This is a genomic window from Brachybacterium sp. AOP42-C2-15 (genome assembly GCF_052377065.1).
Classification (GTDB): domain Bacteria; phylum Actinomycetota; class Actinomycetes; order Actinomycetales; family Dermabacteraceae; genus Brachybacterium.
In genome coordinates this window covers 1-57,671 of the sequence record NZ_JBQSWK010000013.1, presented here as the reverse complement: position 1 = coordinate 57,671, position 57,671 = coordinate 1, and the positions used below count along the sequence as shown (strand labels likewise).

Genomic DNA, 57,671 nt, shown 5'->3' with positions numbered 1-57,671 from the left:
AGCCGGCGCAGGGGCTCAGGGATGTCGAAGTGGGTACCGGCGAGGTCCTCGATCGCGCGGTCGCTGAGGTCCTGCATCCAGCTGCGCAGCTCCTCGGTGCCGTGGAGGATCCGGCTCGGGTCGGCGTTCAGAGCGGCTTTGGCCGCGGCCACTGAGCGACCTCCGCCGGTGCCGGCACGGGCGTTGATGCGCTCGGCGACCTCCTCCTGTTCGGCGACCACGGAGCGCAGCTCCTCGATGCCCCAGGCGTAGGTCTCGTCGATGTCGATGTCGGTCCCCAGGAAGGTACGGGAGGCCAGGGCGTAGGCGTCTCGCCCGACGGCGTCGCGCTCGGGGGCGCGCGGGGCGAGCGCCTCCAGCTGGTCCGCGAGGTCGAGATAGCCGCGGGCGGCGGTGCCCGCCGCCTCCGCGACCCGTGCGCGCTGGGTGTCGTCGCCCACGGCATCCCGGGCGAAGCCGGCGAAGAAGCCGTCCTCGGCGGCGTAGCCGCGCGCCTGCTCCGCTCCGAGCAGGAGCTGGCGGCGGGAGGAGACGACGCCGTGGCTCGCGGCCTCCTGCAGCGACTGGACCCAGGTGCTCAGCGTGTGCGGCATCGCCTGCATGCGCTGGGCGATGTCATGCCAGTCGGCGGCAGTCTCGGTGGGCATCTGATCGAGCACATCGCGGGACTGCAGCGGGGAGGCGAGGTTGTTGACGGCCGAGATGTCCAGCCGCTGCTCGGCGCGCTCGATCTCGAGGCCCAGCCGCTCGTTGAGTGCGGCGCGGGTGACGGTGTCCACCGCGTCCTGGTCGGGGATCTCCGCGACTCGCGATAACAGGGTCCGCGCGGCCTCCGTGCGCTCATCGACAGCGGCCGGGGAGTAGTCGGTGACCTCGGTGTCGTACCCGGAGATGCCGAGCGAGGTGGCGAGGAAAGGGTCCAGACGGGCGCTCAGCTCGACGTACTCGTCGGCCAGTCGGTCCAGGGCGGAGGCAGTGCGCACGGGGGCGGCGGAAGCAGGCTCAGGCATGCGCCGCAGTCTAGTGCGGAGCGCGACCGGTTCAGCCGGTTCAGCGATCCGAGAACTGCCAGGCTGCGGGGGAGGGCAGACCCCTCAGACCGTGGGCACGGGGATGGCCGTGCACGGGGTCGGCCCACGCGCCGGCGCCCGCGCCCTGGCCTTCGGCGAGGGTGCGCTCCTCAGCCTCCAGGCGGCTGGTGACGCTCATTGCGGAGATCACCACCGCGATCGCGGCGAGCTCGTCGTCGCGTAGGTATCCCTGCACGAGTCGGACATCCGAGGGACGCACCGGGCTGGTGCCGGTGGGGCCTCCCTGCTGGTTGCCGGCAGGGTCCGTCGTGGTCTGCGGGGCTGTCACAGCGGGATGTTCCCGTGCTTCTTGGTGGGCAGGGTGTCCCGCTTGGTGCGCAGCGCGCGCAGCGCCCGGGCCACCTCCAGCCGGGTGTCGGCGGGACGGATCACGCCGTCGATCCAGCCGCGCTCGGCGGCGGTGTACGGGTTGGCGAACTGCTCGTCGTACTCGGCCTCGAAGCGCTTACGCTCGGACTCGACGTCCCCGCCCTGCTCGGCCACCTGGCGCAGATCGCCCCGGTGGAGGATGTTCACCGCGCCCTGGGAGCCCATCACAGCGATCTGTGCGGTGGGCCAGGCGAGGTTGATGTCCGCGCCGAGCTCCTTCGAACCCATCACGATGTACGCGCCGCCGTAGGCCTTGCGGGTGATCACGGTGATCAGCGGGACCGTCGCCTCGGCATAGGCGTACAGCAGCTTCGCGCCGCGGCGGATGATCCCGCCGTACTCCTGATCGGTGCCGGGGAGGAACCCGGGCACGTCCACGAAGGTCAGCACCGGGATGTTGTTCGCATCGCACAGCCGCACGAAGCGCGCCGCCTTCTCGGAGGCGTCGATGTCCAGGGTGCCTGCCAGGTGCGAGGGCTGGTTGGCGATGATGCCCACGCTGTGTCCCTCGACGCGGCCGAAGCCCACCAGGATGTTGCGAGCGAACAGCGGCTGGACCTCGAGGAACTCCTCGTCGTCGAGCACTGCCCGCAGCACCGTGAGCATGTCGTACGGCTGGTTCGGCGAATCCGGCACCAGGGCGTCCAGGGCGGTGTCCGCCGGGGTGTGGTCCTGCTCGAAGCGCACCGGGAAGGAGGGAGCGGGGCTCAGTGTGTTGGCCGGGAGGTAGCTGAGCAGGTCCTTGACGTACTCGATGGCCTCGGCCTCGTCGGGCGCCATGTAGTGGGCGACTCCCGAGCGGGAGGAGTGGGTGCGCGCGCCGCCGAGCTCCTCGAAGCCGACGTCCTCCCCGGTGACCGTGCGGATCACGTCGGGGCCGGTGATGAACATGTGGGAGGTCTTCTCGACCATCACGATGATGTCCGTCAGCGCCGGGGAGTACACGGCGCCGCCGGCGGCCGGGCCCATGATCAGCGAGATCTGAGGGATCACTCCGGAGGCGCGGGTGTTGCGCTTGAAGATCCCGGCGAACATCGCGAGCGAGGCCACACCCTCCTGGATGCGGGCGCCGCCGCCGTCGAGGATGCCGATGATCGGCACGCCGGTGCTCAGCGCGAGGTCCTGGATCTTCTGGATCTTGCGACCATGGGCCTCGCCGAGGGAGCCACCGAAGACGGTGAAGTCCTGTGAGTACACGCACACCTGGCGGCCATCGATCGTGCCGTAGCCCGTGACGATGCCGTCCCCGGCAGGTCGCTTGGCATCGATCCCGAAGCTGCGGGCCTGATGGCGCACGAAGCGGTCAGTCTCCACGAAGGAGCCGTCATCCAGCAGGTCTGAGATCCGTTCCCGGGCGGTCTTCTTGCCCCGGGCATGCTGCTTCTGGACCGCGAGCTCATCGGCGGCGGAGACCGCAGCGGCGTCACGCTCGCGCAGGTCCTCGAGTCGCTGGGCGGTGGTGAGCGGCCGCGGAGCGTCGGTCACGGAGCCTCCTGCTGCGGCCTGCAAGGCCGCGTAGTGATCCGGCGGATGGACATCGGGATACTACGCTACGGAGGTCCGACGGCGGTCGCTCACGCCTGCAGACGGCACCTGCGTGCGCGGCGGCTCGGAGATCAGCGAGGTGCACACCAGGGGGCAGGATGAGCGGCACGACGAGGAGCGGTATGACGAGCACAGCCGGCGCAGCGGGGCCCGGCAGCTCCGGGTCGCGAGACCCGGCGGCAGCGCAGACCCCGGCAGCCGCGCAGCCCCCCGCAGCCGCGCAGCCCCCTGCAGGCGCGGAGCCCGCCGCAGCTACGCAAACGCCCGCTGCGCAAACGCCCGCAGTCGCGCAGCCGCCCGCAGCCGCGCGGCCGCCCGCAGAGGCGCAGCCCGCCATCCTGCGGGAGGGCACGGTCACCTCGACCCAGGACGAGGCGGCGCGCCGCCTGACCGAGGGGCTGGCGCCGCCCTTCGCGCTCACCGCCCGCCGGCAGACGGCCGGCCGGGGGCGTCTCGGCCGAGCCTTCGCGAGCCCCGAGGGGTCCAGCCTGTCCCTCACCTACGCCCACCGCAGCGACCTGGCACCCGCCGCCCGCGGGTGGTTCCCACTGGCAGCCGGGCTGGCCGCGGTCTCCGCCCTCAGCGAGGTGCTCGGCCTGCGGGCGACTGAGGAGATCGGCCTCAAGTGGCCCAATGACCTGCACACGGCGGATGGTCGGAAGCTCGGGGGGATCCTGGTCGAAGGGCGCGGGGCGCAATCGGTGCTGGTCGGCATCGGTCTGAACCTGCGCGGGCCGGTGCGTCAGCAGGACGGCACCGTCGTGCCCGGCGCGGCCTGGCTGCGGGGAGCGGGCGGTCTGCGCCCGACGAGGGTGTCAGGCAGCACTGTCCTGCCGGAAGACCTGCCGGAAGACCTGCCGGAAGACCTGCCGGATGGCCTGCATGATGAGGAGCTGCGGGAGCGGCTCGAGAGATCGCTGGTGACGGCGCTCGCTCAGGAGCTCGCTCGCCTCGAGTCCACAGGGGGAGACGGCGTCCGCTCAGGGACCCACGACCGCTACACTATGACGTGCCTCACATTGGGGCGTCATGTGCGCATCGATCCGTTGGGGGATCTTGACACAGGGGGAGATCGATCGAGCTCCTGGCACGGCCTCGCCACGAAGGTGGACGGCTCCGGCAGGCTGGTCGTCGATCGCAAAGGCGTCGGGCAGGTGGCCGTGGATGTCGGTGATGTGAGGCATCTGAGGCCCGGGCAGTCCCCGTGACCACAGTCAGAACTTGAAGGACATCGAGCAGGAGGAGCACGTCACGTGACCGGAGGGATGGAAGACCTGAAGCGCATCGCGGGACAGGAGCGGAGCGCCGCTCCCCGTGAGCCTTCGTCGGTGCCGCAAGGAGCCATCCCGGTGGAGAACGAGCCCGTGGAGAACCAGCCTGTGGAGAACCAGCCTGTGGAGAGCGCCCCCGTGGAGAACATGCCTGTCGAGAACATGCCGGTCGAGAAGATCCCTCTGGAGGACATCCCCGTGGAGAGCGTCCCGGTGGAGACTGCGGAGCTGCCGGACCTCTCGGAGTCCGGCTCGGGACAGGCCTCGCTGGATGATCGGGAGATCCTCGACCTCAACAAGCGCTTCGCCGCTGTGCGCCGCAGCGTCGGCGCCCTCGAGAAGGTGCTGCTGCAGGGCCCGCGCAAGTACTCGCGCCGGGATCTCGCCGATCAGCAGGACATCCCCGAACGCCTCACCTCCGTGTACTGGCGCTCGCTGGGCTTCACCCCGGTGGACGAGGACACCGTCGTCTTCACCGAGGAGGACGCCTACGCGATCGGTGATCTCGCCGCGATCGTCGAGGAGGGGGTGATCACGGAGAGAGCCTTCGCGAGCATCTCCCGCGGACTGGGCTTCCACATGGGCCGACTGGCGATGTGGATCACCGAGGCCCTCGTGGACGAGGCGAAGTATGCCGACGGCCTCGACGACGCCCAGGCCCGTCAGCAGATGCTCGACTCGATCCCGGAGCTGCTGGAAGTCTTCGAATCTCAGGTGATGTTCACCTTCCGGCGGCAGCTCGCCGCCTATGCGGCCCGTGCCGGCAGCGAGGTCCTGCACCGCGACACCGATGAGCTGTTCCCGCTCCACCGAGCCATCGGCTTCGCGGACCTGGTCCAGTTCACCCGCCTCGCCCAGGATCTGCCCGGTGCCGAGCTGGCCGACATGGTCGGCCGCTTCGAGTCGGTGAGCCGGGACCTCATCTCTGTAGGCGGTGGCAGGGTGGTCAAGACGGTGGGCGACGAGATCATGTTCCTCGCCGACACGCCCGAGGACGGCGCCCAGATCGCAGTCAGCCTCGCCGAGACCATCACCGCCTCGCCCGACCTTCCGCCGGTGCGGGTGGGACTGGCCTGGGGATCGATGTTCTCCCGATATGGGGACGTGTTCGGCCCCACCGTCAACCTCGCCGCACGCATGGAGTCCGTGGCGCGGCCGGGATCCGTGCTGGTCGATGCGGACACCGCCGCGGCGGTGAGCCAGGCACTGCCCGGCGGGTTCGCGCTCTCCGACGGTGAAGAGGTCGAGCTCCACGGGATCGGCAACGTGCACGTCCAGGAGATGCGACGCGACCGCTCGACGCCCTTGGACATGGGCCTGTGAGCCGCCGCCCCTGGTCGGCGCGGGAACCCGGGCCCGCCGTGCTCGCGACAGCGCTGTGAGGGGAGCTGGGATGATGGCCAGGCGCCCGGCCCGCACCCCGGGTCGGGCGGCCCCTGCCGGCATCGTCGTAGGATGGAACGCGTGACACGACTGCTACTCGTCGAGGACGACTCGGCCATCGCCGAACCACTCTCCCGCGCACTGGACCGGGAGGGCTACACCGTGACCCGCGCATCACGGGGGATGGACGCGCTCGCGATCGCGGCGGGACCCGAGCCGATCGACCTGGTCATCCTCGATCTCGGGCTGCCGGACCTCGACGGTCTCGAGGTCGCCCGTCGACTGCGGAAGGGCGGGCTCGAGTCTCCGATCCTGATCCTCACCGCCCGCGCCGACGAGGTCGACGCGGTGGTGGGCCTCGACGCCGGCGCCGACGACTACGTCACCAAACCCTTCCGCCTCGGCGAGCTCCAGGCCCGTATCCGGGCCCTCATGCGGCGCTCCCAGGCGATGGAGGACTCCGGTGACAGCTTCGATGTCAACGGGGTGATGCTCGATGTCTCCGCCCGCCGCGCCTACGCCGACGGCGAGGAGCTGAGCCTCTCCGCCAAGGAGTACGACCTGCTGACCGTGCTGGTGCGGGAGTCCGGCAGCGTCGTCACCCGCGACGATCTGATGCGCGAGGTGTGGGGCGCCGAATGGTGGGGCTCCACCAAGACTCTGGACATGCACGTCTCCTGGCTGCGTCGCAAGCTCGGCGACGACGCCACCGATCCCCGCCGGATCACCACGGTGAGGGGAGTGGGCTTCCGCTTCGAGACCGGCGCGGAGAGCTGACCGGTGCGGCAGCGAGTGCTGCAGGCCACCATCATCACCGTGCTCCTGGCCGTGCTCATGCTCGGCATCCCGCTGGGTTACTCGTGGCTGACGCTGGCACGGCAGAGCCTCACCAACCAGGCTAACCAGATCGTCGACCTCGTGCGCATCGACACCGAGGCACGGCTCCAGGAGGGCCTCGAGATCGACGATGCGCTGCTCCAGCGCCATGTCGACGCGCAGACGGACCTCAACATCGCGATCACGGTGACCCACGACGGCACCACCTACACCGCCGGTGACCCCCCGGAGGGCAAGTCGGAGAGGGTCACCACCAACGGCGCCTCCGGACAGTCGGTCGCCGTGTACATCCCGGAGTCCGACGTGCGCGCGCACACCGCCAGCGCCTGGGTGCTGATCACCGTCGCCGGACTCGCAGCGCTCTCCATCGGCGTCTCCGTGGCGCTGTGGCAGGCGCAACGGATCTCGATGCCGCTGGCCCGGCTGAGCCAGCGCGCCGAAGAGATGGGCTCCGGTCGCTCCCGCGGCCCCTGGCACGCCTCCGGGATCGCCGAGATCGACGACGTCGCCGAGGAGCTCGCCCGCTCCGGCGCGATGCTCAACGAACGCCTCGAGGCGGAGAGCCGGCTGGCCTCCGACGCCTCCCATCAGCTGCGCACCCCGCTGACCGCGCTGTCGATGCGCCTGGACGAGATCCTCGCGACCAGCTCCGAGGAGTGGGTGCGCGAGGAGGCCCGCATCTCCCTCGAGCAGATCGACCGCCTCACCGAGGTGGTGCACGACCTCATCAACGCCCCGCGCTCCTCCCAACGCCGCACCCCCGGCGTGGTCGAGCTGCGCAACGTGCTCACCCAGCAGAGCGAGGAGTGGTCCCCGGCGTACCGGCGTGCCCACCGGGAGCTGCGGGTGCAGGTCCCGCGCAGCGCCGCAGTCTGGGGATCGACCGGTCCGCTCACCCAGGTGATCGCCACCCTGGTGGAGAACGCACTCGCCCACGGCGCCGGGCGCACCACCGTGAAGGTGCGCCGCAACGATCACTCGACCGTGGTCGAGGTCTCCGACGAGGGCGGTGGCATCGATCCCGAGCTCGGCGCCCGGATCTTCGAGCGCGCCGTCTCCGGGCGGAGCTCGAGCGGCACCGGCGTGGGGCTCGCGCTCGCACGCACCCTGGTCGAGGACGACGGCGGGCGCCTCGAGCTGCTCACCGAGAGCCCCACCACCTTCGGCGTGTTCCTGATCTCCGCACCCGGTGACGATGGCGGCGAGGACGACGTCGAGGAGAAGCGCAGCGGCCGGGGCGCGAGAGCCCCTCGCGAGCATCGCGGCGGACGGCTCGCGAAGGCCGCCCGCGGGGTCCGCGCCGACATGACGCCCAGCGCCGCACAGCGGCAGCGCTCCGGTGGGGACGACCTCGATTCCCTCCCCCAGGGGTCCGTGGTCCGGCGCCGCCCGCGCTCACGCAGCTGACCTCGTACACTGGCCGCCGTGCCGATCACCCCGCCCCGCCCAGAGCAGACCACTGCTCCCACTACGGCAGCCGCCCCCGATGCCGCGGCCACCCCCGAGAGCCCGACGGGTGCCCGCAGCGTCGGCCTCATCGGCGCCGGGCAGCTGGCCCGGATGATGATCGGCCCCGCGATCGAGCTGGGCCTCACCACGCCGGTGCTGGCCACTGACCCTGCGGAGAGCGCTGCGGCCGTCGCCGCCGAGGTCCGGATCGGTCGGCATGACGACGAGCAGGCGGTCAGTGACCTGGCCGCCGAGGTCGACGTGATCACCTTCGACCACGAGCACGTGCCCACACAGATCCTCGAACGCATCGAGGGTGCCGGGCTCGCCGCGGTCCGGCCCGGCCCCGCGGCTCTCGTCCACGCCCAGGACAAGCTGGTGATGCGCGAGCGTCTCACCGCGCTGGGCCACCCCTGCCCGCGCTGGTGGCGGATCAGCTCCGTGGCGGACCTGGAGAACGCGCTCGCCGAGAGCGATGGCCGGATCGTGATCAAGACCCCCCGCGGCGGCTACGACGCCCATGGCGTGCGGATCATCGAGAGCGCCGACCAGGCCCAGGACTGGCTCGCCGAGCACGGCGAGCTGCTCGCCGAGGTGCTGGTGCCCTTCACCCGCGAGCTCTCCGCCCAGGTCGCACGGCGCCCCGGAGGAGAGGCCGTGGCCTACCCCGTGGTCCAGTCGGTGCAGAAGGACGGTGTCTGCTACGAGGTGGTCGCGCCCGCGCCCGGCCTCGACGCGGCCGGCCAGCAGCGGATCCAGGCCCTCGCGCTCGCCATCGCGGAAGATCTCCAGGTCACCGGCATGCTCGCTGTCGAGCTGTTCGAGACGTCCGACGGGCAGGTGCTGGTCAACGAACTCGCCATGCGTCCCCACAACACCGGCCACTGGTCCATGGACGGTGCCATCACCGGCCAGTTCGAGCAGCACCTGCGAGCGGTCGCCGATCTGCCCCTCGGCGCCACCACCCCGGTCGCACCGGTCTCGGTGATGGTGAACCTGCTCGCCGGTGCTGCCGAGGACCTCGCCCCCGGCGCACACGCCGCGCTCGCCGCCGATCCGGAGCTGAAGATCCACCTCTACGGCAAGTCCGTGCGACCCGGTCGCAAGATCGGGCACGTCACCCTCACCGGCACGGACGCGGACGAGCTGCTCGAGCGCGCCCACCGGGCCGAACGACTGATCATCGACGGGCCCGCGCCCGTCACCGCAGCGCCTGCCACAGGCGCGCCCGCCACCGCAGTGCCCGCCACCGGCGCGCCCCTCACTGTCGAGACCTCAGGAGAGACCCGATGACCGAGAACACCCTCCGCCCGCTGGTCGGCATCGTGATGGGCTCCGACTCCGACTACCCGGTGATGAAAGCCGCGGAGGAGGCGCTCGCCGAGTTCGAGATCGGAGCCACCGTCGAGGTGATCTCCGCCCACCGGATGCCCGAGGACATGGTCACCTGGGGCCGCAGCGCCGCCGAGCGCGGGCTGCGGGTGGTGATCGCCGGAGCAGGCGGCGCCGCCCACCTGCCCGGCATGCTCGCCTCCCTCACCCCCCTGCCCGTGATCGGGGTGCCAGTGCCGCTGAAGCATCTCGACGGCATGGACTCCCTGCTGTCGATCGTGCAGATGCCCGCCGGGGTGCCGGTCGCGACCGTCTCCATCGGCGGAGCGCGCAACGCCGGACTGCTCGCGGCCCGGATCCTCGCCGCCGGCGCTGATCAGGAAGCGGAGCGCCTCCGGGAGCGGATGATCGCCTTCCAGGCGGAGCTGCGAGAGGTCGCGCTCGCCAAGGGGGAGAAGCTGCGCGCCTCGCGGTGACTCAGCCCGCCAGGTGAGAACGCGGTGAGGATCGTGTGCACGTTCTCCCATCACGCTGCATCGCAGGGCGTTCCTCCCGATCATCGGCCAGTGCTCGCGGTATCGTCGGCTCCATGAGCGATACCCCTGCCTACCGGGTCGCCCCGGGGGCCGACATCTCGGACGACGCGACCATCGGCGACGGCAGCTCCGTCTGGCATCTTGCCCAGGTGCGCGAGGGCGCCCGGCTCGGGACGGACTGCGTGATCGGCCGCGGTGCCTACATCGGCTCCGGGGTGCAGATGGGCAACGGCTGCAAGGTCCAGAACTATGCGCTGGTGTACGAGCCCGCGAAGCTCGCCGACGGCGTCTTCGTCGGCCCCGCCGCAGTGTTCACCAACGACCACTTCCCGCGAGCGGTCAACCCGGATCTCACCCCGAAGTCCGCCTCCGACTGGGAGCCCGTCGGCGTGACCTGCGAGACCGGCGCCTCGATCGGAGCCCGCGCCGTCTGCGTGGCTCCGGTGACCATCGGTGCCTGGGCGATGGTCGCCGCGGGCGCCACCGTGGTCAAGGACGTCCCCCCGCACGCGCTGGTGGCGGGCGTTCCGGCCCGGCGCCTCGGCTGGGTGGGCCGCTCCGGCGAGAAGCTGATCCCTTCCTCCGACGGGACCGATGCCTGGATATGCCCCACCACGGGCGAGTGGTACATCCACGATGACTCCACCGGCGGGCTGCTGCTCGCCTCCTCACCCTTGGCCGACGCGCCGCGCCCGGCCACCCTCACCGACCCCGATGGACAGGATGGACTCCCCGCATGAACAGCGAACTCACGATGATCCCGCCGGCGAAGCCGATCATCGGCCAGGAGGAGCGGGACGCAGTGGATCGCGTGCTGGCCTCGGGCATGGTGGCGCAGGGACCGGAGGTCGCGGCGTTCGAGCAGGAGTTCTCCGCCGCGCTGGCGGGTGGCCGTGAGGTGGTGGCGGTGAACTCGGGCACCTCGGGTCAGCATCTGGGGATGCTGGCGCTGGGCCTGAAGCCCGGTGATGAGGTGATCGTGCCGTCGTTCACCTTCGCGGCGACGGCGAACACGGTGGCTGTGTCGGGCGGTGTCCCGGTGTTCGTGGATGTGGATCCGGAGACGTTCACGGTGGATCCCGCGGCGATCGAGGCGGCGGTCACGGAGCGGACGGTCGGGATCCAGCCGGTGCACCTGTATGGGCATCCCGCGCCGATGGACCAGATCCTGGCGATCGCGGCGAAGCATGGTCTGTGGGTGTTCGAGGATGCGGCGCAGGCCCATGGCGCGACCTGGCAGGGTGCCCAGGTGGGCACCTTCGGGCAGGGTGGGATGTACTCGCTGTATCCCACGAAGAACATGACCTCGGGGGAGGGTGGGATGGTCTCCTGCGCCACGCCGGAGATCGCGCGTCAGGTGAGGCTGCTGCGCAACCAGGGGATGGAGAAGCAGTACGCGAACGAGGTCGCCGGGTTCAACAACCGGATGACGGATATCCATGCGGCCATCGGGCGGGTCCAGCTGGGCAAGCTCCCGGCGTGGACGGCGACGCGGCAGGAGAACGCACGGTTCTTCGATGCGAATCTGACCGGTGTGGTGACGCCGGTGGTGCGTGAGGGTGCGACGCATGTGTATCACCAGTACACGATCCGGATCGAGGGCGCGACGGCGGCGGAGCGGGATGCCTTCGCGGCTGCTCTGCGGGAGGAGCACAAGGTGGGCTGCGGGGTGTACTACCCGACCCCGGTGCATCGCCTGGAGACGTTCAAGACTGAGGTCGATCTGCCGGTGACGGAGATGTTGGCGGAGGAGGTGCTGTCGTTGCCGGTGCATCCGAGCATCTCGGAGCTGGATCGGGAGCGGATCGTGGCGGCTGTGAACACTGTGGCGAAGGCGGGGGCATGAGCATGCTGGGCAGGAAGAAGACGCTGCGAGCCGGGCTGATCGGGCTGGGGATGATGGGGCGCCATCACGCGCGGAACCTTCGCGCGCTGGAGGGCGTGGAGCTGGTTGCAGCGGCGGATGCCCACGGCGATCCCCATGGTGCGGCTCCTGGGCTGGAGGTGCTCCCGGATGTGGAGGCGCTGATCGCGGCGGGGATCGACTATGCGGTGGTCGCGGTGCCGACGCAGTTCCATCGTGATGTCGCGATCGCGCTGGCGGAGGCCGGGGTGCACACCCTGGTGGAGAAGCCGCTGGCCTTTGACATCGGGGAGGCGGAGGAGATCACCGCCGCGTTCGAGAAGGCTGGCCTGGTCGGGGCGGTGGGGTATATCGAGCGGTACAACCCTGCGCTGCAGGAGATGCGTCGCCGGATCGCCGAGGGCCAGCTGGGGGAGATCTACCAGATCGTCACTCGTCGGCAGGGCGGATTCCCGGCCCGGATCGCGGATGTCGGGGTCGTGAAGGACCTCGCCACGCATGATCTGGATCTGACGGCGTGGGTCGCGCAGTCGCCCTATGCCTCGGTCGCGGCGACGTCGACCCGTCGCTCCGGCCGGGAGGACGAGGACATGGTCTCCGTCGCGGGCCGGTTGGAGGATGGCACGATCACCAATCATCTGGTGAACTGGCTGACGCCGTTCAAGGAGCGGGTCACGGTGGTCACGGGGGAGAAGGGCGCTCTGGTGGGCGACACCCTGAACGCGGATCTCACCTTCCACGCGAATGCTGATGCGGCGACGAACCTGTGGGAGTCGATGGCGTCGTTCCGGGGTGTCAGCGAGGGTGACTCGATCACCTACGCGCTGCAGCGTCACGAGCCGCTCGCGACCGAGCACCGGGCCTTCCGCGACGCGATCAACGGGGACCCCTCGAACATCGTCACCATGCGCGAGGGCCTGCACACCGTCCGCACCGTCGAAGCCGTGCTCGAGAGCGCGGAGAACGCGAAGGTCGTCGAACTCTGAGTCGACCCGACACATAGCCGCGAGGCCGTCCCGGAACGCATCCGTTCCGGGACGGCCTCGCTGCTCATATGCGTCAGCGCAGAAGGGTGCCGTAGTGCTCTGCCAGCGCTGCGGCTCCTGCATCCACGCTGCGGTCACGGATCACGAAGCTCCGGGCAGCCTCACCGATCTGCGCCCGCATCGCCGGCCCGTCCGGAAGCCACTGGCGCAGCGCCTGGGCGACGTCTGCCGGCTGCGGATCTGCGCTGAGGACCGCTCCGGTGACTCCATCGTCCACCATCTCCGCCTTGCCATCGTCGCCGCTGACGACCGCGGCCATCCCGCAGGACTGCGCCTCGAGGATCACCAGCCCGGCCCCCTCGCTGTGGGACAGCAGGAGGAGCACGTCGGACCGACGCATGTGCTCGCGCACCCCGTCACGATCGGTGCGCCCTGCGAAGCGGATGTGAGCGCTGCCCGCAGCCTGTTCCTCGAGCGTCCGGCGCAGGGGCCCCTCGCCGAGGATGACCAGCTCGTGGGGAACATCTCGTGAGAGCTCCTGGGAGGCACGGATCACGAGGTCGACACGCTTCTGCGGGATCAGGCCGCCGACATAGAGGAGGCGCGCGGGTCGATCCTCCGTGTCGGCCGCCGGGGCAGGGGTGAAGAAGTCGGTATCGATGCCCTGGTAATGGACATGGAGATGCTCGGACGACGCACCGGCGGAGACAGCCAGCCTGCGCTGATGGTCGCTCACAGCGAGCAGCAGCTGCGAATGCTCGAAGGCGCGACGCACCTCGCGCGCGTGGACCCGCTGGAGCCCGCGCGGCCCCACACGACCTGCATGGACGACATCGGTCCCGTGCAAGGTGGTGACCAGGGGGGTGCCCATCGCCCTGGCCGCCCGGATCGCGCCGCTGCTCCAGGTCCCATGGTGCTGATGGATCAGATCAGGCTGCAGTCGCATCAGCACCGCGGTCTGGAGCGGCATCGCCAGCTTGGCGAGTGAGGCGCGGGCGCGGTAGGAGACGGGAAGGTCGAGGGCGGCCGTGGCGGGGATGACCGTCTCTCCCGGTTCGATCGAGGCCGCGAGCGGCACGGCATGGAAGCGATATGGCGCGCGGCGGCGGAGGAGTGCCTCGGCGTGCGCGGTGACGAAGTAGGTAGGGGGGATCGCCAGCAGAGCGGTGGTGAGCGCGACGTGCGCGCTCTCATGCGTCGTGGTCAATCCCGGCCTCGTCTCTTCTTGGTCACATCTGCCCTCGGTGCGCGGCAGGCGTCCTGATCCTACCGAGACCGTCGCCTAGCATGGCGATGTTCAGAACCGACGGCCCTGCCCCGGCCGATCGACGTGGAGGGGGCGACCTGATGGCGAAGAAGGGCTGGCTCGTCGACCGCTTCCAGCGTCTGATGCAGAAGTACCCCACGCTCCGGCACATCGCCACGCTCGCCTCGGGGACCGCGATCGCTCAGATGATCGCGCTGGGCGCCTCGATGATCACGGCACGACTCTTCACCCCGGAGACCTTCGGCCAGTTCGCGATCTACGGATCGATCGTGTCGATCGTTGCGACCATCGCCTCGCTGCGCATGGATCTGACCATCGTGCTGCCTGACAACGACGACTCGGCGCGCCGCATCGCGAAGATCGGGACCGTCTCGAACGTGTTCTTCGCCGCTGGGGCATCTCTTGCGGCGTTCCTGCTCCATGACCTCATCGTGGACATCTACGGGAGCCGGGAGCTCGCGATCTGGATGCCCTTGGTGGGCCTCTCCATCTTCTTCCTGGCTCAGGTGACGGTGCTCCAGTACTGGTTCAACCGCAAGAAGGACTACCGCACGATCTCGCGGAACCGCATCCAGCAGATGGCCGGGTCCAGCGGTGGGCAGGTGACCGCCGGCCTCGCGGGCTTCACCACGCTGCCCGGGCTCATCATCGGCACGGCGATCGGACCCGCGTTCGCGTTCTTCAATCTGCGGCGGAAGTCCCAGGAGCTGCTCGCACCGATCCCGGAGGACACCCCGAGCAGCCTGGATCTCCTGCGGCGCTACAAGAAGATGCCGCTGCTGAATCTGCCCAACGCACTGATCGACGGTATCCGGCTGAACGGGATCCCGCTGATGATCGGCCTGGTGGCACTGGATTCGGTGGGCCAGTTCAGCCGTGCCTGGAGCATCTTGCAGGTGCCGATCGGGCTCATGAACGGCGCGATCTCCCAGGTCTTCTTCCAGAAGATGTCCACGGTGAAGCCCGGCGAGATGTACCCCCTGGTGAAAGCCACGATGATCCGCGCCATCCTGATCTCCATCGTCCCGTTCGGGCTGATCTACCTCGTCTCGCCATGGTTCTTCCTGCTCGTGTTCGGATCGCAATGGGATCTCTCCGGCGAGATCGCGCGAGCACTGACACCATGGCTGGCCATGCAGTTGGTGACCTCCCCGATCTCGACGCTCTTCGTGGTGACGGAGAACCAGATCTGGCTGCTCGGATTCTCGATCGTGTTCGCCGCCGCGCCGCTGAGCCTGCTGTACTTCTCCACTCTGCCGCTCGTCACTACCCTGACAATCGTCGGTGGGGTCATGGCCCTGCTGCTGGTCGGCCTGCTCGGCATGGCGCTGGTGGCGGCGCGCCGTTTCGATGCACGCCCTCACGAAGCGGCGCACGCGTCATGACAGACAAGAACCGTCAGAAGGGCTGCTCTATGCGCATCCTCATGATCACTGCTGCTCGAACGGACTCCGCCGGGCCGCTCTCCTTGGCGTCCGTCATCGAGCGGGCCCGCGCGCTGCAGGCCCAGGGCAACGAGGTCGCTGTCCTCCATCTGCGTGCTGCGCCGCTGCTGCGACGGGCTCGCTCGGCCCCGCAGCTGTCGACGGACGCCGGCATCGAGGTGCTGGGCGTCCAGGTTCCGCTGCTGAGCGGCCCCCTCCGTGGCCAGCTGCCGGGAGTGCTCCGGCGGGTGCTGCCCCGCGCGTTGCGTGCTCAGGGCTTCCTCCGTCCCGACCTGGTTGTGGCCGAGGCACAGCTTCCTGCGGCGAGCGCGGCGCAGGTCCTCTCGGTGCTCTCCGGGATCCCGCACCTCATCGTCGCCGCGGAGGAGCACGACACCGTGCCGAGCGGCCGGCGCGACAGGGAGATCCTCGGCCATGCGCTCCTGGAGGCCGTCGCAGTGGCCGCGACCCCGGATGTCGGGGTTCAGCTGCGGCGCCATTGGGTGCTGCCCCATCTGGAGACCCTCGCCGCAGAGAACCGGGAGGAGTGGGCCGCCGCACTCGATGCGCTCTCGCAGCGGGCACTTGCGACGGCCGTCGGTCCGCGAATGGTCTTCCATGCCCCCTATGTCCTCGCCCCCTCACCGACGACCGCGAGTCGGCAGCGTCCGAACATGATGCTCGAGGCGTTCAAGGCGAACGGCCACCGCGTCCATCTCATGACCGGGGATCCTGTGCAGCGCCGCCGCGACTTCGCGGATCTGCGACGTCGCCGCCGGGCAGGGCAGGAACTCTCCTTCGTGTACTCGGAGAACTCGACCCAGCCGAATCTGCTGTCCACGAGTGCTTTTCACGGGATCTCCCCGGTTCTGGAGGCGCTGCTGCTGGCGTGGTGCTCACGAGCTGGCATCCCCTTCGGCCAGTTCTATCGTGATGTGTACTGGCGCTACCCCGAGAAGCAGGCGAGCGTCGCACCCTTGCGACGCCTGGTGATGCAGGCCGGATACCGCTTCGACCTCCTGGCTCTGCGAGCGTTCGATGCGCACTTCTTCCTGCCGTCGAAGTCGATGGGGCCGGTCATCCCCGCGCCGGAATCGCGGTGCACCGAGCTGCCGCCGGGGGCGCAGATCCGGGATGCCGAGCCGGGGCAGGGTCTGCACCTGCTGTATATCGGCGGGGTCGGGCCGGGCCATGAGATCGACGAGTGCCTGGCCGCACTGCAGCGGGTCGAGAAGGTGAGCCTGACGATGGTGGTCCCGCCCACCGCGTGGGAGGCGCATCGCGAGCGCTATCTCCCGCTGCTCACCGAACGGGTGCACGTCGTGCATGCCAATGCGGGCGAGCTCGCAGAGCTCTACGACGGAGTCTCGGCGTGCCTCCTGCTCGTCGAGCCCAACGAGTATCGGAAATTCGCAGTGCCGATGAAGCTGTACGAGTACCTCGGCTATGGCAAGCCGACCCTCGCCTCTGAGCACACGCTCGCGGGCGAGATCGTGGAGGGCCTCGAGATCGGGTACACCGCTGCCTACGAGAGGGAGTCGATCATCGAGCTGCTGGAGCGTCTCCTTCGCGATCCCGCGGAACTCGAGCGCTGCACCGAGCGGGTGCAGGAAGTGCGGCATGAGCAGAGCTGGGCCGTCAGGGCCGGTACGGTCCAGGAGACGCTGACGGGTGGCCCCGGCGCATGACTCTGCAGCTCGTTCTGGACTGGATGGCGCTGCTACCCGTCGCGGCGCTCCTCGTGCTCGCCCTCTACCTTCCCGGCGTCGGTGCGCTGGTCATCCTCCGCACCCGACTGAGCGTCGCGCTCGCCGGAGGGCCGTTGCTGACGGCGAGCCTGCTGGGCATCGGCGGAGTCATGCTGCACACGCTCGGTCTCCGATACCACGCCCTGTCCTACCTGGTGCTGATGCTCCTGCTCTGGGGCGTGGCGCTGCTCCTGCGGTACCTGCTGAGCAGGAAGGCGCGCTGGCGCCGAAATGCCACCGGGCACTCCGTGAGGCGTCACCTGCTCCAGCTCTCCCGGTCCCACGTCCTCATCCTGGCGGGCGCTCTGGTGCTGGGCATGGCCAGCATGTGGATCCCCACGATGCTGATGATCGACCCCGCCGTGCCGAACCCACGGGTGGACCCCATGTACCACTACAACGTGCTCAATTCGATCGGAGAGACCGGATCGGTCTCGATGTTCGCCGCCGTGGACTACACCTACGGCGTGCAGGTGCGGCACGTGACCTATCCGACGGTCTGGCATGCGATCACCGTCCTGGCCGTGCCTCTGGTGGGCATCGTGCCGGCCGCCAACCTGGTCGCCTACTTGGTGACGCCGATCCTCTTCGTGGTCAGCAGCGCCCTGTTGGCGCGCATCGTGTTCCGGCGACAGCTCCTCGCGACCGCGGTCGGCGCGATCGCCGCCGGCATCCTCCCGGCCTTCCCCGGCGGTCTCGCGTTCACGAAGTCCTTCTGGCCCAATGAGCTGGCGGTGGCCATGCTCCCCGGTCTGCTCGTCGTCCTCATCATGTTCCTGCGCCGCTGCCGCTGGGGCCTGTTCCGGCGCCGGCCCGCCACCTTCCTGCTCGACCTCACGATCATGCTCGCCGCGGCCGGAGGGCTGGGGCGCACACACCCCTCCGTCTTCTTCAGCTTCGTCATGATCGTACTTCCCCTGCTGATCCTCGAAGGGACGAGGGCGCACAGCGTGGTGCGACGCAGCATGTCGCCGCGGGCGCGCACCATCCTGGCGAGCGTTCTGGCCGCGGTCGTGATCGTCGTGGTGCTCCTGCTGCTCGTCCCGGATCAGGTGCGCAGCTTCCTGATGCGGGAGAGCATCGCGCAATGGAACGATGTCACGCTCAAGGGCGTCAGCATGATCGCGAACTGGCCGACCGACGTCTCCAATCCCGCGGGCGTCCTCACTGCGCTGGTCTACATCCCCCTCCTGCTGGTGGGCATCGCCCTTCTCTCGCGGCGCCGCGACCAGCGCTGGATCGTGTGGGCATGGGCCCTCCAGATCGCGATCATCATCGGCTCCTACTTCCCGGTGCCGGTCCTCTCAGCCCTCGCGGGTCTCTGGTACGCCGACACCTTCCGGCTCTATGCGATCCAGGCGGTGATACTGCCCTTGGCCGTCGCGGCGGTGGTGCTCTGGGCTCATGGGCGGGAGCCTGCCGCGCCGTCCGGCCTGAGGAGGGTGCCGATACGGCTGCGACAGGTCTGGGCCTGGGGCGCGATCAGCGCGGCTCTGCTGGGCACCGGATACATCACCACGGGTGGCGCACGGCAGGTCGGTGTGGGGTCCACGTCTCCGCGGCCTGTCGCCTCCGCGGAGGAGGCCGCTCTGCTCGAAAGGATCGGCGATGACCTGCCTGAGGGCTCCGTCGTGGTGGGCGATCCGGCATCCGGGGTCGCCTATCTGCCGGTCGGAGCGGAGGTGGAGTCGGTCTTCACCCAGATGAACGTGCGTGATGTCGATGAGGACGGCATCTTCCTGATGGAGAACTTCGACGAGATCGAGACCGACCCACGGGTATGCGAGGTCCTGGAGTTCTACGGGATCGGGTACTTCTACCAGGACGTGAGCTACGAGTACAACTACAGCGAGCGCGATGAGGTGATGCCCGGCTTCTACACCGTGGACACCTCCGACGGCTTCACGCTCCTCGACGAGGGCGGCGACGCCCGGTTGTGGCGGATCGATGCGTGCGGGCCGGTCGAGGCTCCGGGTGAGGATTGGTGGAACCGCGAGAAGCGGATCCAGCCCTATGTGGAGGAGCTCGGTTCCTAGCCCTGGAGGAACGAGAGGTAATCGGCGCGGATCGCGTCCGGCTGCCGGGAGCTCCGGATCCAGGCGCGGGCCCGCTCCGCCTCGGCGTCGAAGGCGCCCGGAGTGCTCAGGGATCGGATACGGTCCACTGCGGACTCGACGTCCTCGATGATCCAGTCCGCGGGATACACCATCTCGGCGCCGCCCCAGGGAGCGATCTCGGGCCAGTTGCGCACCACCGGCACACAGCCGGATGCGGCGGCCTCGGCGACGGACTCGTGCGTCCCCTCGCTCACCGAGGAGGACAGGATGAAGCCGGTCCGAGCCAGGAGCTCGGGCACATCGGAACGGTATCCGTCCACCATGACCCCCTCGCCGAGCTCCTCGATCTGTGCGGCGATGTCCTGTGCCCAGGAGGCCGTGCTCGCGATGGCGGTCTGCTCCAGAGTGGGGCCGACCAGTCGCAGGACGTATCTCGGATCCTCGGCGCGGAGCCTGCGGAGCATCTCGAGGGAGAGCGCGACGTCCTTGGTCGGGACGGCCCAGCCGATCTGCACCAGCTCGAACCGTCGGCGATCCTCTGCCGGGGCGAAGGCCTCGAGGCTGTGCACATTGTGGAAGGTGGGCCGCTGCGGTGCCTGCCGGATGCGCGGGGAAACGGCCTCCAGCATGGTGCGGAGCGGAGGCGAGACGAAGCCGATCGCGTCATAGGCGCCACCGCGGGCGAGCAGAGGGTACGGGGTGAGGCATTCGAAGCGGTGGATCCGGGCGACGGTCCTGACCTGATGGGCCGAGAGATCCAGGAAGCTGAACCAGGCGAAGGGCTGCACCCCCCATTCGACGAAGACGGTGTCCGCCCACGCGAGTGGCTCCTCGAGTGCGGCGGGCACCGGATGGAGGCGGCCCGAGCGGTTCCAGGTGCTCCGCTGGCGCATCACGAGCCCGTGGGTGGGGCGCTCCGCGAGCGGCAGCTGCGAGACGTCCACGGTGCGGAACTCGATGCCCGCGTGCTCGTGGAGATCCTCCTCGACGCGGCGGATGAAGGTCCAGGAGGAATGGCACAGGATCAGCACGCGCAGCGGCTGGCCATCCCCTCTGCTGCGTGGTGGCGTCCCCCCGGTGGGGGCCGGTGCGGGATCCGCCTCGAGCAGCATCGCCCTGCCGGCGGCGGAGTCGCGGAAGGGCGCGAGGAACTCGTCGGTGCGCAGCGCGAGCGGTGAATGCAGGGGCCCGTAATGCGTGGAACGGTGATAGGCCAGCAGGATGGCCAGGTTCGTCCATGTCACACTCTGCTGGTGACGGCCGCGCGCCAGGGCGTTGTCGGCCAGGGCCAGCAGCTCGGTCAGCAGGGGGAGGAGGTCATCCCACGGGATCTGGTGCCCGCCCTCAAGTTCGGCGAAGGCCTGCGCACTGCGTGTGAAGGTGCGCCCGGCGCGGCCGCCAGCGCGCTCGGCCACTGCACGCCCTGCACCTCCGATCGGGCTCGCAGAACCGAGGACCTGCACGGAGCGGTTCCGGAGGAAATCGGTGATCTGATCGACGCGGGGGAGTGAGGACACGGTCTTCTCCTGGATGGGGTCAGCTCAGCCCTGGAGCAGGCCGCGCATGATGTCTCGGGCCACCTCGGCGTCCTTCTCGAAGCTGAGCTCGCGGGAGGCGGTGTCGGACGCGTTCTTCCAACCCCGGAGGTCCTCCGCGGTGATCGATGCCAGTGATGCCCTGCATTGCTCGACGGAGAAGCCCTCGGCGATGGGCCCGAGCCCGTGCTCACGCACGACCGGCACCATCTCCTCGCTCGGGCCGATGGCGACGCCGAGACGGCCTTGCACGAAGTCGAAGAGCTTGTTGGGCAGCGTCAGGCGGGCATTGGTGTTGAAGGGCTCGATCCAGAAGACGCCGAGGTCGTACTGGTTCAGGACCTCCGGGAGCTCGGTCGGTGCCACCGGATCGTGGAAGCGGATGCGCGCGTCGCCGGCAGCCCGTGCGTGCAACGCACGCATATACGCACCACCGTCATTGGCGGGCACGAGGTAGAGGTCGAGGCTGAAGCGGGCTGGCAGCGCCTTGACCACGTCCAGCATGAGCTCGAGGTTCCGCCCGGGGACGGCGGATCCCGAGTGCACCAGGCGCACCTGGTCCTCGAGCACCGGCGAGGGGGCGAGCTCCTGCCACCGGGAGGCGTTCCGCATCACGCGGGCGGCGACCCCGTATCGCTCCCGGTAGAGCTCGGCGATGCTCCCGCCCACTGCCGTCACCGCAGCATTGCGCGGCAGATAGGTGCGGCACAGGTAGTCCATCAGGGGAGCGACGAGCAGTCGCCAGGACAGCACATGGGTGCGCTCCTCGGGGGCCCACTCGTGCATGTCCGCCCAGATCGGCGCACCATGGGCGACGGCGTCGGCGAGAGCCAGGATCCGCGCCTCGTTGGCGACCACGGCATCGAATCGGCGACCCTCGAGCGCACGCATCGTCCACCGGATGGCGGGGGCGGCGGGCGCTGCCCTGCGCCACTGCCGCGTTGCCAGGAGCGCCACGCCGGGCAGATCCTGGGGGAGGGTCTTCAGATGGTCGGGAACTTCGATGTGCTCGCTCGCACCCTCGGGCGTCGGACCGTAGCCGACCGTCGTGACCCGACCGAACTCAGCGACGACGGAGAGCTGCCGCAGGACGCGTGAATCACGGTGGATGGGGGAGAGGCTGATGAGGAGGATCTCGGGCTCGGACACGCCTTTCATTGTATAGACGCGCCCGGCGTGCACCGACCGTCGGAGCCGCGTTCGAGGGTGCTACGGTGAACCGGCCCAGGAGGGCCCGGATGACCCGGATGACAAGAACGGAAGGTCACCACGTGGTGTCGAAGCACTCCCCCCTGACTCGAGGCACGTTCGTCGTCGCCACCCGGCTGTTCGCCCCTGAACCGACTCCCGCGGCATCCCGCAACGAGGCGCTGGTGCGGGCGATGGAGCGCGCAGGGCACACCGTGCGCGTGATGACCACCACCGCGCCAGGGCTCAAGCAGATCCCTGACCGGGTCTCCGAGGTCTCCCGCTGGCCCGTCAAGCGGGACCGCCAGGGGCATGTCAAGGGGTACGTCTCCTACCTGAGCTTCGATATCCCGCTGTTCTTCCGTCTGCTGGCCCAGCGTGACCTCGCCGGCGTCGTCTCCGAGCCGCCTCCCACCACGGGACTGGCCGTGATGGCCGCAGCCGCGCTGCGACGGGTGCCCTATGCGTACTACGCCGCCGATGTGTGGGCGGATGCGACCGGCACCGTCGAGGGTGTCCCGTGGATCGTGCGGAAGGCGGTCCGCGTCATGGAGAAGCTGGTCTGGCGCCGCGCGAGCGTGCTGCTGGCCACCTCGCAGGGCGTCCACGATCGGATCATCGAGCTGATCGGGCCGCGGGCTTCGGTGGCAGTCGTCGGCAACGGCATCAACATCGACGACTTCACGCCGGAGGGGCCGAGCGCGGAGGAGCCCGGTCCGTACTTCGTGTACACCGGGACCGTGTCCGAGTGGCACGGCGCAGGGATCTTCCTGGACGCGTACGAGCGAGTGCGGGCTGATCATCCTGGCCTGCGGATGCTGTTCTTCTCCGAGGGTGCGCACCGGGACGAGCTCGAGCAGCGGGCCCGGGACCGAGGGCTCGACGGGGTCGAGTTCCGTCGTCGCCTGCCCGCCCAGGAGATCTCCGCCTATATCCGAGGCTCCGTCGCCTCCCTGAGCTCGGTCACCCCGGGCCAGGGCTACGACTTCGCGGTCGCCACCAAGATGTTCGCTGCCACGGCCTGCGGGATCCCGGTGATCCAGTCCGGTGACGGCTACGGCAACCGCCTGGTCGAGGAGAACGGCCTGGGCTGGTCGACCCCCTACGACGCGGAGTCGGTCGCCGCGGCGATGCGGGCCGCGCTCTCGGGCGAGGACCGCCCGGATCCCGCACTGCTGCGTCGCTGGACCGAGCAGGACGCAAGCCTCGACGCGAGCGGGGACCGCGCGGTCACGGCGCTCGCGCCGCTCTTCTGACCGACTGGTCTTCCGAACGACTGGCCTTCCGAACGACTGGTTTTCCGAACGACTGGTCTTCTAGACGACTAGTCGGCCGCGCAGTCGATCTCGATCATGATCGAGTGGTCGGTGCGGCCGATCACCGTCCCCAGCGCCGGGCTCGCCTGGTCCAGGCGGGTGAACCTGCCGCCCACGTTGTACGGTCGCTGATCTGCGTACACGTAGCCGATGTTCGCGTCTTCGAGCCGCGCACAGGCGGCTGGATCCTCGGGAGCGGCGAGCACATCGTCCATCCGCTGCTCATCCGTCGAACTGGGGCGCATCCCCGCCGCGGGAAAACGCACGGTCTGGCCTGTCATCCCGTAGAGGTGAGCGCCGCCGGAGAAGGGACTGGCCAGCAGCACCTTGTCGGTGTCCATCATGGCCCCGACCTCCTGGAGCATCGCGTACTCCTCGGCGTCGAAGTAGCGGGCTCTCCCGGTCATATCCAGATCCAGGTTCCGCCCGGCGTACTCCAGGCGCGGCCCGATGGTCGAGGCGGCCAGCAGCACGCAGGCGGCCAGGCCCAGGATCCTCAGGAACTGCTGGGCAGGTCGTTCGATCCTGCGCACTTGACGGTCGAGGTGGGCCAGCCCCGGGACCACCAGCAGGCACACCACCAGGGTGAACAGCATCGAGATGCGGTCCTGACCGCTGTACCAGAGCGCCGAGAGGCGCAGCGAGGAGTCGATCGCGGCGTCCATGTACAGCACCAGCGGCACCAGCAGCACCACCGGCAGCACCGCGCTGCCTCGCCGCAGATGTGCCCAGACCCCCAGGTAACCGAGCAGCCACAGCAGCGGCCCGGTCGCCATCGCCCACACCGTCAGCAGTCCGGAAGACATCTCGCCCACCGCGCGGAGGGGGGAGATCACCAGCCCCCCGACGAAGTCGCCGGCGACCCCGGAGGCGGGGAGCACGGCGATCACGAGGACCGGGAGCAGCCCGAGCAGGACCACCACAGCGCTGAAGCGTGCGAGGCGCGGGCGTCGACGGCGCTGCTCGACGGCTCCGGCCAGGGCCGCAGCAGTGATCAGCAGGCACAGCGCGATGAAGACGTTCGGATGCATCAGGCCCAGTCCCACAGCGCCCAGGACGACCGCGACCACGAGCGGGAGCACCGTCTCTCCGTGGTGCCCGGAGAGACGGAAGCGCAGGGCGCGGAACCCGGCGACGGTCACCCCGAGCACGCCCGGCAGGAAGGCGGAGGCGACGAGGTTGGGGATGGCCGCGAGATGGATCCATTCGCTCAGCGGCACCGCGGGGGCGATCGCGGCGGCCGTGCCCGCAGCCAGCGGTCCCCAGCTCAGTCGTGGCCACAGCATACGGGTCAGGAACATGATGCCGTAGACCCAGGGCACCAGGGCGAGCATCAGGGTCGCGGCGTTCAGGACGATGGGCGTCGGGGCGAGCGGCACCAGTGCCGCGATGTCATGGAACGCCGCGGGGTAGACCCCGCCTGAGCCGTCGGTCGTCGAGAGTGAGGCGAACCTCAGGGTCGAGCCGTAGCCGGTCTCCCGGATCCATTGCAGCGCGCTGAGATGGAACAGCGCATCCCATCTCTGCAGCGGCTGCCCCGGTGAGCCGAAGGAGGCCAGGATCGGGACCACGGCGAGAGCCGTCGCAGCGGCCAGGACCAGCAGAGAGACAGGCCCTCGAACCAGCAGCGGACGGGAGGTGCCCGCCGGTGCGGTGTGCAGGTCCGACCCCTGGCCGTGACGGGCTCGTGCAGAGCGCAGCCATCGTTCGATGGCGAGCCGCAGTCCCCAGAGCACGAGGCCGGCGAGCACCGTCATCAGGAGCGCGGACACCAGATTCCACGGCATCCCGATCAATGCGACGACGATCGCGCCGCTGCCGAAGACGCAGGCGGTCACCGCTGGTGCGACGGCTGCGGCGGCGCGCCACGCGATGCCGAGCGCGCGAGCGAGGACGACGCCCGGCAGGTAGGCGAGAACCAGGGCGAAGGCGGCCGCCCAGGAGAACCAGAGCAGATCGATCATGCGCGAAGGGGGAGGACCCCGGTGACCGAGAAGCCACGACGAATGGAGAGCACGGGCTTCCTCCTGGAGTAGGACTCGGGGCGCGGACCTGGAGGCCCCACCACTGGGCAGTGGTGGGACGAAGCCAGCGTATCTGCCGGGCGGAGGATCAGAAGATCCGCCTCAACAGCGGAGTCCGCTGACCGATCAGCGCGATGACGGTCGAGAGCAGCACGGTGAGCGTCCAGGTGAGAGCCATCGGGCCGACATCGTAGACATCGAGCACCGGGAACACCTCGCGCAGCACGACGAGCACCGCGAAGTGCACCAGGAAGATGCCGAAGGTCGCGTTCCCGAGGGTGCGGAGCCTCCGCTCGGTGCGTTCGGAGACCCGCCAGCCAGCGCACAGGCTGGAGACGGACGCCATCAGCACGACGGAGTAGGCGACGACGGGCAGCGACCCGTAGACGGGGGCGAGGACCGCGACCCACGTCGGGGCAGCTCCTCGACTGGCGACGAACAGCCAGGTGATCAGGGCGATGAAGCCAGGGACCGTCACCAGGCCGAGGGCCCCCGCCCAGCGGGGGATCGGTTTTACCAGGACTGCGCGGCCGAGCACGAAGTACCCGGTGTACAGCAGGAAGAACGTGAGGCTGCCGGCGGCGACCGGGACCATCGAGATCGACCCGCGTCCTCCCGCCTGCCCGGCGACCGTCACCAGGACGGTCCAGCTCGCTGCGAACAGCCCCACGATCCAGCTTCGCCGACCCTCATCGTCCGCGAGGAACGACGCCAGCAACGGGGTGATGAGGTACAGGCCTGCGATCGCGAAGAGGAAGTACAGGTGCGTGTACGTCTCGCCCGTGATGATCAGGTCGACCAGCTCCGCGAAGGAGCCGACCGGGCTCCCCGACACCAGCCCGCGGATCACCACCAGGTAGAAGGCCGACCAGACGACCAGCGCCGGGACGACGCGTGTCATCCGGCGGCGCAGGAACTCTGCGGGGCCGTGGCGATGTGCTCGAGGGTCGAGGCTCAGCGCCCCGGACATCATGAAGAAGATCGGCACGGCGCACTTGAACGCCATGTCGAGCGCGACGATCCCGAGGCCCGCCTCACCGGCCCCGACCCCTCCGCCGACGACATGGATCACCACGACGCCGAGGACGGCGAGGATCCGGGTGACGTCGAGAAAAGGCAGGTAGGTGCGCTCTTCTCCGTTCATTCCGAGCGGGGGGTGCGGAGCTCGCGCTCGCGGTACTGCCAGGGCTGCTCAGCCTCGTCCAGCGCGAGCCGGCGCGCCAGGTGCGTGGTGCGCTTCTCCGCGGCCTTGGTGCGGGCCTCCTGCAGAGCGAGGAAGCCCAGCAGCACCAGCACCGTCGCATAGAGGAGCAGGTCAGCGCCGCGGCCCACCCCGACGATATTCGCGACCCGGCTGAGCGCTCCCGGGAACAGCACTGTCACCACGGCGAATGCGGCGAAGGCGAGGATCAGCAGGCGGCGCACCGCGAGCTGCTTGGCGCCACGCTTGATGAACAGCCAGGCGACGATCGCCACGATGCCCAGCACCAGGAGGAGCTGGATGATGAAGGTCCGGCTGCCCACCCCGAGGCCGGGGCCGAGGGCCAGGATCATGTCGGTGGCATCCATCGGCTCAGGCCTGGTCGGTCCGCTGGTGGGTGGAGGCGGAGCCGTCGCCGAGGACGAGGCGGGGGGTGCCCTGCCAGTTCTCGGCGGTGGTGATGTTGCGGCCGTCCACGATCAGCTTGATCCCGGGCACGTCCGCTGCGGTGAGGTCCTTGTACTCGGCGTGGTTGGTCTGGACGATCACCAGATCCGCGGCGTCGCCGAGGTGGTACGGCGCCCAGCCGAAGCCCTCGATCTCGGTGTCGTCGTAGTAGGTGTCGTGGACCGCGACCTCGGCGCCATGCTCACGCAGCGCCTCGACCACGGGGAACACACCGGAGAACGCGGTCTCCTTCACCCCGGTGCGGTACGACGCGCCGAGCACCACGGCCTTCATCCCCGTGAGCGAGCCGAGCAGGTTCGCGGCCCGCTCCACGAGCTTCGCCGGGACCGATGCGTTCAGCGTGCGGGCGGTGCGGACCGTCTCCGCCAGCGGATCGGTCGACAGGTACAGCCGCGGATAGACCGGGATGCAGTGCCCGCCCACGGCGATGCCGGGCTGGTGGATGTGGGAGTAGGGCTGTGAGTTCGACGCCTCGATGACCTTGTAGACATCGATGCCGTTGTCCTGCGCGAACAGCGCGAACTCGTTGGCGAGCCCGATGTTCACATCCCGGTAGGTGGTCTCGGCGAGCTTCGCCAGCTCGCTGGCCTCGGGGGAGCCGAGGTCCCACACGCCGTTGGGCTTGTTCAGGTCGGGGCGCTCATCGAACTGGAGCGCGGACTCGTAGAACTCGCGGGCCCGCTGCGTGCCGGCCTCGCTGATCGCGCCGATCAGCTTGGGGTACTTGCGCAGGTCCTCGAACACGCGCCCGGTCAGGACCCGCTCGGGGGAGAACACGGCGAAGAAGTCCACAGACTCCTTCAGCCCGGAGATCTCCTCGATCATCGGCACGAAGCGGGTGCGCAGCGTGCCGACCGGCAGGGTCGTCTCGTAGGAGACGAGGGTGTCGGGGGTGAGGTGCTCGGCCAGGGACCGCGTCGCGGCATCCATCCACGCGAAGTCGGGCTCCCAGGTGGTGTCGTTCACGAACAGCGGCACCACGATCACGACCGCATCCGCGCCAGGGATCGCCTCGGCGTAGTCGGTGGTGGCCCTCAGCTTCCCGGCCGGAACCAGCTCGGAGAGCTTCTCCTGCAGATGCGCCTCACCCGGGAACGGCTCGGTCGCGGCATTGATCAGCTCGACCTGGCGCGGGTTCACATCGACCCCGACCACCTCGTGGCCGGAATCGGCGAACTGCACCGCGAGCGGCAGCCCGATCTTGCCCAGAGCGACAACAGCTGTCTTCATGTCGATTCCTCCTCGTGGGGCACCTCTCGGATGCCACGTGCGCGTCGATGACCACCAGGGGCAGTCCACCGTGACAGGGTATCCTCAACGGCCGTTCGGGATCCTGCATCCCGTGCCGCCGAATCGTCGGTGTTCTCACGTCCGTCCGGCACCCCAGAAGGAGAGCACTTGAGCACGTCCGATCCCGCACCCGAGGTGCCCGCCACCTCAGAGTCGCCCGGTGCTGACAGCACCTGGTTCGTGGTCCCCCTGTTCAACGAGGGCCAGGTCGTCGCGGACGTCCTGCGTGACCTGCGCACCCGCTACCCGCTCGTGGTGTGCGTGGATGACGGCAGCCATGACGACTCCGGCAGGATCGCCGAAGAGGCCGGTGCGGTGGTCGTCCGCCACCCGTACAACATGGGGCAGGGCGCCGCACTCAAGACGGGCATCGACTACGCGCTGCGTGACCCGAACATGCGGCAGATCGTGACCTTCGACTCGGACGGTCAGCATCAGGTCGACGACGCCGCCGCGATGATCGCCCAGCGCGAGGCCGAGGGTGTGGACATCGTGCTCGGCTCCCGCTTCCTGGACTCCCGCACCAAGCCCGGGCTGCTCAAGCGCGTCGTGCTGCGCGGCGCCATCTGGTACACGAATTTCACCACCGGCGTGAAGCTCACTGATGCGCACAACGGGCTGCGGGTGCTGGGACGCGAGGTCTGCGAGAAGATGGCCATCGAGCAGAACCGGATGGCGCATGCCTCCGAGATCGTCGAGGAGATCGGGCGCCACAAGTTCACCGTGGCCGAGCACCCGGTGCACATCCTCTACACCGACTACTCCCGCTCGAAGGGCCAGTCGGTCCTGAACTCGGTGAACATCGTCATCGACATGCTGTTCCGCTGAGTCTGCCCCAGCGGCACCGACTGCGGTTGCCGCACCAGCGGGGCAGGGGCGCAGGGGCTGCCGTGCCGCCTACTTCGTGGGGGCAGGTTCCGCGGAGCCGTCCGCCACCGAGGCGAAGAAGGCGGCGACGTCGTCCTCATCGGTGAGCAGCGCGACCCCGGAATGCTTCGTCTGGTACTCGGGGTCCTCGATCGGGATGCTGAGCGTCCCTCCCGAGTTCATGGCGCTGCGGGCGGTCAGGGCCATCCGTCCGACATCGATGATTCCGGTGCCTTCGCTCGTGGTCAGCGCCCCCGAACCGGCTCCGGCCAGCCGCAGCTGCTTGATCGGGTTCAGCAGCACCGACGGTGAGGTGACGCGATCCATCAGAGCTCCCACGAACTGCTGCTGACGCTGCTGGCGTCCGATGTCCGCGGTGGGATCGAAGTAACGGGCGCGCACGAAGGCCAGTGCCTGCTCACCGCCGACGTCGTGGCAGCCCTCGGTCATGACCAGGCCGGATCGCCTGTCGTCGACGTCCTGGTCGATGCACAGGTTCACGTGACCCACCGCATCCACCACCTGCGCGACGCCGTCGAAGCCGACCTCGACGTAGTGGTCCACCGTGAGCCCGGTGAACTGCTCGACGGTCTCGACCAGCAGCGGAGCCCCGCCGAAGGCGTAAGCCGCATTGAGCTTGTAGCCGCCCTTGCCGGGGATGTCGACCAGGGTGTCTCGAGGCAACGAGATCAGGTAGCTGTTCCCGCCCGGAGCCTTGTGCAGGAGCATGATCGTGTCGGTGCGGGCACCTTCGGTGCCGTCGGAGTCGACGGTCTCCCCACCGCGGCTGTCGGAGCCCGCGATGAGATAGGTGGTCCCCGGAGTGTTCGCCGCCTCGGACAGCGCATCGACATGCTCGATCCGGCTCTGCGTCCACAGCAGCAGCCCGGCGCCCCAGCCCAGCACCACCACGAGCACCAGGACCAGCAGCGTGGCCCCCAGGCGCACCGGTCGGGGAGCGTGGCGGCTGCGGGAGGTGCGGGGGAGCGGAGTACCGCCGGGCGGCGTGGCGGCCGGTCCGGGTGCCTCCGCGTCGTGTCGTCCATGGTCATGCCGACCGTCGCCGGTGGCATCGCGCCGCGGCCCCTGCGGAGGAACGCCGGCGCGCGCCGCGGGGACGCTGTAGCCGGGACCCGGCTCGCCGGCTTCGGTGCGGGGCAGCGGACGGGTGGGCGTCGGGCTGTCAGCGGCTGGGGAGGCCGGGCGGCGTCCCTGTCTCGGGACCGGGCGGGCGCTGCCACCGGTTCTCGCGCGGTGCCCCCTGGGACGTCGAGGCCCTCCGGGCCGTGGGGAGCGTGGCGGTGGCTGATCGCTCACAGCTGTCTCCTTCCGGCCAGAGCCGTGCATTCGGGGCATCGGGCGCATGCGGGACCCGGCGGGTGGTGGCCCTCGGTGCATGCGGCGTTCGTCAGGGTAGCCGCACCGGTGCATCCCGCGCCGCAGCGGCACGATCGCGCAGGGATGTTCCCAGGAACCTCCCGAGAACCTTCACACCACGGCCATCGAGGAGGTGGGAACGGCCGCCCGGTGCTCCGTACACTGGTGACGCGCCGCCGAGGCGGCACGAACCAGCAGCAGGAGGCGCAGTGACACATTCCGCACCCGCAGGCGACCGGACGCCTCGGCAGAGCACCGCACACCCCGACGCGCTCTCTGCGCGTGTGGTCGCGGTCGTGGTGACCTACAACCGCGAGACGCTGCTGCAGGAGTGCCTTGATGCACTCGCGGACCAGGACCGCCGTCCCGATGCGGTGATCATCATCGACAACGCCTCGACCGATGCGAGCGGCACCGTCGCGGACGAGCATCCCCTGAACGCGGATGTCGTCCATCTGCGCCGCAACGTCGGTGGGGCGGGAGGCTTCGCGGCAGGAATCGCCCGCGCCCTGGTGCGTCATGACGCGGACTGGGTGTGGGTGATGGATGACGACACGGTTCCGCGTCCGAGCGCGCTGCGCGAGCTGCTGCGCTCCCTCGAGGCATCCCCGGTGCGGCTGAGCGTGCTCAGCTCGCGGGCTGTCTGGACCGACGGGCGCGACCACCCCATGAACACCCAGCGCAGCCGGCTGGGGGCGAGCGCGCAGGAGAAGCGCGATGCCGCCCGCGCCGGAGGGCGCCCGATCCGCACCGCGAGCTACGTCTCGGCGCTGCTGAACGGTCAGGACGTGCGCCGTCTCGGTCTGCCCTACGCGGACTACTTCATCTGGTCCGACGATTTCGAGCACACCGGGCGCCTGCTGCGACACGGCCGGGGGCTCCAGGTCCCCGGCTCCGTCGTCGAGCACCGCACCGCTCGGTTCAGCAATGCCCAGACCGGCCCCGGTTCTCGTTTCTACTATGACGTGCGCAATCGGCTCTGGGCCCTGCTGCGCACCAGCTCCTTCACGCCGCTCGAGAAGGTCATCCACGGAGGCGCCACCGCCCTGGGCTGGCTCCGGCTCCTGCTGCGCCACCGCGGCGACCTGCTCGGCGTGGGGCTGCGTGGCCTGCTCTCCGCTCTGCGCCGGGGGCCGCGGCCCTCCACGACGGTCCTCCAGGCCGATGGTGACGCTGCGGCGGACATCCGTGCGATCGAGAGGGCGGCCGGTCGGTGAGCCATCCGGACCACCCTCCCGCCACGGGACACCCTTCCCCGTTCGCGGTGCTGATGCCGCTGTGGGGGCGTGACCTCCCAGATCGCGTCGAGCTCGCCCTCACCTCGGCGACCATCGCCCAGCAGCGTCGCCCCGAGCTGCTGATCCTCACCGTGGACGGGCCGCTGCCGGTAGCGCTCGAAGCACTCGTGCAGCGGGTCGGCGCCGGGGAGTTCGGTCCCGCCCAGGTGCTCCGGCACGATGTGCACCGTGGCGTCGCCGCGGCGCTCCAGGACGGGCTCGAGGCGAGCCCCTATGAGCTGGTCGCGCGCGCTGATGCGGATGACCTCTGCCGGCCGGAGCGGTTCGCGCTGCAGATCCCGTGCATGCAGGAGCAGGGCCTCGACCTGCTGGGCGGTGCGATGCGGGAGTTCAGCGACCGGGTCGACCCCGGCCAGGGCCCGTTGCGCACGAGGCCGCTCGAGCACGAGGAGATCGTCCGCTATCTGCCGCACCACAGCCCCTTCCATCATCCGACGGTGGTGATGCGGCGTTCCGTGGCGCTCGCGGTCGGCGGCTACCGGGACCTTCCTCTGCTCGAGGACTACTGGCTGTGGGAGCGGATGATGCTCGGCGGTGCTCGGATGGGGAACCGTCCCGAGGTGCTGGTCGACTATCGCGTCGACGAGGAGCTGTTCGCTCGGCGCGGGGGCTGGAAGCTGTTCTCGAGCGATCTGCAGCTGCAGCGCCGGATGCTGATGGACAGGGTGATCGGACCGGCACAGTTCGCCCGCAACCTCACCCTGCGGGGGCTCTATCGCTTCGCCCCGGGATGGGCCCGTCGTATCGGATACCGTCGCTTCGTCGAGCAGGGCGTCCAGGCGTCGCCCTCCTCGATGTCGGTCACACCATGAGGGAGGCCACACACCCCGGCGCGCCGGGGTCTGGTCTCCTCCCACCGGTCCAGCTCCGATACTGTGAGCGGGTCTCCGGCGGACCCCTCCGCACGCATCGAGCGGACCTCTCCGCACGCATCGAAAGGACCTCCTGTGTCGACTCCTGATCTCCTGATCGTCGGCTCCGGCCTGTTCGGCCTGACCGTCGCAGAGCGCGCGGTCGCCGAGCACGGCGCTAAGGTGACCATCATCGACCGGCGTCCCCACGTCGGCGGCAACGCCTATTCCGAGGCCGACGAGCAGACCGGCATCGAGGTGCACAAGTACGGTGCCCACCTCTTCCACACCTCGAACCAGCGGGTGTGGGACTACGTGAACCGCTTCACAGAGTTCACCGGCTACCAGCACAAGGTGTATACGACCCACCAGGGCGTGGTGTATCCGATGCCGATCAACCTCGGCACCGTCAACCAGTTCTTCCAGTCCGCATATACGCCGTCCGAGGCGCGTGCGCTGATCGCCGAGCAGGCCGGGGAGTTCGCGGGCAAGGACCCCGAGAACCTCAACGACAAGGGCATCTCTCTGATCGGGCGCCCGCTGTACGAGGCGTTCATCAAGAACTACACCGGCAAGCAGTGGCAGACCGATCCCAAGGACCTGCCCGCCTCGATCATCTCGCGCCTGCCCGTGCGCTACACGTACAACAACCGCTACTTCAACGACACCTACGAGGGCCTGCCGAAGCAGGGCTACACCGCGTGGCTCGAGCGGATGGCGGATCACCCGAACATCGAGGTGAAGCTCGACACCGACTTCTTCGACACTTCGCAGCCGCTGAACAAGGACGCCGTGCGCGGGAACATCCCGGTGGTCTACACCGGTCCCATGGACCGCTACTTCGACTTCGAGCTCGGAGAGCTGGGCTGGCGCACCATCGACCTGGAGACCGAGCACCTCGACGTCGGTGACTTCCAGGGCACCTCGGTGATGAACTACGCCGACGCCGAGACCCCGTACACCCGCATCATCGAACCGCGCCACTTCCACCCCGAGCGCGACTACTACCCCACGGATCGCACCGTGATCCAGCGCGAGTACTCGCGCTTCGCCGAGTCCGGGGACGAGCCGTACTACCCGATCAACTCCGGCAGCGACCGCGAACGGGTGCTGGCATACCGCGAGCTCTCCGAGGCCGAGCCGCGCACCCTGTTCGGTGGCCGACTGGGCACCTACCAGTACCTGGACATGCACATGGCCATCGGCTCGGCCCTGTCCATGGCCGACAACAAGCTGTCCGACCTGCTGCGGGCGTGACCCGAGCGCCCCGCCGCTTGACACGGGGCATCCGCCGAACGCCGACGAGGAGCACCATGAACGCCACCACTGCCACAGCGGCACCCCGTGAGACCGACCAGCCCGGCCAGGGCGCCCCGCAGCGAGTGCTGCAGCGCATGATCCTGCCCTTCGAAGCATCCCCGGACATCGTGCCGCTGTACATCGAAGCGTCTGATGCCCGCTCCGGGGCCACCGGAGGAGCCTTCGGGCTCGGCGGCGGCTCGGACCGGACTGCGAAGGGTGAGGCAGAGGGCCAGGGGTCGCACCGCACCGCGCAGGCGGCGGTGGACATCAGCGAGCTCAGCGAACGGCACTCGGCGCGCATCCCGTCACTGTCGATGCGCTCCTTCGGCACCTACTTCAACGCCTTCCCCGCGAGCTACTGGCGGCGCTGGACCCCGGTGCGGGCGGTCCGGCTGACCATCCGCACCGCCGGCTCCGGCCACCTGGTCGTGATGCGCTCCACCGCCCGCGGCACCCTGCAGCGTCAGGAATCCCGCACCGTCAGCGGCGCCGGCGAGCAGGTCTTCGAGCTGCCGTTGACCGCCTTCGGAGATGGCGGCTGGTATTGGTTCGATGCCTATGCCGGGTCGGAGGATCTGACGATCCTGGGCGCTGAGTGGACCGCGGATGCGGACCTCGCCCGCACCGAAGGCAGCTTCTCGATCTCCATGACCACGATGAACAAGGTCGAGTACTGCCTGGAGAACATCCGGACCCTCGCCGAGGACGATGCCCTGCGCGAGCTGCTGGACGTCATGTACGTCATCGACCAGGGCTCGGACCGGCTGAACGATCACGCCGAGGAGCTCGCCCCGCTGCAGGCGTCGCTGGGCTCGAAGCTCCAGGTCATCGAGCAGGGCAATATCGGCGGCTCGGGCGGCTTCTCCCGCGGGATGTACGAGGCGTCGACGGCAGGCGCCTCCACCTACGTCATCAACTGCGACGACGACATCGTGCTCGAGCCGGAGTCGCTGATCCGAATGGTGACCTTCGCGGACTTCGCCACCCGCCCCACCCTGGTGGGCGCTCACATGTTCGACCTCAACAACCGCTCGGTGCTGCACACCTTCGGCGAGGTCGTCGACCCCTGGCGCATCCAGCCGGCGCTCGCGAACGACGGCGGCGAGATGGGCCACGACTTCGCGCTGGACCCGCTGCGCTCGACCCCGTGGCTGCACCGCCGCGCGGATGTCGACTACAACGGCTGGTGGAGCTGCCTGATCCCCACTGAGACGGTGCGCGCGATCGGTCTCAGCCTGCCGGTGTTCATCAAGTGGGACGACGCCGAGTACGGGTTGCGGGCGAAGAAGGCCGGCTATCCCACGGTCTCCCTGCCCGGTGCCGGCGTGTGGCACATGAGCTGGGTGGACAAGGACGACCTGGTGGGCTGGCAGGCCTACTTCCATGAGCGCAACCGCATCATCACCGCGCTGCTGCACTCCCCGTACGCCCGCGGCGGCCGGGTGGTCAAGGAATCGCAGTTCATGGATGTCAAGCACCTGATCTCCATGCAGTACTACACGGAGGCGGGCCGGCTCATGGCCCAGCGGGACGTGCTCGAGGGCCCCGACGCCCTGCACCCCTCGATCGGGACCAAGCTTCCCCAGATCCGGGGGATGGCCGCGGACTTCGACGACGCGGTCGCCAAGAAGGACCAGGACCTGTACCCGCCGGTCCACATCGACAAGCCGCCCCGGAAGGGACGTCCCTTCACTCAGCCGCATCGGCTGATGCTCCCGGTATGGACGGCGAAGACCCTCGCCAAGCAGCTGCTGAAGCCCACGCAGCCCCGGTCCGCGGAGAACCCGCAGACGGTGATCCCGCACCTCGACGCGAAGTGGTGGCGGCTGTCCGCCTACGACAGCGCACTGGTCTCCAACGCCGAGGGCACCCAGGTCGCCTGGTACAAGCGCAACCCGCAGCAGGTGCGCGAGATGCTCACCGAAGCGATCACCGCCCACCTCGAGCTGCACCGCCGCTGGAACGAGCTGCGTGACAGCTACCGCGAATCCGCCTCACGGATCACCTCCTTCGACGCCTGGGAGCAGACCTTCGCGGACAACCCGGCACCGGTGCGGGAGCGGGACCGCGAAGAGGGCTCTGAGCTCGGCGGCGGCACCGGAGGCTCTGCGGCGTGACCGCGACCGGAACCGGCAGAACTGCGCGGCTTCCGTCGCGCGCGGAGCAGGCCGAGGGCTGGCGGGCCCCGGGGCAGGACGCAGGTTGGCTGAACCCGATCCGCGAGCGCTTCCTGCTGCGCCTGCTCGTGCGCAAGGAGCTGCGGGTGCGTTACCGCGGCAGCGCCCTGGGCATGCTGTGGAGCTACGTCAAGCCCGCCGTGCAGTTCATCGTCTTCTACATCGCGCTGGGTGTCTTCCTGCAGCTCCAGCGCGACACCCCCGCCTACGCGGTGTACCTCTTCAGCGGGATCGTGGTGGTTAACCTCTTCGGTGAGGTGTTCGGCAACGCCACCCGTTCGATCACGGGCAACCAGGCGTTGGTCTCGAAGATCTATCTGCCCAGCGAGCTGTTCCCCTGGGCGAGCATGATCGTGGCGCTCGTGCACTTCCTGCCCCAGCTCGCGGTGCTGGTGGTCGGCGCCCTGCTGTTCGGGTGGTTGCCCTCGTTCACCGCAGCGATCGCCTTCGTGCTCGGGATCGTGATCCTGGTGGTGTTCACCATGGGGCTCGGCATGATCACCGCGGCGCTCAACGCCGCCTTCCGCGATGTCGAGAACTTCGTGGATCTGATCGTCATGGTCGCGACCTGGCTCTCGCCGGTCCTCTACCGGATCTCGATGGTCGAGGACGCGATCGGGGGGACCGTGTGGTGGTGGCTGTATCAGCTGAACCCGCTGACCATCGTGGTCGAGCTGTTCCACGTCGCCTTCTGGCGCTATTCACCCTCCGTGGTCGAGGCCGTCGCCGCGGATCCCTCGCTCACCGCCGCGGGCGAGCCCTTCGGGCTGTGGTGGGCCGGGCTGCTGATCGCGGCGGTGACCTTCGTGGCCGGCAACGTCCTCTTCGAGCGCTCGAAGCGGCGCTTCGCCCAGGAACTGTGACAGGAGCGCCCGGATGAGCCCGAACATCGACTCCGTGCCCGCCTCCGCCGCGGTCCCCACCGACCGCGAGATGGTGCGCATCGAGCACGTCACCAAGCAGTTCTCCCTGCGCCACGACCACTCCCTCAAGGAGCTCGTGTTCTCGGCGCTGAAGCGCAAGAAGCTGGCCGACTCCTTCCTGGCCCTGGACGACGTGGACCTCACGGTGCACGCGGGGGAGACGGTGGGGCTGATCGGCTTCAACGGCTCTGGGAAGTCCACCCTTCTCAAGACCATCTCCGGAGTGCTCTACCCGGACCACGGACGGGTGCTCCTGCGGGGCCGGGTGGCGGGCCTGATCGAGGTGGGCGCCGGCTTCCACCCCGACCTCTCCGGGCGCGAGAACGTCTACCTCAACGGCGCCATCCTCGGGATGAGCCGCGAGCAGATCGATGAGAAGTTCGAGGAGATCGTTGCCTTCAGCGAGATCGAGGAGTTCATCGACACCGATGTGAAGTACTACAGCTCAGGGATGTTCCTGCGCCTGGCCTTCTCCGTGGCGGTGCACACCGAGCCGGACATCTTCCTGGTCGACGAGATCCTCTCCGTCGGCGACGAGCCGTTCCAGCGCAAGTGCCTCGAACGGATCCGTGAGCTGCAGGAGGCCGGCCGCACCATGGTGGTCGTCTCCCATGAGCTCGAGATGCTCGAGAAGCTGTGCACCCGCATCGTGGTGCTCCGTAAGGGGCAGGCCATCTTCGACGGTGACCCCACCGAGGCCGTCGCGACGCTCCGCGCGGGCTGAGCCGCCTCTCTCAGCTCTCAGGGCTGCCCGAGCCGTCCGAGCCGTCCGAACAGCTTCCGCCGGGCCATCTGAGCGGTCCGAGCAGCACCCGTCTCGGGCTGTCAGCGAGGGCGGAGCTGCTCGGTCACGCCCTCCTCGCGCTCCTGGTGCTCGCCCACCGCGCTCGCGGGCCCCACGATCCCGCCACCGGCCAGGAGTGCCCCGAGCAGCTGCGCGGCCGCGGGCAGCCCGTCGTCCTCCACCAGCACCCGGGGGAGGGGCGTGCCGTGCGCCGTGCTCGGCCGCTGCGGGACAGCCGGCTCGAGCGGCGCGGGGCCGCTCCAGCGGGGCAGAGCCACCCCGAGCCGGTCGGAGCTCCCTCGCACCTCGCTGAGCCAGTCGTGGACCAGCGCAGGCAGCTCCCCGTCGTAGCGCGGTGCGAGCGAGACCGCCTGGAGGGCGAGCACCTCATCCGCGCTCTCGGCCAGCTCCGAGTCGGGTCGGTCGGTGGCGACCACCTGCGGCGACGGGACCGGAAGCACTGCATCTCCAGTGCCCGCTGCGTCACCTGCGGAGCCCTCACGGTCGTACCAGGTCACCTCCGCGCCGAGGGACCAGGCCGCCAGGGCCAGCACGAGGCGCTTCCAGTGGGGTGGGAGATCCAGGACCATCCGGTCACCCGGGGCCAGTGCGATCTCGTCGTGGAGGTGCCCGATCGCCTTGATCACCCAGTTGGCGAGCACGTGGCCGGACAGCTCGATCCGAGACGCTTCGCCGTACCAGGCGAGCACCGGGTTCGGACCGGTCTGTTCCAGGGCGCGCAGCAGCTGGGCACCGGTGTCCATGCTCGGCGTGCGGTGCTCGCTCATGTCAGGTCCTCCAGAGGATCGGGGACGGAGATCTCGAGGGAGATCTCCGGCAGGGCGGCGGCGAGGGATTCGGCACCCAGCGCGGTGCGGATCCGTTCTGCGAGCGTCGCAGCGTGGATCAGCGCGGCGGTCGAATCGTCCGCGGCCTCCACCACGATATGCGGACGATCCTGTGCACCCGCTCTCAGGTGGGCCGCTGCGGTGCCGGGCAGCTGCCCGGCCCGGGGCAGGGACGCGACAGCGAGTGCCCGGGCGATCCGCTCCCCATCAGGCTCGGGAGACATCCGGGCGATGGGCTCCTGCTCCGGAGTCAGCCCTAGGGAGACCCAGACCGATTCGAGGCTGGGCCGACGGAACCAGTCATCGCTCCCGGTGCGGGAGAGCTCCCGAGCCGGCACATCATCCGCGGTCGCGGAGGCGACTCCCCGCACCAGAGCGGCCGGCACCCCGCTGGCCTTGCCCTTGACCAGATCGGCGGCGGCGGCGAGCTCATCGGCGAGGTTCCGCACCGTGACATGCAGCGGCCGACCATCGGCGTCGGTCCCTCCGCGCAAGTCCTGCAGCGCACTGACACCCGCGGCGCCGAGCGCGATGTCCCCGACCCCCACTCGCCAGACGCGGGAGGAGGTGTCGGTCAGCAGGACGCCCAGATCCACGCCCAATGACTCGACCAGGTGGGCGCGGAGCTCCCGCGCGCAGGCATCGGGATCCTCGGGCAGCAGCAGCGGTCCCTCGGGAGCGTTGGACGAATCGACCCCGGCGGCCGCCATCACCGGGCCGGACGCAATCTGCACCACGGAGGTGACCACCCGCGTGTGCAGACGGCGGGCGACGGTGCGCACCGCCGCGGCACGGATCGCTTCGTCACGATCCTCGGGGGCCACGCGCAGTCCCAGCGCCTTGGAGACGACCTTCGTGGAGATGCACAGCACGTCGCCGTCGGCCGGGGACAGCGGGGCCAGGGCCGCGGTGAGCAGGGCGCCGAGGTCGTCGCCCTCGCGGATCTCGCCGAGCCCGGTGACGGGCAGTACGGTGACCGGCGAGGGGGCCGGATCAGGCGTGCGCGATGCTGCCTGTGCAGGCGGTGAAGCGATGGACACGGGGCCTCCCGGGAATGTGATTCGGATGCGATATGCAAGGCGACGCGCCGACGCCGCTTGACGGACCATAACTACACCGGTGTACTTTAGGGCTCCAACGGGCCTTCGGTGGTCGACACAGCAGTGGAAGGAGTGGTGGCCATGGATGCGGAACGAGTCGAAGACGACGCGCGTGCCGAGCTGTCCCTGCTCGATTTCGCCGGGCAGGACTCCGACGACGTCGAGCTGACCTGGCAGGAGCGTGCCCTGTGCGCGCAGACCGACCCGGAGGCGTTCTTCCCCGAGAAGGGCGGCTCCACCCGCGAGGCCAAGAAGGTCTGCGTCTCCTGCGAGGTGCGTGCCGAGTGCCTCGAGTATGCCCTCGAGAACGATGAGCGCTTCGGGATCTGGGGCGGACTGTCCGAGCGTGAGCGTCGCAAGCTCAAGCGCCGGGTGGTCTGACATCCTTCCCTGGTGAGCGACCGTCACATCACCGCGGTCGTCCTGCTGAGCGGGACGACGACCCCGCGCACCCATGACGCGCTGCGCACCGCGCTGACGGCGCAGTCCCGTCAGGCCGATCGGATCGTGGTGGTCGCCCCGTCGGATCTTGCCGAGGAGGTCGGCGACGCTGTCGCGAGGGACCTCGGTGACGGCACGATCGATGAGATCCTGCCCGTCTCTGGCGCGCTCAACCGCGCCGGGACGGTCCGTGAGACCCTCGCGCTCCTCGCCCGCGACACCGATTCGCGCGACCGCACAGACTCCCGCGACCGCACAGACTCCCGCGGCGGCGACTCCCACAGCGGCGACCACTCCCACAGCGGCGACGATTCCCACAGCAACGACGACCTCTCCCACCGCGACGCGGCACCCGGAAGTGACGCAGAGCCCCGAGGAATCCCCGAGAGCAGCGAGAAGGCAGCGCGGCCCAGCAGACGCCGCGCCCGCGCGGTCGACAGCGCCGCCGTCGAGCGTGAACGCACCCAGCAGGCCGAGGACCTCGCCCGGGTTCCTCTGCGCCTCCGCGAGGAGACCTCCCGGACAGGCCGTCGCGTCGCGGCCGCTGAGGGCGCGGCCAGCGAGTCCTGGCTCTGGTTCGTGGTCGATGGCGCGACGCCAAGCCTCGACGCCCTCGAGCATCAGCTGGAAGTGGTCGAGCGCTCGCCGAACACTGCGGCGATCGGCGCGAAGCGCGTACGCCAGGTGGAGAACGGGGACGAGCTGCCCCTGACCGCCGAGAGCGCGGATGCCCTCGTGGACGTCGGCCTGACCCTCACCCATGGAGGCCGGATCATCACCGGGGTCGACCCCGGCGAGATCGATCAGGGACAGGCCGACTGGCGCCAGGACGTCCTCGCGGTCCCGCTGCCGGGCATGCTGGTCCGTGAGCTGACCCTGCGGGAGGTGGGCGGCCTCGACCCTGATCTGCCCGCGCCCTGGGCCGAGATCGACCTGTGCCGGCGCATCTGGCGGTCCGGCGAGCGGGTCGCGGTCCAGGCCTCCGCCCGGGTGCTGCACCCCTCTCCCACCCGCCCCCTGCTCGAGCGCCTCCAGGAGCAGCGCACCGGGCAGGTGCTCACGCTGCTCAAGCAGCGTCGGCTGGTCCACGCCCTGCTCACCCTGGTGCTGCTGCCTCTGGAGACGCTGCTGCGGATGCTCGGCGCGGTCGCCGCGTCCGCTCCGCGCCTCGCGCTGATGGAGCTGCGTGCCGCGCTGGCGGTCCTGCCGCGGGTGCGCCGTGTTCTCGCCCGCGGGCGGAAGGACCGGCGCCGGTCGCGGGTGCCGCGCGGGCGCCTGGCCCCGCTCTACCTGCCGCGCGGCGAGGGAATGCGGCGGTGGGTCGACGACACCTGGAGCCGGCTGTTCGCAGACGACGACCGGCGCCGACGGATCCGGTACACCACCTGGGGGATCGCTGGGACCCGGCACGGACTCGAGGATGCCGACTACGGCCGTCACATCGTGTGGACCGGCGTGGTCGGTCTCGCGGCGGCGGTCCTCGGGCTGTTCGCCCTGCGAGGCCTCTTCGGCCGCGGGGAGCTCGCCGGCCCCGGGCTGCGCCCGCTGCCCGAGAGCTGGGATGCCCTCTGGGCCGCGGCCTGGTCGAGCTGGATCCCCGGCGGGCTCGGAGAGCGTGGGCCTGGTGACACCCTCATCAGGCTGCTGGGGCATCTCCCTCTCGGCGGGGGGCTGCTGATCGAGGTCCTGGTCCTCGCCGCAGTACCGATCAGCGCCCTGCTGGCGTGGTGGGCCTCCGGCGCCATCACCCGCGCTGTCGGCGCCCGCCTGGTGATCACCACCGTGTGGGCCCTGGCACCGTCCCTCCTGACCGCGCTCGCGGTCGGGGCCTGGCCGCTGCTGCTGGTGCACATGCTGCTCCCGCTGCTCGCTCTGGCCCTCGGCCGCGCCATCGGACTGCCGCACAAGGTCTCGCAGGCCAGCACGTCCGCCGCCGCTGCGGGCGGGCTGCTGCTGCTGGTGATCGGAGCGGTCCAGCCCGTGCTGGTGCTGCTCGCCGCGGCAGCACTGGCGCTGATCGCGATCGCCGTCCCCGGCCGGCGGCGCCGTCTGCTCTGGGTGCTGCTGCCGTCCCTCGCCCTGCACGCCCCCTACCTCCCGAGCTATCTCGGCGATCCCCGAACGCTGCTGGCGGTGGCGGGGGTCCCGCCCACGGGAGGGACCGCTTCGACCCTCGATCTGGCGGGGCTCTGGCCGGTCGCTCCCCAGGTCCAGGGAGTGTTGATCCCGTTGGTGGGGGAGACCGCGGCGCTGCTGCTTCCGCTGCTGCCCGTCGCCCCGGTCGCGCTCGCCGCACTCTGCGCCCCGCTGCTGGCCGGCGCCGCTGGACGTGCCGGACGCTTCAGCGTGCTGCTGGCCGCACTCGGCCTGCTGACGGTGCTCCTGGCCCGAAGCACCTGGACCGGTGCAGCAGCCGGGCACCTGGTCACGCCACCGCTGCACGCACTGCTCAGCGTCATCCTGCTGGCCCTGGCGATCGGCGCGGCTGCCACCTTCGACGGCCTCGCGCGCAGGGAGGCGCATGATTCCCGCCTTCGGCGCGCGGCCACCGGACTCATCGGCACAGTCGTGGCCCTCGCCTGCCTCGCGACCGTCATCGGCTGGACGCTGGTGCTGCCCGGCCAGCTGCAGCTGGAGCGGACCGCACGAGGGCAGGTTCCGGCCGCAGCTGCGGACCAGGGCCGCACCGACGCCCGCGCCCGCGTGCTGGTCCTCACCGGGGAGGACGACGGCGCCGTCCGCGCCGAGCTGGTTGTGCACGGCGGGGACACCGTCATCCAGCACGCCGTGATCGCCGACGCCCGGGACGTCGCCACCGTGCAGGCAGGCAGGGCCGTCGATGACGATCCCGCCTCCGCAGCGCTGCGCGAGACGGTCGCCGGGATGCTCTCCGGTGGCGGGAGTCAGGCAAGCATGGACGCCGAGGACCAGGCCGTCGCCCATCTCGCCATCGCCTATGTCGTGGTCCCGGGCGATCCGGCCCAGCAGCAGGAGCTGATGCGCACCCTGGACAGCTCCACCCAGCTCGAGAAGGTCACCGAGAGCTCACGGGGCGGTCTGTGGCGAGTGGTCGATGCCGCGCCGCGGGCACTGGTCGCGGGCGGCGCGGCCCCGCTGCCCCTGGCCAGCGAGGTGATCGAGGCGTCGGGGACGATCCCCGCCGAGGACGTCGAGCGCACCGTGGTCCTCTCCGAGCGCTTCGACACCGACTGGCGGGCGAACCTCGACGGTGACGAACTCGCCCCCGTCGAGATCGACGGCTGGGCGCAGGGGTTCGTGGTGCCCGCAGGAGCCGAGGGCGAGATCGATGTGCACCGGGAGCAGCCGCTGCTGCTGCTCTGGCGGCTCCTGCTCTACGGCGCGACCGCGCTCACCGCACTGCTGGCGATCCCCTGGCGGGTCCGCACCCGCACGGCTGAGGAGATGTATGGCTGAGCACCCGACGCTCGACGAGCGCGCCCTGCTGGACGAGCACGGGGAGCAGCCGGTGCCGGAGCACCCGCGCCGGAGCGCGGCCAGGGTCCTGCTGTCCCTGGCCGCCGTGGTGCCGCTCGCCCTGGCCGCCGGCGCGCTGGCCACCGCTCCCTGGGAGGACGTCCCGTCCGTGCAGCGCGCGACGGTCGAGTCGGAACCCGGCGCCAGCACCCGCTGGTGCCAGGGACCGCTGCTGCTGCCCGAAGAGCTCCTGGACAGCGGACCGGACAGCGAGCTCGCCGTGACCCCTCCCAGCACCGCGATCTCCCTGCGCACGACGTCCATCGAACCCGGCTCATCGGTCCTGTTCGGCACCGTCAGCGGTTCCACCACGCAGCAGGAGGACGACGGATCCGTCCGCGCCCCCTCGATCACCGCCCGCGGCGCCGACGGCACCGATCTGGGGGACCAGCCCGTCTCCCAGGACATCGGGGTCTCCGTGCTGGACCTGCCGGCGGCCGAGGGGACCCCCCACGTCACCTCGGCGACCTCCGAGGACGGGCGACCGGTGACGGACACCCTCCAATCCACGATCACCTCCAGCGGGGACTACCGCTCGCTCGCGGTCTCCCGCTGCGCCGAGCCTGCGACCGAGGCGAGGTTCCTCGGGATGTCGACCGACACCGGGGACAGCTCCGTGCTGGTGCTCCACAACCCGACCGAGCGTCCCGCCACCGCTTCGGTGCAGCTGTGGACCGAGGAGGGGCCCGCCGCGATGGAGGGACGCAGCCAGGTCGTCGTGGCCCCGGGGGCGGAGGAACGAGTGCTGCTCGAATCCATCGCCGCCGGTCAGGCCGCTGTCGGGGTGGACGTCTCCGTGCTCGGCTCACCGCTGGCGATGCACGTCCAGACCACCGAGCGTGACGGGCTCACCCCCGGCGGCGCCGAGATCCTCTCGCCCCTGCCCGCCGCGTCGACCGAGCTGCAGATGCCTGGGGTGGACGTCGCCGGGACACCGCCCACGCTGGTGCTCGCAAACCCCCAGGGCGTGGACACCACGGCCACGGTCGAGGTGCACGGTGCCGAGGGCGCACTCGAGATCCCTGCCCTCGAGGAGATCGAGATTCCTGCCGGCACTGTGCTGCGCACCACGCTGGACGGACTGCCCGACGGCACCTATGCCGTGAGCGTCCGCGCCGCAGACCCCATCGCCGCGGTCACCCGCAGCGTCCGCACGGGGAAGGACCTGCCCGGGGACACCGTCGGCGCCCCGGTCGACTTCACACTGGTGGCCCCTGCTCCCGCACTGCGCTCCCACGGTATGAGCGCCCTACCGATCCAGGCCGGTGCCGGTGAGCTCACTCTGATCGGCACCGCGGACTCCGCGGTCACCGTGGTGCCGATCGCGGCCGACGGATCCGCCGGTGACCCCGTGGACGTCGCCGTGAACACCGGCTCGACCACGACGGTCACCGCGGAGCAGCTGCAGATCGGCGGCGGCTCGGCGGCCGCGCTCAGCGTGGTCCCGGAGGTGCCCGGAGCAGTGCATGCGAGCTGGATGCAACGAGCTGACGACGGTGCCGGGGGTGTGCTGCTGTCCTCCGTCCCGGTGCTCTCCGACCAGGGCGGCGGGGAGCCGGTCGTGGTGCGCCTGGCGGAATGACCCGAGCTGGTCAGCTCACGGAGTGCGGAGCACTGAGCACTGAGCACTGAGCACTGAGCACTGAGCACTGTGCACTGTGCACTGAGCATGGCTCCCGGATCACGCGCTCCAGGCCTCGGGATCCACATCCTCGGGCGGGATGTTCAGCAGCGAGCCGATCTGCTCGGACAGCACCTGACGCACCAGCATCTCCAGCTCAGCCTCGTCGGCGCAGCGGGTCTGCAGCGGTCGTCGGTAGACGATGACCCGGGCAGGGTTGCTGCGTGAGGGCGGGATCACCCTTCCGAGCAGCACCGTCGCCTCCTCCCAGGGGGCAGGATCGGCCGGTGGCACCTCCTCGACCAGCACCTGCATATGCGCCAAGCGGCGCGGGAACCGCTCGGCGAGCATCGCCCCGGCGTCGGTGACGAGATCGTCGAAACGATCCCGGCGGGTGCGGTAGCCGGGCAGGTGGGGCGGGATCAGGTCCCAGCGCCTCCCGCGGCCGCGGCGATCGCGGCGGCGCGGACCCTGACGAGGGGCCGGAGGTCCGGGGAGAAGCGGCTCGACATCCATGGATCGCACTCTAGTTCCCGTCCTGCCCGAGGATGGGCGGCCCGCGCCGCGGTATCAGGGCGCGCCCTCCACCGGCAGTCGAGCCACCTGCGTACACTGCTGGACGTGCCTGCTCGTGAATGCTCCCGGACCGCCTGCTCCAGGCCAGCCGTCAGTTCGTTGACCTTCGTATACGAGGACTCGACGGCGGTGCTCGGCCCCCTGTCCAGGACCAGCGAGCCCCACGCCTACGACCTCTGCCGCGAGCATGCGACCCGGATGACCGCGCCCCGCGGCTGGGAGCTGCTGAGGGTGCCTGGCGCCGAAGTGGTCAGCGACGACCTGGTCGCGCTGGCCGACGCCGTGCGTCCCCAGCAGGCGAGCTCCGAGCCGGCCCCGACCTCGTCGCGCGGGACCGCCCGCAGCTCCCGTGACACGCCGTCCCGTGGTGCGGCTCCCGCCCGCCACCTGCATGTGGTCAGGAGCACAAATGACTGAGCCGATGACTGAGCCGAACAGCCGTCGAACCCCGTCCTCAGCCGCCGTCCATGACCTCGCCGGCATCGTCAAGACCAATGATGTGCGCGGCGTGGCGGGCGAGGAGTTCACGGTCGAGATCGCACGCGCCTTCGGTGCCGCCTTCGCAGACTTCCTGGACGACCCCGAGCTGATCGTCGCCCACGACATGCGCCTGAGCTCTCCGGAGCTCTCCCGCGCCGTGATCGAGGGCGCAGTGCGCCGAGGCGCGATCGTCGCCGATGCGGGCCTGTCCTCGACCGATCAGCTCTACTGCGCCTCAGGACTGCATCGTGCGGCCGGCGTGATGATCACGGCCTCCCACAACCCGGCGGCAGACAACGGAATGAAGCTGTGCCTCCCCGGCGCCCGTCCGGTGGGACGGGACACCGGTCTCGACGAGATCCGCCGCGGCGCCGAGGCCTACCTCGAGGCGGGCGAGATCCCGACGCACGGAGAAGGCCGCTCCGAGGGCATCGACACCCTCGCCGACTACGCCGCCACCCTCCACGAGCTGGTGCCCCTGACCGGGACCCGTCGGCTGCGGGTGGTGGTCGATGCGGCCTCCGCAATGGCCGGACACACCGCACCCGCGGTGCTCGGAGTGCTTCCCCAGATCGAACTGATCGAGCTCCATTTCGAGCTCGACGGCAGCTTCCCCCACCACCCCGCCGATCCGCTGCGTCCGGAGAATCTGGTTGACCTGCAGAACGCGGTGCTCCGTGAGGGTGCGGACCTCGGCCTCGCCTTCGACGGCGATGCCGATCGCTGCGTGGTGCTGGACGAGAACGGGGTGCCGGTGCCGCCCTCGGCGATCACCGCCCTGATCGCCCAGCGCGAGATCGCCCGTGCCCGTGCCGCCGGCGAGGAGCGCCCGGCAGTGATCGCGAACCTGGTCTCCTCACGCCACGTGGCAGAGGCCGTCCGTGAGGCCGGGGGAGAGCCCGTCCGCACGCCCGTCGGCCATGCGCTGATCAAGGCGATCATGGCCGAGCGCAATGCGGTGTTCGGCGGTGAGCACTCCGCTCACTACTACTTCCGGGACTTCTTCTTCGCTGATTCCGGGATGCTCGCCGCACTTCATGTGCTGGCCGCCCTCTCGGAATCCGACGCGCCCTTCTCCGCAGTGGTCGCGGCGCACGACCCCTACGCCGCGAGCGGCGAGATCAATCGCCGGGTCGACGACGCCGCAGCGGCTCGTGATCGGGTGCGCGACCACATGACCGCGCTGCCCGGCGCGCGCATCGATGATCTCGATGGACTCACCGTCGAGCACTGGGACCAGGAGCTGGCAGTCGAGGATCGCTGGTGGTTCTCCCTGCGCTCCTCCCACACCGAGGCACTGCTGCGGTTGAACGTCGAGGCAGAGCGGGAGATCACCATGATCCGGATCCGGGACGAGATCCTTGCGCTCGTGCACGAGGACGACCTCGTCGAGGGCGCGACCCCCGGCACGGTCTCAGGCACGGCTCGAGGCCTGGTCGACGGGTCTGCGGCGTCGAGCTCCGACGGTACCGGCAGCGACGGGACGTCGGCGGCTTCAGATCGAGAGGGAGCGGGCTCCATGGTCCTTGCAGCGGGAGCGAGCGGCGCGGATGTGCCCAGCTGGGTGCGCGCGATCCTGCGCTGCCCGGACTGCGGCGGAAAGCTGCGTGATGTGGAGCGGGCGATGCAGTGCAGCAGCTGCACGCGCGTCCACCCGGTCGAGGGCGGGATCCCGGTGCTCATCGCCGGGCGCCAGCAGGAGCCGACGGCGCAGGAGCCTGCGCGCAGCTGAGCTGAGCATCGACGGCGCCGCTGCCCCCGCAGCAGCGCCGCGAGCGAGACGGTCCGCGGGCCGGCTCCCGATGGGTGTCGGTCAGGCGCTGAACGGCACGGCTCGGACCTCGGCGGACAGCTCGCGCTGCCACTCCTGGTTGCGTCGCAGGCGCTGCTCGTCACGGCGGGACCGTTCGGCGAGCACCGCGGTGAGGAATGACTCCGGGTCGGTGCCCGGCGGTGGCGCCGGGGCGACGTGCGGCAGGGTCCGCCGCAGCAGCTCCCGGGAGAGCTGACGGCGGGACTCCGGATTGATGGTGGACGCCCTGGGCAGGAACGAGCGGACATCCTGCATCAGCGTGACCGGCAGGCGCCCGACGTCCGCCCCCTGCACCCAGTCCTGCAGCGAGGCGGGCACCTCGACGCGCTGGGGAGTGCGGTCACGCATCCGCTCCTGGATCACCATGGTGCCGGCCAGCAGATCGCCCACCCGCCGTGACCGGCGGTCGATGACCGAGCAGGTCAGTGCGATCGCCCCGGAGGTCGACCAGATCTCGAGCATCGCCATCACCGCGCGGATCAGCGATTGGCGCACGTGGACGGGCCCGCCGTCATCACGCACCACCCTGGTCCCCATGGCCAGGCGGCCCACCGAACGGCCCCGCAGCAGCAGCTCGCACAGCACCGGGTAGCCGACGTACGCGAGCACCGACATCACCAGCACCGCGGCGACGACCATGCCGTCATCGAGCTCGGCACGGGCTGCGAGCCAGGCCATCGCGATGGTGCCCCCCACCAGGATCGCGAGCTGGAGCACCCCGTCGATCACGGCGGAGAGCATGCGGGTCGCGAAGGATGCCGTGCGCAGGTCCAGCAGCACAGCGTCTCCGGTGATCAGGGCATCGCGATCGACGGGGGAGACCGTCGCTGTGGTTCCCATGGTTGCCATGGCCCCATCCTGACACCGCAGCGGCGTGGAGGTCAGCGCCGACCGTCGGCTTACGACGCCCTGGCCTCCGACTTTCGTCGGCGGTCCCGAGCCCCGCGGGACCCTACCCTGAGAGCGTGGACACCGACGCCTTCATCGCCGTGCACCGACAGCAGTGGGACCGGCTCCAGGAGCTCTCCCGGAGCCGGCACCTCGACGCGGCCGGAATCGACGAGCTGCTCTCCCTCTATCAGGAGACCTCCACCCACCTGTCGACCGTCCGCTCCACCAACCCCGACCCGGCATTGATCTCCCGTCTCTCCCTGCTGGTGCACCGCGCGAGACTGCGGATCACCGGCGCCCGCATCCCGCTGTGGAAGCACGCCCGCACCTTCTTCTGGGAGGACCTGCCCGCGGCGCTCTACGAGGCGCGGTGGACGGTGGCCCTGGCGGCCGGGCTCTTCCTGGTCTCGGCCCTGGTGACGGGCTTCTACTTCGGATTCGACGCCACGGCGAGAGGGCTGGTGGTGCCCGAGGCGGCGCAGCGCTCCCTCGCACAGCATGAATTCGTCAGCTACTACTTCCAGGGCGAGGCCTCGGGATTCGCCGCCCAGGTGTGGACGAACAATGCCTGGATCACGGTCCAGGCGGTGGTCTTCGGCGTCACCGGATTCTGGCCGGTGATCATGCTGGTGCAGAACGGGCTGAACGTCGGCCTGTCCGCAGGGGTGATGGGTGCCTACGGGGGGCTGGACACCTTCTTCATCTATATCCTTCCGCACGGACTGCTCGAGATCACCTCGGTGCTGGTCGGCGCCGGTGCCGGACTGCGCACCTTCTGGGCCTGGGTACGGCCGGGCCCGGTGCCGCGGCTCTGGGCGCTCTCACGATCCGCGCGCGCCTTGGTGACCGTCGCGATCGGGCTGGTGCCCGTGCTGCTGGTCTCAGGATTCATCGAAGCCTTCGTGACCCCGAGCACCCTGCCGCCCGCGGTGCGGATCGGCATCGGCGCGGCGGCCTGGCTGGCCTTCATGGTGTTCATGCTGGGCCGTGGCCGCCAGGTGCATCGCGCCGGCATCACCGGGGATCTCTCCGCGGAGCTGGTCGGCGACCACCTCGCGACCGCCGGCTGAACGGAGACATCCGGCTGCGGGGATCCACTACGCTCAGTGCCGTGCAACGCAGCCACTCCGACCGTGACTTCTCCGAGTACAACGCGGCCCAGGCCGAGCGAGCGGTGCGCCCGCTCGCTCAGCGGGCCGTCGCCCTCGCCCATAGCGACGCGGCGGAGGAGCTCCCCGGCGGGAATGAGCCCACCTCGGGGAACGATCCCACCGCCGGGAGAGATCGACCGGTCGCTGTCGAGCTCGGATGCGGTCGCGGCATCGAAGCACGATTCCTCGCCGAGAACGGATTCACGGTCCACGCCTATGACGTGGACCCGAGCGTGAGCGGCGCCCTCGAGGAGCTCGCCGCCGAGCTGCCGGTGCACGCCGAGATCCTCGACCTCTCGCAGCTCCGTGAACTGCCCGGGGCCGATCTGATCCTGGCCTGCGCCTCCCTGCCCTTCCTGCCGCGCGGGTCCTTCGACACGCTGTGGGACGTCATGAGGGCCGGGCTGCGAGCGCGGGGGATCCTGGCCGTGGACCTCTTCGGAGAACGTGACGACTGGGCAGGGACGGACGGCACCTTCCTGACCCGGCCGGAGGTCGAGGCCCTGCTGGACGGGCTCGAGGTGCTCGAGCTGGTCGAGGAGGAACGCGATGGACGCTCGTTCAGCGGCCCGAAGCACTGGCACACCTACCGCGTCCTCGCCCGTCGGCCCTGAGCCGCGGCGCCCCCTCCGGTGATGCCCGGAGGGGGACGGCGCACGGCTCAGAGCTTTCCAGCGGCCTTCAGGGCGAGATAGGCATCCGCCAGAGCCTGGGGGGCCCGATCCGGCGGGGCATCGACCACATGCGCGCCGACCCGCTCGAGGGCGTGAGAGACGCCCGATCGCTCGGCGCGGGCCTGCTCTGCCGCCGCCGCGAGATACACGGACTCCAGATCGCCGCGGCCCGCGGCGAGCTCCTCGAGCGCCGGATCGGAGACCGAGGCGACCACGAGTGGATGGTCCCTGGCCAGACGGGCCGCCACCGGCAGCAGCCCGGTGTGGACCACAGAGGGCTCGACCGGGGTCAGCAGCACCACCAGGGAGCCCCGACGGGCGCGCTCTGCGATGGTGCTCGCGGCGAGCTCCCAGTCGGTCTCCACGAGCGCCGGATCCACCGCAGCGGTCGCGGTGACCATGTCGTGGAGGACCTTGGTGCGGGTCGAGCCGAGCACCGACAGGTGGGGGATGCGGTCCACGCAGATCAGATCCACCCGGTCACCGGCCTGCCCCGCGAGCGCGGTCAGCAGCAGCGCGGCGTCGAAGGCCGCATCCAGCCGGGTCGACTCACCGAGCCGGCCGGCCGAGGTGCGCGAGGTGTCCACCACGATCAGCACGTGACGATCCCGTTCGGGTCGCCAGGTGCGCACCACCACGCTGCGCCGACGGGCGGTGGCGCGCCAGTCGATCGAGCGCACATCGTCCCCGTCCACGAAGTCGCGCAGGGAGTCGAACTCGGTCCCCTGCCCACGCTGATGGATCGCCGCCAGCCCCTCGAGCTCGCGCAGCCGCTGGACCCGCGACGGCAGATGCCGGCGTGACCCGAAGGGATGCAGGGCCAGCAACCGCCCCGGGGTGTCGACCGCGGTGGTGCGCCGGGCCAGCCCCAGCGGGCCGCGTGAAGCGACCAGCAGCGTGCGCGAGCTGTGCTCTCCGCGGCGGGTGGGGGTGAAGCTCTGCGCGACGGCCCGTCGTTCCTGTGCGGGGACGTCGAGCGCGCAGCGCTGGGCGTCGAGCCCGGCGGTGGGGTTCCAGGCATCGCGCACCTCGAGCCGAGCGGTGCGTGAGGTGGGGTTCGTCAGCAGCAGTCTGCCGCGGACGGTGTTGCCGAGCCGCACCTGCGTCGGCGCCTCGCGGCGTACCCGGATCCGGCGCGGGTCCGGGGCCGTGAACGCATCGGCGAGGATCACCAGCGCCCACAGCGCCACCAGGATCAGCACCACCCACCACTGGGGCCAGAGCACGATCACGGGCAGCGCGAGCAGCGCGACCAGGGCCGCGCGCGGGGTCAGCGAGATCCTCATCAGCCCTTCCTCAGCGGGGTACCGGCACGGAGGCGAGGGTCGCGGCGAGCACGGCCTCGACCTGGGTGCCCTCGAGCTCGGCCTCGGTCGTCAGGCGCACCCGGTGGGAGAGCGTGGACAGGGCCATGGTCTTGACGTCATCCGGCGTGATGAAATCGCGCCCGGAGAGATAGGCCCAGGCCCGGGAGGTGCGCAGGAGCGAGATCGCGCCGCGCGGTGAGACCCCGAGGGTGAGGCTGGGGGAGCGACGGGTGGCCCGGCACACGTCCACGATGTACTGCACCACGGGATCCTCGGCCACCACCGCGGCGACATCGCGCTGGGCGCGATGCAGGGAGGGGATGTCCACCACTGCCCGCAGACCCATCGCCGCGAGGTCCGTGGTGTCGAAGCCATCGGCGTGGCGACGCAGCACGTCCACCTCGACCTCCCGCTCCGGCAACGGCATGACGGCCTTGAGCAGGAAGCGGTCCAGCTGGGCCTCGGGCAGGGTGTAGGTGCCGTCGAACTCGATCGGGTTCTGGGTGGCGATCACCACGAAGGGGTCGGGCAGCGGCCGGCTCGCCCCGTCGACGGTCACCTGCCGCTCCTCCATCGCCTCCAGCAGCGCGGACTGCGTCTTGGGCGGGGTGCGGTTGATCTCGTCGGCCAGCAGCAGATTGGTGAAGACGGGGCCCTCGCGGAAGACGAGATCGCTGGTGGCGGTGTCGTAGATGAGCGATCCGGTGATGTCGCCGGGCATCATGTCAGGGGTGAACTGCACGCGCCGCATCCGCACATCGAGCGCTGCGGCCAGCGAGCGGACCAGCAGCGTCTTGGCGACGCCCGGTACGCCCTCGAGCAGCACGTGCCCGCGGCACAGCAGCGCCACGACCAGGCTGGTCACGGCCGCGTCCTGCCCCACCACTCCCTTGTGGATCTCGGTGGAGAGGCGCTGGAGCTGGGCGCGGGTGTCCTGGTCGACATCAGGACCGGCGCCGGGCACCTCGGTGGTGGTGGGTGCGGCGGGCGGGACGGCGCCCGGGGTGGGGTCAGTCATCGGTCGATCTCCTTCTCGAGATGGTCGAGGTCGTGTGCGAGGCGCACGAGGTCCTGGTCGCTGGTGACGGGGGCGGGTCCGAGCAGCGTGCGCAGCTGCTCGGGGGAGCGGTCCACATGCGGTGCGAGCGCAGCCAGCAGACCGTCGAGGGCGGATTCACGGCGCAGCCCGAGACGATTCGCGAGCCGGGTCGCCGTCGCCGATCGCAGCGCTGTCGCGGCGGCCTGCCGGCTGCCGGACTGCTGGAGCAGCCGGGCCCGGCCCAGGACCAGCTCCTGGGGACGGACGGTGACCGGCAGCGGCTCGACCACGACCGGTCCGAATCGTCGGCTGAGAGCCACCAGCGCGACGGTCGCGATCAGCAGCAGCCACAGCAGGAGCGGGCCCGCCCAGTCCGGCAGATAGCCGAGCAGGGTCTGCGAGGTCGAGCCCATCGGATCGGTCGCAGAGGGGACGTACCAGCTCAGCTCGCCTTCGGCCCCGAGGAGGTTCAGCACCAGGGCGGAGTTGTCCGCCCGGCCCAGGGTGTCGTTGGTGAGCAGATCCGCGCTGCCCAGCACGACCACCCCCTCATGCTCGGCCACGAGCGAGCCCTGCTCGGTGCTGAAGCAGGAGCTGCCCTCGCTGTCGCCCGCGACCCGGTACAGGGACGCGGCACCTCGGATCGCCTCCTCGGCCGCGGGGACCAGGACCGCTTCGGCCTGATGCTGGAGATCGCCGCAGCCGGGGCCGGCTTCGATCAGGGTCTCGGTCCGCACCGCGCCCGAAGGCATGATCTCCGGAGAGACGAAGGAGAGGGTCACCAGATCGGGGGCGACCAGCACCAGGCGTCCGTCCCCGTCCTCATGGGCCTCGGCGAGGGTCATCAGCTGGTCGGCGCTGAGGCTCCGCGGGGCGGTGACCAGCACGGTGCGGCCGTTGCGCAGCGCCTCTGCGGCGTCGGCCGTGTGGCGGTCAACGTCCACGTCGACGCCGAGATTCCCGAGCACCTGGACCACTGCCTTCGAGCCCTGACCGGTGGGAGCATCAGGCTCGAGCGGCCCGTCCCGGTAATACCCGCGGGCGATCGAGGCCAGGATCGCGGCGAGCATCGCGAGCACGATGAGGACGGTCAGCCAGGGGCGCCGGCGGGAGGACCGTGCCTGTCGGCCCTCCGCACGGTCTGAGCCTCCTGTCCGGTCTGTTGCTCTCGACGGTTGCGATGCTCCCGAGGGCGCCGACGGGTCAGCGGGTGCCGACGGGCCAGCAGGTGCCGACGGGGCGGGGGCGGGACCGAGGCTCATGTGCTCGTTCCCGTCACCGGTGCACGGACCGGCTCCTCGTCGCCGACGGCGGACAGATCCGGCACGGACTCGGCGATGTACTCGGCCAGGCGCAGCAGGTCATCCGCCTGCTTGACGGCGACGGTGCGGTGGGAATAGGCGGCGGTGTCGAAGGCATCTGCGCCGCGCTGCAGGCGCCCCCGCAGCTCGGGGAACGGGGCGGCGGCGTGGGCGGCAGCTTCGTGTGCGGTCATCCCGGCGGACACATCCAGCAGGGTGCGCTCCTCGAGATCGCGCACCAGCCCGCGCAGCGCGAGCACGGTGCCGTCGTCGATGCGACCCGCACCGATCGCCGCCCTGGCCGCGTCGCGCAGCTCGGCGCCGCTGAGCACCGGTTCCGCATCGAGCTCGGCCGCGACGGAGAGGGCATGGCTGCGGCGGATCAGCCCGGTGCGGCGCAGCACGAGGACCACCAGCACGACCAGCGCCACCACGATCAGCACGGCGATCCCCGCCTGTGTGGCCGAGGAGCCGTCGATGCCGTCGAGAACCTTCATCAGCCAGTTCTCGAGGGCGCTGAGCACCCAGGCCACGAACCCGGGGGAGTCGTCGTACTCCGGCTTCGAGAGCTCTTCCAGGACGCGGGTGCGTGCCTCGTCGGGATCCAGGGGCGGGGGAGCGGCGGGGTTCACCGGATCCCGGTCCCGTCCCAGTGCGCACGGGCGCGGCGCGTCAGCTCGACGTCCCAGGCCTCATGACGCATCCGGTTGTCCGCATAGACGGCCACGTAGCCGGCGGAGAGGAACGGGGCCAGCAGGAACGTCGCCGCATAGCTGCCCACCATCGAGAGGATCGTCAGCACGGTCATGCCCAGCAGCATCGCCTCGAACGAGCTGATCAGCAGGATGGCGACGTAGGCGAGCATGGCGATGGTGCTGAACACGCCCACGATGACCTGCACCGCGATCATGTAGAGCAGGTACAGCAGGAGCGTGGTGCCCAGCACTCGCCAGAGCCGACGGCCGCGGGTCATCGCGAAGCTGCGCCGGAGCGAGCCGAGCACCCCGGCCTCCTCCAGTACGAGCGCGGGGATGGCGAGCACCGTGCGGGCCCAGACCCAGAGCGAGGCCAGCACCGCGGCGACGAGGCCGATCACCAGCAGCGTGATGGTCACTGCCGTCGCCTCCTGGAGCAGGATCAGCGGGAGCATCCCCAGGCCCAGCAGCACCACGAAGGCGACCGTGCTGAGCAGGCCGATCAGCAGGACCACCGCGACGGCGGGCAGCCCGCGGCGGCGCATCGTGGCCCACATATCGGCGGTCGAGACGTGATCGCCGACGGCCTCTCCGAGCGCGACGCGGGTCAGCGCCACGGTCACCAGCGCCGAGGAGAGGAGCGAGACGATCATGGTCACCACGCTCGAGACGACCATCAGCACCACGTCGCGCAGCGATCCCAGCCCGGTGGTGGTGGTCTCGGGATCCTCGAACACGGCCTGCATGTCACCGATCATGGGGACCATGCTCGCGCCGGTCGCGAAGGTCATGATCACGAAGGCGACGCCGTAGACGGCTGCGGCGACGCCGAGCACCGAGCGAGCGCGCAGCCGATAGATCCGTACCGCCGCTCCGAGCACCTCGCCCAGTCCCAGCGGCCGCAGCGGGAACAGCGGCATCGCCTGGACCAGCTCGCGACGGGGCCCGCCCGAGGGCGGCGCGGAGTGCTGGCCCGGTGCGCCGTCGGTGGGCTGCGGCCCGAACGGCCCGCCGTCAGCGGACGACGGCGGGGAGGGCTCGCCGGACCCCTGTGCTCCCGGGGCGGTCCACTGCGTGCTCATCGGTCCTCCTGCTGCTGCTGGCGGGTGCTGTGCGGCCGGTTGCCATGTCCGGACGGGGTGGGAGCGGATCTCCAGGACCGACACTACGGAGTGCGGGCACCGCAGCTGATCCGACGAACGTCGAAGACCTCGCGTCTTCCGGACACCCCTGGCCCCCGCCTCCCAGCTCCTGACCCTCGGCGGTGGCACAATGATCCCCATGACGACGCCTTCACGGATCCTCGTGGTCGATGACGATCAAGCGATCGCCGAAATGGTCGGCATCGTCTTGCGCGGCAAGGGCTACGAGGTTGCGACCTCACCAGATGGAGCCTCCGCGCTGGAGACCTTCCCACGCCTGCGACCTGACCTGGTCCTGCTCGACCTCATGCTGCCCGGAATGGACGGGATCGAGGTGTGCCGCCGGCTGCGCCGGGAATCCGGGGTGCCGATCATCATGCTCACCGCCCGCACCGACACCGCAGATGTGGTCGAGGGCCTCGAGGCGGGGGCCGATGACTATCTCACCAAGCCCTTCGAACCCGAGGAGCTGGTCGCCCGGATCAAGGCCCGGGTGCGGCGGGTCGAGGCCCCCACCACCGAGCAGCTTGCGATCGGTGATCTCACCATCGACGTGGACGGTCATGAGGTGCGCCGCGGTGACGAGCTGATCTCGCTGACTCCGCTCGAGTTCGACCTGCTCACCCAGCTCGCCCGCAAGCCGTGGCAGGTGTTCACCCGTGACGTGCTGCTGCGCGACGTCTGGGGATACCGCCACAGCGCGGACACCCGTCTGGTCAACGTCCATGTGCAGCGGCTGCGCTCGAAGATCGAGCACGATCCGGAGAACCCCGCGATCGTGGTGACCGTGCGCGGGGTCGGATATCGCGCCGGGGGCGGATCCTGAGAGCACCGGCATGGTCGTGAGCACTCTCGAGGGCAGCGGCCCGTCTCCGGTGAGACGGTCGATGATCGACGTCGATCCGCGCAGCTGGCCGCTCGCCCTCCGGGTCGTGCTGGTGACCACCCTGCTGTCCGTCGTGGCGTTGCTCGTGGTCGGCGCCTATCTCTCCTCGGTGATCGCCGACGGGCTCTACGAGCAGCGCCGGGACCGGGTGCTCGAAGAGACGCTCGAGGTCAGGGGTGATCTCACCGAGAGCCTCACGCAGGTCTCAGGAGCCACCAGCACCCAGCAGCAGGACGCTGTGAGCGCCTTCGTCCAGACTTCGGGCGGGCAGGGAGGCGGTGACCGCCGCGAGGTCGCGCTGGTGCCGGTGGAGACGACAGGCACGGTCTTCCCCGTCGCCTCTTCCGAGCGGACCCTCTTCGACGAGGTCGACGACGAATTCGCCGCAGCGGTCGCGGAGCAGCCGGAGACGATCTCCTGGCGCTCGATCGGACGCGAGGACAGCTGGGGG

General features: G+C 70.1%; 48 protein-coding genes and 1 pseudogene (1 of these 49 running past the window's edge). 29 read left to right on the top strand and 20 right to left on the bottom strand.

From position 1 onward, the window contains the following. The 3 genes in view from ACT3SQ_RS09165 to ACT3SQ_RS09155 are tightly spaced (at most 40 nt apart) and all read right to left on the bottom strand, a layout consistent with a single transcriptional unit that may run on beyond the window. Nucleotides 1-1,010, bottom strand: partial view of a DUF885 domain-containing protein gene (locus ACT3SQ_RS09165; RefSeq protein ID WP_441443327.1) — the 5' portion only. 670 nt of this gene lie to the left of the window's left edge; 1,010 of the gene's 1,680 nt are visible here — the first part of the coding sequence; its start codon is at nt 1,008-1,010; the stop codon falls past the left edge of the window. Nucleotides 1,011-1,050: 40 nt separating this feature from the next. Then, entirely contained in the window at nt 1,051-1,359 is a 309-nt protein-coding gene (locus tag ACT3SQ_RS09160; RefSeq protein WP_442332139.1) for a hypothetical protein, read from the bottom strand. Further along, complete coding sequence (locus tag ACT3SQ_RS09155) at nt 1,356-2,945, bottom strand: acyl-CoA carboxylase subunit beta (protein WP_441443325.1); 1,590 nt, start codon at nt 2,943-2,945, stop codon at nt 1,356-1,358. The genes ACT3SQ_RS09160 and ACT3SQ_RS09155 overlap by 4 nt, the downstream gene beginning before the upstream one ends. 182 nt (nt 2,946-3,127) lie before the next feature. Here ACT3SQ_RS09155 and ACT3SQ_RS09150 point away from each other — a divergent pair, with 182 nt between their 5' ends. The 9 genes from ACT3SQ_RS09150 to ACT3SQ_RS09110 all read left to right on the top strand — a co-directional run bounded on the left by ACT3SQ_RS09150 (nt 3,128) and on the right by ACT3SQ_RS09110 (nt 12,663). Further along, on the top strand, nt 3,128-4,213 hold the full coding sequence (locus ACT3SQ_RS09150; protein ID WP_444592107.1) for a biotin--[acetyl-CoA-carboxylase] ligase: 1,086 nt from the start codon (nt 3,128-3,130) through the stop codon (nt 4,211-4,213). Between the two features lie 141 nt (nt 4,214-4,354). Next, on the top strand, nt 4,355-5,599 hold the full coding sequence (locus tag ACT3SQ_RS09145) for an adenylate/guanylate cyclase domain-containing protein (RefSeq protein WP_441443323.1): 1,245 nt from the start codon (nt 4,355-4,357) through the stop codon (nt 5,597-5,599). Nucleotides 5,600-5,740: 141 nt separating this feature from the next. Further along, nucleotides 5,741-6,436 carry a response regulator transcription factor gene (locus tag ACT3SQ_RS09140; protein WP_441443322.1) on the top strand — a complete coding sequence of 232 codons (696 nt, stop codon included), beginning with the start codon at nt 5,741-5,743 and terminating at the stop codon, nt 6,434-6,436. A 3-nt stretch (nt 6,437-6,439) separates the two neighbouring features. Beyond that, nucleotides 6,440-7,903, top strand: a complete 1,464-nt coding sequence (locus ACT3SQ_RS09135; protein WP_441443321.1) for an ATP-binding protein — start codon at nt 6,440-6,442, stop codon at nt 7,901-7,903. An 18-nt stretch (nt 7,904-7,921) separates the two neighbouring features. Beyond that, nucleotides 7,922-9,238 (top strand): 5-(carboxyamino)imidazole ribonucleotide synthase, encoded by a 1,317-nt coding sequence (locus ACT3SQ_RS09130; RefSeq protein ID WP_442332136.1) that lies wholly within the window; start codon nt 7,922-7,924, stop codon nt 9,236-9,238. Further along, nucleotides 9,235-9,753 carry a 5-(carboxyamino)imidazole ribonucleotide mutase gene (gene purE, locus ACT3SQ_RS09125; protein ID WP_441443319.1) on the top strand — a complete coding sequence of 173 codons (519 nt, stop codon included), beginning with the start codon at nt 9,235-9,237 and terminating at the stop codon, nt 9,751-9,753. Before ACT3SQ_RS09130 ends, purE begins: the two co-directional genes overlap by 4 nt. Before the next feature lie 113 nt (nt 9,754-9,866). Beyond that, entirely contained in the window at nt 9,867-10,553 is a 687-nt protein-coding gene (locus ACT3SQ_RS09120; RefSeq protein ID WP_441443318.1) for an acyltransferase, read from the top strand. Beyond that, entirely contained in the window at nt 10,550-11,659 is a 1,110-nt protein-coding gene (locus tag ACT3SQ_RS09115; RefSeq protein WP_441443317.1) for a DegT/DnrJ/EryC1/StrS family aminotransferase, read from the top strand. The genes ACT3SQ_RS09120 and ACT3SQ_RS09115 overlap by 4 nt, the downstream gene beginning before the upstream one ends. Then, the gene (locus ACT3SQ_RS09110; RefSeq protein ID WP_442332135.1) at nt 11,656-12,663 is read left to right on the top strand and encodes a Gfo/Idh/MocA family protein; all 1,008 of its coding nucleotides are present in this window, start codon (nt 11,656-11,658) and stop codon (nt 12,661-12,663) included. Before ACT3SQ_RS09115 ends, ACT3SQ_RS09110 begins: the two co-directional genes overlap by 4 nt. A gap of 73 nt (nt 12,664-12,736) precedes the next feature. Here the strand turns inward: ACT3SQ_RS09110 and ACT3SQ_RS09105 are convergent, their stop codons facing one another. Then, entirely contained in the window at nt 12,737-13,870 is a 1,134-nt protein-coding gene (locus ACT3SQ_RS09105) for a glycosyltransferase family 4 protein (protein WP_441443315.1), read from the bottom strand. A gap of 80 nt (nt 13,871-13,950) precedes the next feature. Between ACT3SQ_RS09105 and ACT3SQ_RS09100 the strand changes: the two genes are divergently transcribed. From ACT3SQ_RS09100 to ACT3SQ_RS09090, 3 genes are read left to right on the top strand one after another with little or no spacing between them, the layout of a single operon-like run. Then, complete coding sequence (locus ACT3SQ_RS09100) at nt 13,951-15,315, top strand: lipopolysaccharide biosynthesis protein (protein ID WP_441443314.1); 1,365 nt, start codon at nt 13,951-13,953, stop codon at nt 15,313-15,315. Between the two features lie 41 nt (nt 15,316-15,356). Continuing rightward, complete coding sequence (locus ACT3SQ_RS09095) at nt 15,357-17,042, top strand: hypothetical protein (protein WP_441443313.1); 1,686 nt, start codon at nt 15,357-15,359, stop codon at nt 17,040-17,042. Then, complete coding sequence (locus ACT3SQ_RS09090) at nt 17,039-19,138, top strand: DUF6541 family protein (protein ID WP_441443312.1); 2,100 nt, start codon at nt 17,039-17,041, stop codon at nt 19,136-19,138. The genes ACT3SQ_RS09095 and ACT3SQ_RS09090 overlap by 4 nt, the downstream gene beginning before the upstream one ends. On the opposite strand, the gene ACT3SQ_RS09085 is transcribed toward ACT3SQ_RS09090, so the two are convergent. Together ACT3SQ_RS09085 and ACT3SQ_RS09080 are read right to left on the bottom strand one after the other, a co-directional pair. Then, nucleotides 19,135-20,676, bottom strand: coding sequence for a glycosyltransferase (locus tag ACT3SQ_RS09085; protein WP_441443311.1), 1,542 nt, complete (start codon nt 20,674-20,676; stop codon nt 19,135-19,137). The two genes, ACT3SQ_RS09090 and ACT3SQ_RS09085, sit on opposite strands and share 4 nt — an antisense overlap. Before the next feature lie 24 nt (nt 20,677-20,700). After that, complete coding sequence (locus ACT3SQ_RS09080; protein ID WP_441443310.1) at nt 20,701-21,843, bottom strand: hypothetical protein; 1,143 nt, start codon at nt 21,841-21,843, stop codon at nt 20,701-20,703. Nucleotides 21,844-21,968: 125 nt separating this feature from the next. Between ACT3SQ_RS09080 and ACT3SQ_RS09075 the strand changes: the two genes are divergently transcribed. Continuing rightward, nucleotides 21,969-23,138, top strand: a complete 1,170-nt coding sequence (locus tag ACT3SQ_RS09075) for a glycosyltransferase family 4 protein (protein ID WP_441443309.1) — start codon at nt 21,969-21,971, stop codon at nt 23,136-23,138. Between the two features lie 68 nt (nt 23,139-23,206). Here ACT3SQ_RS09075 and ACT3SQ_RS09070 read toward each other — a convergent pair whose 3' ends face one another. The 4 genes from ACT3SQ_RS09070 to ACT3SQ_RS09055 all read right to left on the bottom strand — a co-directional run bounded on the left by ACT3SQ_RS09070 (nt 23,207) and on the right by ACT3SQ_RS09055 (nt 28,121). Next, the gene (locus ACT3SQ_RS09070) at nt 23,207-25,162 is read right to left on the bottom strand and encodes a DUF6541 family protein (protein WP_441443308.1); all 1,956 of its coding nucleotides are present in this window, start codon (nt 25,160-25,162) and stop codon (nt 23,207-23,209) included. 148 nt (nt 25,163-25,310) lie between these two features. Then, the gene (locus ACT3SQ_RS09065) at nt 25,311-26,366 is read right to left on the bottom strand and encodes an acyltransferase (protein WP_441443307.1); all 1,056 of its coding nucleotides are present in this window, start codon (nt 26,364-26,366) and stop codon (nt 25,311-25,313) included. Beyond that, nucleotides 26,363-26,791: a DUF2304 domain-containing protein gene (locus tag ACT3SQ_RS09060; protein WP_441443306.1), complete on the bottom strand. Its 429-nt coding sequence runs from the start codon at nt 26,789-26,791 to the stop codon at nt 26,363-26,365. Before ACT3SQ_RS09060 ends, ACT3SQ_RS09065 begins: the two co-directional genes overlap by 4 nt. 4 nt (nt 26,792-26,795) lie before the next feature. Beyond that, a complete protein-coding gene (locus ACT3SQ_RS09055) occupies nt 26,796-28,121 on the bottom strand; it encodes a nucleotide sugar dehydrogenase (RefSeq protein WP_441443305.1) in 1,326 nt (441 codons plus the stop codon). A 168-nt stretch (nt 28,122-28,289) separates the two neighbouring features. On the opposite strand from ACT3SQ_RS09055, the gene ACT3SQ_RS09050 reads away from it, so the two are divergent. After that, nucleotides 28,290-29,009: a glycosyltransferase family 2 protein gene (locus ACT3SQ_RS09050; RefSeq protein ID WP_444502300.1), complete on the top strand. Its 720-nt coding sequence runs from the start codon at nt 28,290-28,292 to the stop codon at nt 29,007-29,009. Between the two features lie 69 nt (nt 29,010-29,078). Here ACT3SQ_RS09050 and ACT3SQ_RS09045 read toward each other — a convergent pair whose 3' ends face one another. Continuing rightward, complete coding sequence (locus tag ACT3SQ_RS09045; RefSeq protein ID WP_444502301.1) at nt 29,079-29,996, bottom strand: LCP family protein; 918 nt, start codon at nt 29,994-29,996, stop codon at nt 29,079-29,081. A gap of 638 nt (nt 29,997-30,634) precedes the next feature. Between ACT3SQ_RS09045 and ACT3SQ_RS09040 the strand changes: the two genes are divergently transcribed. From ACT3SQ_RS09040 to ACT3SQ_RS09015, 6 genes are all read left to right on the top strand, one after another. Then, nucleotides 30,635-31,642, top strand: coding sequence for a glycosyltransferase (locus ACT3SQ_RS09040; protein ID WP_441443302.1), 1,008 nt, complete (start codon nt 30,635-30,637; stop codon nt 31,640-31,642). Next, complete coding sequence (locus ACT3SQ_RS09035) at nt 31,639-32,535, top strand: glycosyltransferase (protein WP_441443301.1); 897 nt, start codon at nt 31,639-31,641, stop codon at nt 32,533-32,535. The genes ACT3SQ_RS09040 and ACT3SQ_RS09035 overlap by 4 nt, the downstream gene beginning before the upstream one ends. Nucleotides 32,536-32,670: 135 nt before the next feature. Further along, the gene (gene glf, locus ACT3SQ_RS09030; protein WP_441443300.1) at nt 32,671-33,831 is read left to right on the top strand and encodes a UDP-galactopyranose mutase; all 1,161 of its coding nucleotides are present in this window, start codon (nt 32,671-32,673) and stop codon (nt 33,829-33,831) included. Nucleotides 33,832-33,887: 56 nt separating this feature from the next. Continuing rightward, nucleotides 33,888-35,993: a glycosyltransferase gene (locus ACT3SQ_RS09025; RefSeq protein ID WP_444601070.1), complete on the top strand. Its 2,106-nt coding sequence runs from the start codon at nt 33,888-33,890 to the stop codon at nt 35,991-35,993. Continuing rightward, a complete protein-coding gene (locus ACT3SQ_RS09020) occupies nt 35,990-36,916 on the top strand; it encodes an ABC transporter permease (protein ID WP_441443298.1) in 927 nt (308 codons plus the stop codon). Before ACT3SQ_RS09025 ends, ACT3SQ_RS09020 begins: the two co-directional genes overlap by 4 nt. A 13-nt stretch (nt 36,917-36,929) precedes the next feature. Beyond that, nucleotides 36,930-37,700 (top strand): ABC transporter ATP-binding protein, encoded by a 771-nt coding sequence (locus ACT3SQ_RS09015; protein ID WP_441443297.1) that lies wholly within the window; start codon nt 36,930-36,932, stop codon nt 37,698-37,700. 101 nt (nt 37,701-37,801) lie between these two features. Here the strand turns inward: ACT3SQ_RS09015 and ACT3SQ_RS09010 are convergent, their stop codons facing one another. Both ACT3SQ_RS09010 and cofE read right to left on the bottom strand, forming a co-directional pair. After that, a complete protein-coding gene (locus ACT3SQ_RS09010; protein WP_444601069.1) occupies nt 37,802-38,548 on the bottom strand; it encodes a TIGR03089 family protein in 747 nt (248 codons plus the stop codon). Next, nucleotides 38,545-39,648 carry a coenzyme F420-0:L-glutamate ligase gene (gene cofE / locus ACT3SQ_RS09005; protein ID WP_444601068.1) on the bottom strand — a complete coding sequence of 368 codons (1,104 nt, stop codon included), beginning with the start codon at nt 39,646-39,648 and terminating at the stop codon, nt 38,545-38,547. Before cofE ends, ACT3SQ_RS09010 begins: the two co-directional genes overlap by 4 nt. A 141-nt stretch (nt 39,649-39,789) precedes the next feature. Between cofE and ACT3SQ_RS09000 the strand changes: the two genes are divergently transcribed. Genes ACT3SQ_RS09000 through ACT3SQ_RS08990 form a run of 3 tightly spaced genes read left to right on the top strand, consistent with a single transcriptional unit; the run spans nt 39,790 to nt 45,226 of the window. Then, nucleotides 39,790-40,089, top strand: a complete 300-nt coding sequence (locus tag ACT3SQ_RS09000) for a WhiB family transcriptional regulator (RefSeq protein ID WP_299304560.1) — start codon at nt 39,790-39,792, stop codon at nt 40,087-40,089. 12 nt (nt 40,090-40,101) lie between these two features. Then, complete coding sequence (locus ACT3SQ_RS08995; protein ID WP_444601067.1) at nt 40,102-43,584, top strand: hypothetical protein; 3,483 nt, start codon at nt 40,102-40,104, stop codon at nt 43,582-43,584. Further along, a complete protein-coding gene (locus tag ACT3SQ_RS08990; RefSeq protein ID WP_444601066.1) occupies nt 43,577-45,226 on the top strand; it encodes a DUF5719 family protein in 1,650 nt (549 codons plus the stop codon). Before ACT3SQ_RS08995 ends, ACT3SQ_RS08990 begins: the two co-directional genes overlap by 8 nt. Nucleotides 45,227-45,325: 99 nt before the next feature. Here ACT3SQ_RS08990 and ACT3SQ_RS08985 read toward each other — a convergent pair whose 3' ends face one another. After that, nucleotides 45,326-45,781 carry a metallopeptidase family protein gene (locus ACT3SQ_RS08985; protein WP_442332191.1) on the bottom strand — a complete coding sequence of 152 codons (456 nt, stop codon included), beginning with the start codon at nt 45,779-45,781 and terminating at the stop codon, nt 45,326-45,328. A 159-nt stretch (nt 45,782-45,940) separates the two neighbouring features. Between ACT3SQ_RS08985 and ACT3SQ_RS08980 the strand changes: the two genes are divergently transcribed. Both ACT3SQ_RS08980 and ACT3SQ_RS08975 read left to right on the top strand, forming a co-directional pair. Continuing rightward, nucleotides 45,941-46,258 (top strand): DUF3499 family protein, encoded by a 318-nt coding sequence (locus ACT3SQ_RS08980; RefSeq protein ID WP_442332192.1) that lies wholly within the window; start codon nt 45,941-45,943, stop codon nt 46,256-46,258. After that, nucleotides 46,251-48,053, top strand: a complete 1,803-nt coding sequence (locus ACT3SQ_RS08975) for a phosphomannomutase/phosphoglucomutase (protein ID WP_444601065.1) — start codon at nt 46,251-46,253, stop codon at nt 48,051-48,053. The genes ACT3SQ_RS08980 and ACT3SQ_RS08975 overlap by 8 nt, the downstream gene beginning before the upstream one ends. A gap of 81 nt (nt 48,054-48,134) precedes the next feature. On the opposite strand, the gene ACT3SQ_RS08970 is transcribed toward ACT3SQ_RS08975, so the two are convergent. Next, a complete protein-coding gene (locus tag ACT3SQ_RS08970; RefSeq protein WP_444601064.1) occupies nt 48,135-48,983 on the bottom strand; it encodes an RDD family protein in 849 nt (282 codons plus the stop codon). A 116-nt stretch (nt 48,984-49,099) separates the two neighbouring features. On the opposite strand from ACT3SQ_RS08970, the gene ACT3SQ_RS08965 reads away from it, so the two are divergent. Beyond that, nucleotides 49,100-50,095, top strand: coding sequence for a stage II sporulation protein M (locus ACT3SQ_RS08965; RefSeq protein ID WP_441443288.1), 996 nt, complete (start codon nt 49,100-49,102; stop codon nt 50,093-50,095). A gap of 41 nt (nt 50,096-50,136) precedes the next feature. Further along, a complete protein-coding gene (locus tag ACT3SQ_RS08960; protein WP_441443287.1) occupies nt 50,137-50,790 on the top strand; it encodes a class I SAM-dependent methyltransferase in 654 nt (217 codons plus the stop codon). Between the two features lie 47 nt (nt 50,791-50,837). On the opposite strand, the gene ACT3SQ_RS08955 is transcribed toward ACT3SQ_RS08960, so the two are convergent. From ACT3SQ_RS08955 to ACT3SQ_RS08935, 5 genes are all read right to left on the bottom strand, one after another. After that, on the bottom strand, nt 50,838-52,136 hold the full coding sequence (locus ACT3SQ_RS08955; RefSeq protein WP_442332194.1) for a DUF58 domain-containing protein: 1,299 nt from the start codon (nt 52,134-52,136) through the stop codon (nt 50,838-50,840). 10 nt (nt 52,137-52,146) lie between these two features. Further along, the gene (locus ACT3SQ_RS08950; protein WP_441443285.1) at nt 52,147-53,175 is read right to left on the bottom strand and encodes an AAA family ATPase; all 1,029 of its coding nucleotides are present in this window, start codon (nt 53,173-53,175) and stop codon (nt 52,147-52,149) included. Beyond that, entirely contained in the window at nt 53,172-54,266 is a 1,095-nt protein-coding gene (locus ACT3SQ_RS08945; RefSeq protein ID WP_441443344.1) for a DUF4350 domain-containing protein, read from the bottom strand. The genes ACT3SQ_RS08950 and ACT3SQ_RS08945 overlap by 4 nt, the downstream gene beginning before the upstream one ends. 188 nt (nt 54,267-54,454) lie before the next feature. Continuing rightward, complete coding sequence (locus ACT3SQ_RS08940; protein WP_441443284.1) at nt 54,455-55,129, bottom strand: DUF4129 domain-containing protein; 675 nt, start codon at nt 55,127-55,129, stop codon at nt 54,455-54,457. Further along, nucleotides 55,126-56,274: a glycerophosphoryl diester phosphodiesterase membrane domain-containing protein gene (locus ACT3SQ_RS08935; RefSeq protein ID WP_444601063.1), complete on the bottom strand. Its 1,149-nt coding sequence runs from the start codon at nt 56,272-56,274 to the stop codon at nt 55,126-55,128. Before ACT3SQ_RS08935 ends, ACT3SQ_RS08940 begins: the two co-directional genes overlap by 4 nt. Nucleotides 56,275-56,464: 190 nt before the next feature. Here ACT3SQ_RS08935 and mtrA point away from each other — a divergent pair, with 190 nt between their 5' ends. After that, a complete protein-coding gene (mtrA, locus tag ACT3SQ_RS08930; protein ID WP_441443282.1) occupies nt 56,465-57,160 on the top strand; it encodes an MtrAB system response regulator MtrA in 696 nt (231 codons plus the stop codon). Nucleotides 57,161-57,221: 61 nt separating this feature from the next. Continuing rightward, a pseudogene (locus ACT3SQ_RS08925) lies at nt 57,222-57,671 on the top strand (MtrAB system histidine kinase MtrB); the annotation flags it as partial.

What these genes read in the sequence shown, in the direction of transcription:
- ACT3SQ_RS08945 (WP_441443344.1), bottom strand. Translation starts at nt 54,266, where the DNA reads ATGCTCGCCGCGATCCTGGCCTCGATCGCCCGCGGGTATTACCGGGAC.
- ACT3SQ_RS09120 (WP_441443318.1), top strand. Translation starts at nt 9,867, where the DNA reads ATGAGCGATACCCCTGCCTACCGGGTCGCCCCGGGGGCCGACATCTCG.
- ACT3SQ_RS08955 (WP_442332194.1), bottom strand. Translation starts at nt 52,136, where the DNA reads ATGAGGATCTCGCTGACCCCGCGCGCGGCCCTGGTCGCGCTGCTCGCG.
- ACT3SQ_RS08975 (WP_444601065.1), top strand. Translation starts at nt 46,251, where the DNA reads ATGACTGAGCCGATGACTGAGCCGAACAGCCGTCGAACCCCGTCCTCA.
- ACT3SQ_RS09065 (WP_441443307.1), bottom strand. Translation starts at nt 26,366, where the DNA reads ATGAACGGAGAAGAGCGCACCTACCTGCCTTTTCTCGACGTCACCCGG.
- purE (WP_441443319.1), top strand. Translation starts at nt 9,235, where the DNA reads ATGACCGAGAACACCCTCCGCCCGCTGGTCGGCATCGTGATGGGCTCC.
- ACT3SQ_RS09115 (WP_441443317.1), top strand. Translation starts at nt 10,550, where the DNA reads ATGAACAGCGAACTCACGATGATCCCGCCGGCGAAGCCGATCATCGGC.
- mtrA (WP_441443282.1), top strand. Translation starts at nt 56,465, where the DNA reads ATGATCCCCATGACGACGCCTTCACGGATCCTCGTGGTCGATGACGAT.
- ACT3SQ_RS09055 (WP_441443305.1), bottom strand. Translation starts at nt 28,121, where the DNA reads ATGAAGACAGCTGTTGTCGCTCTGGGCAAGATCGGGCTGCCGCTCGCG.
- ACT3SQ_RS09025 (WP_444601070.1), top strand. Translation starts at nt 33,888, where the DNA reads ATGAACGCCACCACTGCCACAGCGGCACCCCGTGAGACCGACCAGCCC.
- ACT3SQ_RS09150 (WP_444592107.1), top strand. Translation starts at nt 3,128, where the DNA reads ATGACGAGCACAGCCGGCGCAGCGGGGCCCGGCAGCTCCGGGTCGCGA.
- ACT3SQ_RS09070 (WP_441443308.1), bottom strand. Translation starts at nt 25,162, where the DNA reads ATGATCGATCTGCTCTGGTTCTCCTGGGCGGCCGCCTTCGCCCTGGTT.
- ACT3SQ_RS08970 (WP_444601064.1), bottom strand. Translation starts at nt 48,983, where the DNA reads ATGGCAACCATGGGAACCACAGCGACGGTCTCCCCCGTCGATCGCGAT.
- ACT3SQ_RS08985 (WP_442332191.1), bottom strand. Translation starts at nt 45,781, where the DNA reads ATGGATGTCGAGCCGCTTCTCCCCGGACCTCCGGCCCCTCGTCAGGGT.
- ACT3SQ_RS08935 (WP_444601063.1), bottom strand. Translation starts at nt 56,274, where the DNA reads ATGAGCACGCAGTGGACCGCCCCGGGAGCACAGGGGTCCGGCGAGCCC.
- ACT3SQ_RS09015 (WP_441443297.1), top strand. Translation starts at nt 36,930, where the DNA reads ATGAGCCCGAACATCGACTCCGTGCCCGCCTCCGCCGCGGTCCCCACC.
- ACT3SQ_RS08950 (WP_441443285.1), bottom strand. Translation starts at nt 53,175, where the DNA reads ATGACTGACCCCACCCCGGGCGCCGTCCCGCCCGCCGCACCCACCACC.
- ACT3SQ_RS09060 (WP_441443306.1), bottom strand. Translation starts at nt 26,791, where the DNA reads ATGGATGCCACCGACATGATCCTGGCCCTCGGCCCCGGCCTCGGGGTG.
- ACT3SQ_RS09100 (WP_441443314.1), top strand. Translation starts at nt 13,951, where the DNA reads ATGGCGATGTTCAGAACCGACGGCCCTGCCCCGGCCGATCGACGTGGA.
- ACT3SQ_RS08990 (WP_444601066.1), top strand. Translation starts at nt 43,577, where the DNA reads ATGGCTGAGCACCCGACGCTCGACGAGCGCGCCCTGCTGGACGAGCAC.
- ACT3SQ_RS09010 (WP_444601069.1), bottom strand. Translation starts at nt 38,548, where the DNA reads ATGAGCGAGCACCGCACGCCGAGCATGGACACCGGTGCCCAGCTGCTG.
- ACT3SQ_RS09110 (WP_442332135.1), top strand. Translation starts at nt 11,656, where the DNA reads ATGAGCATGCTGGGCAGGAAGAAGACGCTGCGAGCCGGGCTGATCGGG.
- ACT3SQ_RS09095 (WP_441443313.1), top strand. Translation starts at nt 15,357, where the DNA reads ATGATCACTGCTGCTCGAACGGACTCCGCCGGGCCGCTCTCCTTGGCG.
- ACT3SQ_RS09090 (WP_441443312.1), top strand. Translation starts at nt 17,039, where the DNA reads ATGACTCTGCAGCTCGTTCTGGACTGGATGGCGCTGCTACCCGTCGCG.
- ACT3SQ_RS09000 (WP_299304560.1), top strand. Translation starts at nt 39,790, where the DNA reads ATGGATGCGGAACGAGTCGAAGACGACGCGCGTGCCGAGCTGTCCCTG.